The 40,874-nt window shown below is 67.7% G+C and carries 45 protein-coding genes and 2 pseudogenes; 29 read left to right on the forward strand and 18 right to left on the reverse strand.

The window, feature by feature from the left end:
- Positions 1-152 (reverse strand): annotated as a pseudogene (locus A5673_RS30105) (mammalian cell entry protein); the annotation flags it as partial.
- Between A5673_RS30105 and A5673_RS29635 the strand changes: the two are divergent.
- The 3 genes from A5673_RS29635 to A5673_RS19305 are packed head-to-tail and all read left to right on the forward strand — an operon-like array spanning position 118 to position 3,794.
- The gene (locus A5673_RS29635; RefSeq protein WP_068235906.1) at positions 118-696 is read left to right on the forward strand and encodes a hypothetical protein; all 579 of its coding nucleotides are present in this window, start codon (positions 118-120) and stop codon (positions 694-696) included. The pseudogene A5673_RS30105 and the gene A5673_RS29635 overlap by 35 nt on opposite strands.
- Positions 693-2,111, forward strand: coding sequence for an MCE family protein (locus tag A5673_RS19300; protein ID WP_082958839.1), 1,419 nt, complete (start codon positions 693-695; stop codon positions 2,109-2,111). The genes A5673_RS29635 and A5673_RS19300 overlap by 4 nt, the downstream gene beginning before the upstream one ends.
- Positions 2,112-3,794 carry an MCE family protein gene (locus A5673_RS19305; RefSeq protein WP_068235908.1) on the forward strand — a complete coding sequence of 561 codons (1,683 nt, stop codon included), beginning with the start codon at positions 2,112-2,114 and terminating at the stop codon, positions 3,792-3,794.
- Between the two features lie 35 nt (positions 3,795-3,829).
- Here the strand turns inward: A5673_RS19305 and A5673_RS19310 are convergent, their stop codons facing one another.
- From A5673_RS19310 to A5673_RS19320, 3 genes are all read right to left on the reverse strand, one after another.
- Positions 3,830-4,345 (reverse strand): hypothetical protein, encoded by a 516-nt coding sequence (locus tag A5673_RS19310; RefSeq protein ID WP_068235910.1) that lies wholly within the window; start codon positions 4,343-4,345, stop codon positions 3,830-3,832.
- 111 nt (positions 4,346-4,456) lie between these two features.
- Entirely contained in the window at positions 4,457-5,032 is a 576-nt protein-coding gene (locus A5673_RS19315) for a twin-arginine translocation pathway signal (RefSeq protein WP_231971138.1), read from the reverse strand.
- Positions 5,029-5,763: a hypothetical protein gene (locus tag A5673_RS19320; RefSeq protein WP_231971139.1), complete on the reverse strand. Its 735-nt coding sequence runs from the start codon at positions 5,761-5,763 to the stop codon at positions 5,029-5,031. The genes A5673_RS19315 and A5673_RS19320 overlap by 4 nt, the downstream gene beginning before the upstream one ends.
- Positions 5,764-5,915: 152 nt before the next feature.
- Between A5673_RS19320 and A5673_RS19325 the strand changes: the two genes are divergently transcribed.
- On the forward strand, positions 5,916-6,332 hold the full coding sequence (locus A5673_RS19325) for a hypothetical protein (protein ID WP_068235921.1): 417 nt from the start codon (positions 5,916-5,918) through the stop codon (positions 6,330-6,332).
- Positions 6,333-6,351: 19 nt separating this feature from the next.
- On the opposite strand, the gene A5673_RS19330 is transcribed toward A5673_RS19325, so the two are convergent.
- A complete protein-coding gene (locus A5673_RS19330; RefSeq protein WP_068235923.1) occupies positions 6,352-6,642 on the reverse strand; it encodes a hypothetical protein in 291 nt (96 codons plus the stop codon).
- Between the two features lie 57 nt (positions 6,643-6,699).
- Positions 6,700-7,281 (reverse strand): TetR/AcrR family transcriptional regulator, encoded by a 582-nt coding sequence (locus A5673_RS19335; RefSeq protein ID WP_068235929.1) that lies wholly within the window; start codon positions 7,279-7,281, stop codon positions 6,700-6,702.
- A gap of 61 nt (positions 7,282-7,342) precedes the next feature.
- Between A5673_RS19335 and A5673_RS19340 the strand changes: the two genes are divergently transcribed.
- Genes A5673_RS19340 through A5673_RS19355 form a run of 4 tightly spaced genes read left to right on the forward strand, consistent with a single transcriptional unit; the run spans position 7,343 to position 9,786 of the window.
- Complete coding sequence (locus A5673_RS19340) at positions 7,343-8,122, forward strand: hypothetical protein (protein WP_068235932.1); 780 nt, start codon at positions 7,343-7,345, stop codon at positions 8,120-8,122.
- A complete protein-coding gene (locus tag A5673_RS19345) occupies positions 8,119-8,922 on the forward strand; it encodes a hypothetical protein (protein WP_068235935.1) in 804 nt (267 codons plus the stop codon). The genes A5673_RS19340 and A5673_RS19345 overlap by 4 nt, the downstream gene beginning before the upstream one ends.
- A complete protein-coding gene (locus A5673_RS19350) occupies positions 8,919-9,497 on the forward strand; it encodes a cytochrome c oxidase subunit 3 family protein (RefSeq protein ID WP_068235937.1) in 579 nt (192 codons plus the stop codon). The genes A5673_RS19345 and A5673_RS19350 overlap by 4 nt, the downstream gene beginning before the upstream one ends.
- Positions 9,498-9,501: 4 nt before the next feature.
- Positions 9,502-9,786 carry a cytochrome C oxidase subunit IV family protein gene (locus tag A5673_RS19355; RefSeq protein ID WP_068235939.1) on the forward strand — a complete coding sequence of 95 codons (285 nt, stop codon included), beginning with the start codon at positions 9,502-9,504 and terminating at the stop codon, positions 9,784-9,786.
- A gap of 127 nt (positions 9,787-9,913) precedes the next feature.
- Here A5673_RS19355 and A5673_RS19360 read toward each other — a convergent pair whose 3' ends face one another.
- Positions 9,914-11,191: a cytochrome P450 gene (locus A5673_RS19360; protein WP_068235942.1), complete on the reverse strand. Its 1,278-nt coding sequence runs from the start codon at positions 11,189-11,191 to the stop codon at positions 9,914-9,916.
- Positions 11,192-11,419: 228 nt separating this feature from the next.
- Here A5673_RS19360 and A5673_RS19365 point away from each other — a divergent pair, with 228 nt between their 5' ends.
- Positions 11,420-12,130, forward strand: a complete 711-nt coding sequence (locus A5673_RS19365) for a TetR/AcrR family transcriptional regulator (RefSeq protein WP_068235945.1) — start codon at positions 11,420-11,422, stop codon at positions 12,128-12,130.
- On the opposite strand, the gene A5673_RS19370 is transcribed toward A5673_RS19365, so the two are convergent.
- Entirely contained in the window at positions 12,046-12,474 is a 429-nt protein-coding gene (locus tag A5673_RS19370) for a hypothetical protein (protein WP_068235948.1), read from the reverse strand. The two genes, A5673_RS19365 and A5673_RS19370, sit on opposite strands and share 85 nt — an antisense overlap.
- Positions 12,471-13,217: an enoyl-CoA hydratase/isomerase family protein gene (locus A5673_RS19375; RefSeq protein ID WP_068235950.1), complete on the reverse strand. Its 747-nt coding sequence runs from the start codon at positions 13,215-13,217 to the stop codon at positions 12,471-12,473. The genes A5673_RS19370 and A5673_RS19375 overlap by 4 nt, the downstream gene beginning before the upstream one ends.
- Positions 13,218-13,332: 115 nt before the next feature.
- Here A5673_RS19375 and A5673_RS19380 point away from each other — a divergent pair, with 115 nt between their 5' ends.
- The 7 genes from A5673_RS19380 (at position 13,333) to A5673_RS19410 (ending at position 19,198) form a co-directional block, all read left to right on the forward strand.
- Positions 13,333-13,755 carry a lipoprotein LpqH gene (locus A5673_RS19380; protein ID WP_068235951.1) on the forward strand — a complete coding sequence of 141 codons (423 nt, stop codon included), beginning with the start codon at positions 13,333-13,335 and terminating at the stop codon, positions 13,753-13,755.
- A gap of 91 nt (positions 13,756-13,846) precedes the next feature.
- A complete protein-coding gene (locus A5673_RS19385; RefSeq protein WP_068235952.1) occupies positions 13,847-15,037 on the forward strand; it encodes an amidohydrolase family protein in 1,191 nt (396 codons plus the stop codon).
- Positions 15,034-16,473 (forward strand): FadD3 family acyl-CoA ligase, encoded by a 1,440-nt coding sequence (locus A5673_RS19390; RefSeq protein ID WP_082958840.1) that lies wholly within the window; start codon positions 15,034-15,036, stop codon positions 16,471-16,473. Before A5673_RS19385 ends, A5673_RS19390 begins: the two co-directional genes overlap by 4 nt.
- 343 nt (positions 16,474-16,816) lie before the next feature.
- Complete coding sequence (locus A5673_RS19395; protein WP_231971141.1) at positions 16,817-17,704, forward strand: hypothetical protein; 888 nt, start codon at positions 16,817-16,819, stop codon at positions 17,702-17,704.
- Positions 17,680-18,366 (forward strand): twin-arginine translocation pathway signal, encoded by a 687-nt coding sequence (locus A5673_RS19400; RefSeq protein ID WP_231971143.1) that lies wholly within the window; start codon positions 17,680-17,682, stop codon positions 18,364-18,366. The genes A5673_RS19395 and A5673_RS19400 overlap by 25 nt, the downstream gene beginning before the upstream one ends.
- A 10-nt stretch (positions 18,367-18,376) precedes the next feature.
- Positions 18,377-19,003, forward strand: a complete 627-nt coding sequence (locus tag A5673_RS19405) for a fatty-acid--CoA ligase (protein ID WP_156748398.1) — start codon at positions 18,377-18,379, stop codon at positions 19,001-19,003.
- A gap of 9 nt (positions 19,004-19,012) precedes the next feature.
- Positions 19,013-19,198, forward strand: coding sequence for a bacterioferritin-associated ferredoxin (locus tag A5673_RS19410; protein ID WP_068235957.1), 186 nt, complete (start codon positions 19,013-19,015; stop codon positions 19,196-19,198).
- Here A5673_RS19410 and A5673_RS19415 read toward each other — a convergent pair.
- Positions 19,195-20,868, reverse strand: coding sequence for an alpha-keto acid decarboxylase family protein (locus tag A5673_RS19415; RefSeq protein ID WP_068235960.1), 1,674 nt, complete (start codon positions 20,866-20,868; stop codon positions 19,195-19,197). The genes A5673_RS19410 and A5673_RS19415 overlap by 4 nt on opposite strands.
- A 66-nt stretch (positions 20,869-20,934) precedes the next feature.
- Here A5673_RS19415 and A5673_RS19420 point away from each other — a divergent pair, with 66 nt between their 5' ends.
- Genes A5673_RS19420 through A5673_RS19435 form a run of 4 tightly spaced genes read left to right on the forward strand, consistent with a single transcriptional unit; the run spans position 20,935 to position 23,419 of the window.
- Positions 20,935-21,378: an SRPBCC family protein gene (locus A5673_RS19420; protein ID WP_068235963.1), complete on the forward strand. Its 444-nt coding sequence runs from the start codon at positions 20,935-20,937 to the stop codon at positions 21,376-21,378.
- A 5-nt stretch (positions 21,379-21,383) separates the two neighbouring features.
- A complete protein-coding gene (locus A5673_RS19425; protein ID WP_156748400.1) occupies positions 21,384-22,463 on the forward strand; it encodes a CaiB/BaiF CoA-transferase family protein in 1,080 nt (359 codons plus the stop codon).
- Between the two features lie 57 nt (positions 22,464-22,520).
- Positions 22,521-22,976, forward strand: a complete 456-nt coding sequence (locus A5673_RS19430) for an SRPBCC family protein (RefSeq protein WP_082958841.1) — start codon at positions 22,521-22,523, stop codon at positions 22,974-22,976.
- Positions 22,977-22,984: 8 nt separating this feature from the next.
- Positions 22,985-23,419, forward strand: coding sequence for an SRPBCC family protein (locus A5673_RS19435; RefSeq protein WP_068235967.1), 435 nt, complete (start codon positions 22,985-22,987; stop codon positions 23,417-23,419).
- On the opposite strand, the gene A5673_RS19440 is transcribed toward A5673_RS19435, so the two are convergent.
- Positions 23,416-24,600: a pyridoxal phosphate-dependent aminotransferase gene (locus A5673_RS19440; protein ID WP_068235969.1), complete on the reverse strand. Its 1,185-nt coding sequence runs from the start codon at positions 24,598-24,600 to the stop codon at positions 23,416-23,418. The two genes, A5673_RS19435 and A5673_RS19440, sit on opposite strands and share 4 nt — an antisense overlap.
- Positions 24,601-24,787: 187 nt before the next feature.
- Between A5673_RS19440 and A5673_RS19445 the strand changes: the two genes are divergently transcribed.
- Together A5673_RS19445 and A5673_RS19450 are read left to right on the forward strand one after the other, a co-directional pair.
- Positions 24,788-25,999: an acetyl-CoA C-acetyltransferase gene (locus A5673_RS19445; protein ID WP_068235972.1), complete on the forward strand. Its 1,212-nt coding sequence runs from the start codon at positions 24,788-24,790 to the stop codon at positions 25,997-25,999.
- A 4-nt stretch (positions 26,000-26,003) separates the two neighbouring features.
- The gene (locus A5673_RS19450) at positions 26,004-28,148 is read left to right on the forward strand and encodes a 3-hydroxyacyl-CoA dehydrogenase NAD-binding domain-containing protein (RefSeq protein WP_068235974.1); all 2,145 of its coding nucleotides are present in this window, start codon (positions 26,004-26,006) and stop codon (positions 28,146-28,148) included.
- 69 nt (positions 28,149-28,217) lie between these two features.
- Here A5673_RS19450 and A5673_RS19455 read toward each other — a convergent pair whose 3' ends face one another.
- Positions 28,218-29,075 (reverse strand): LLM class F420-dependent oxidoreductase, encoded by an 858-nt coding sequence (locus A5673_RS19455; RefSeq protein ID WP_068235976.1) that lies wholly within the window; start codon positions 29,073-29,075, stop codon positions 28,218-28,220.
- 32 nt (positions 29,076-29,107) lie between these two features.
- Positions 29,108-30,298, reverse strand: a complete 1,191-nt coding sequence (locus A5673_RS19460) for an FAD-dependent monooxygenase (RefSeq protein ID WP_068235982.1) — start codon at positions 30,296-30,298, stop codon at positions 29,108-29,110.
- A gap of 191 nt (positions 30,299-30,489) precedes the next feature.
- Between A5673_RS19460 and A5673_RS19465 the strand changes: the two genes are divergently transcribed.
- Complete coding sequence (locus A5673_RS19465) at positions 30,490-31,473, forward strand: LLM class F420-dependent oxidoreductase (protein WP_068235984.1); 984 nt, start codon at positions 30,490-30,492, stop codon at positions 31,471-31,473.
- 42 nt (positions 31,474-31,515) lie between these two features.
- On the opposite strand, the gene A5673_RS19470 is transcribed toward A5673_RS19465, so the two are convergent.
- Both A5673_RS19470 and A5673_RS19475 read right to left on the reverse strand, forming a co-directional pair.
- On the reverse strand, positions 31,516-32,586 hold the full coding sequence (locus tag A5673_RS19470; protein ID WP_068235987.1) for an aldo/keto reductase: 1,071 nt from the start codon (positions 32,584-32,586) through the stop codon (positions 31,516-31,518).
- Positions 32,587-32,677: 91 nt separating this feature from the next.
- Positions 32,678-32,971 (reverse strand): putative quinol monooxygenase, encoded by a 294-nt coding sequence (locus A5673_RS19475; protein WP_068235989.1) that lies wholly within the window; start codon positions 32,969-32,971, stop codon positions 32,678-32,680.
- A 167-nt stretch (positions 32,972-33,138) separates the two neighbouring features.
- Here A5673_RS19475 and A5673_RS19480 point away from each other — a divergent pair, with 167 nt between their 5' ends.
- Positions 33,139-33,552: a Zn-ribbon domain-containing OB-fold protein gene (locus A5673_RS19480; RefSeq protein ID WP_068235992.1), complete on the forward strand. Its 414-nt coding sequence runs from the start codon at positions 33,139-33,141 to the stop codon at positions 33,550-33,552.
- Between the two features lie 15 nt (positions 33,553-33,567).
- Positions 33,568-34,713: a thiolase family protein gene (locus tag A5673_RS19485; protein ID WP_068235995.1), complete on the forward strand. Its 1,146-nt coding sequence runs from the start codon at positions 33,568-33,570 to the stop codon at positions 34,711-34,713.
- Positions 34,714-34,803: 90 nt separating this feature from the next.
- On the opposite strand, the gene A5673_RS19490 is transcribed toward A5673_RS19485, so the two are convergent.
- On the reverse strand, positions 34,804-36,453 hold the full coding sequence (locus tag A5673_RS19490; RefSeq protein ID WP_068235997.1) for a DNA repair helicase XPB: 1,650 nt from the start codon (positions 36,451-36,453) through the stop codon (positions 34,804-34,806).
- A gap of 58 nt (positions 36,454-36,511) precedes the next feature.
- Complete coding sequence (locus A5673_RS19495) at positions 36,512-38,764, reverse strand: helicase-associated domain-containing protein (protein ID WP_068236003.1); 2,253 nt, start codon at positions 38,762-38,764, stop codon at positions 36,512-36,514.
- A 104-nt stretch (positions 38,765-38,868) separates the two neighbouring features.
- Between A5673_RS19495 and A5673_RS19500 the strand changes: the two genes are divergently transcribed.
- The 4 genes from A5673_RS19500 to A5673_RS19515 are packed head-to-tail and all read left to right on the forward strand — an operon-like array spanning position 38,869 to position 40,477.
- Complete coding sequence (locus A5673_RS19500; RefSeq protein WP_197518427.1) at positions 38,869-39,069, forward strand: hypothetical protein; 201 nt, start codon at positions 38,869-38,871, stop codon at positions 39,067-39,069.
- Between the two features lie 3 nt (positions 39,070-39,072).
- A complete protein-coding gene (gene moaC / locus A5673_RS19505) occupies positions 39,073-39,573 on the forward strand; it encodes a cyclic pyranopterin monophosphate synthase MoaC (RefSeq protein ID WP_082958842.1) in 501 nt (166 codons plus the stop codon).
- Positions 39,573-40,055, forward strand: a complete 483-nt coding sequence (locus tag A5673_RS19510) for a molybdenum cofactor biosynthesis protein B (protein ID WP_068236012.1) — start codon at positions 39,573-39,575, stop codon at positions 40,053-40,055. The genes moaC and A5673_RS19510 overlap by 1 nt, the downstream gene beginning before the upstream one ends.
- A complete protein-coding gene (locus A5673_RS19515; RefSeq protein WP_068236015.1) occupies positions 40,052-40,477 on the forward strand; it encodes a molybdenum cofactor biosynthesis protein MoaE in 426 nt (141 codons plus the stop codon). Before A5673_RS19510 ends, A5673_RS19515 begins: the two co-directional genes overlap by 4 nt.
- 67 nt (positions 40,478-40,544) lie before the next feature.
- On the opposite strand, the pseudogene A5673_RS29640 reads toward A5673_RS19515, so the two are convergent.
- A pseudogene (locus tag A5673_RS29640) lies at positions 40,545-40,874 on the reverse strand (proteasome accessory factor PafA2 family protein); the annotation flags it as partial.

Below are 40,874 nucleotides of genomic sequence, written 5' to 3' on the forward strand. Positions count from 1 at the left end.
AGCGCGGTCGGCGAGATGTGCAGCACGTTTTTCAACGCCATCTTCTGGTCAACGAGTATCTGCGTCAGGTCGGCCAACCGCGAGACCTGTTCGGAGGTCGCATCACGACTGCCCGCGATGAACCGCTGCACCTCGCCGACCGCGCTGGCCAACGCCTACAACGCCTACGACCCGGACTCCGGGAACATCCGCGGCGGGGTGGGCCTGCAGAACTTCACCAACCCGACGTATGCCTGGTGCTCAGGTATCGGGGCCATCGAGAACGTCACCGCCGTCGAGACGGGCAAGCTGTGCGGCCTGTACCTGAGCCCGGCGTTGAAGGTGTTCAACCCGAACTTCATCGTCAACTTCAACTATCTCCCGATTCCGGTCAACCCGATCCTGGCCCCGTCGTTTGCCCCGGAAAACGTTCGGTACAGCGAGGACCGGCTGAAGCCCGGCGGGGAGGGCCCCCGGCCCGGCCCGCCCTTGCTGCCGCCGGCCGTGTCCGCGTACACGGGGCTGCCGGGTGACCCCGTCGGGCCGCCGGGTTCGGTGCCGCTCGGGCGGATTCCCGGAGCGGCGATGCCGGAGCCCCAGCCGGCCGAACCGCCGCCGGCCCCACCGCCGGCCGCGCCGCCGGCGTCCTCGCCGCCACCGGCCCCGCCGGCGAACCTTCAGGACATGCTGCTGCCGGGTGAAGGAGCGCAACCATGACCGCGCGGATCGCGATACGGCGCCTGCTCGGCATCGGCTGCTGCGTCGTGCTCGCCGTGAGCGGCTGCGCGTTCAACGGCCTGAACTCGCTGCCGCTGCCCGGCGCGGTCGGGCGAGGTCCGGGCGCCACCACCTATCACGTGGAACTCGCCAACGTCGTGACGATGGAACCGAATTCGCCGGTGATGGTCGACGATGTCATCGTCGGCAGCATCAGCAAGATGACGGTGCGCGGGTGGCACGCCGACGTCGAAATCTCGGTGCGGCCGGGCACGGTGATCCCCGCCAACGCGGTGGCAAGCGTCGGCCAGACCAGCCTGCTGGGATCCATGCACCTGGCGCTGAACCCGCCGCTGGGCCAGCAGGGCACCGGGCGGCTGCAACCGGGCGCCACGATCCCGCTGAACCGGTCGACCACTTATCCCTCGACCGAACAGACCCTGTCGTCGCTGTCGGTTGTCCTCAACGCCGGGGGGCTGGGCCAGTTCGGGGACATCATCCACAATTTCAACGCCGCCCTGTCCGGAAACGAAGGCGCGGTTCGCGATCTCCTCGAGCGGTTGGACAGGTTCGTGGGCACACTCGACCAGCAGCGCGACAACCTCGTGTCGTCGATACGGGCGCTGAACCGCCTGTCGGGCACGTTCGCCGCCCAACGGGACGTGATCACCCAGGCGCTGAACAAGATTCCGCCCGCACTCGACGTGCTCATCAAGGAGCGCCCGCGCATCACGACCGCGCTGAACAAGCTCGGGACGTTCAGCAACACTGCGACCCGGCTCGTCAACGACGCGGGCGACGACTTGGTGCGCAACCTGAAGAATCTCGCGCCGGCACTCGGTGCCCTCGCCGACGTCGGGCCGGATCTCGACGCGGCCATTGCCTACGCGCCGACGTTCCCGTGGACCCAGAGCATCATCGACCGGTACATCCGGGGTGACTATCTCAACGGGTATTTCATCATCGATTTGACGAACGCCGGTCTGCGCAAGGGCATCCTGCGCGGCACCCACTGGGAGCGGATCGGCGCGGAGGCAGTGCCCGGGCCCGCGGATCCGGAATACCTGCAATTCAAGTTCGGTGCACCGCCCGGGGCGCCCGGTGGAGTTTCGGCGCCCGGGCCGGTGGGCGAACCGGCGCCGTTCGGGCCGCCGCCGCCCTGGGGGCGCCCGCTGCCGGGACCGCCGCCGTCCGCGCCGCCGGCGCCGGTCAACCCACAGTCGGGAGACGCCCCGCAGCCCGCGGCTCCGCCGCCGCCGGTGTCACCGTTGATCGCGGGCTTGACGTGGCTCGGTCCTGATGCGCAGAAGGGGCCGTCGTCGTTGCCCGGCCCGGTGCCACCCGGCGGTGCCGCGCCACCGGCCGACCAGAGCGGCCCGGTGCCCGGCGCGACGCCGACGGACGGGGGCTCGTAGATGCTGACCCGCTTCGTCCGTATCCAGTTGGCGATCTTCACGATCGTCGGGATCATCGGTGTGGTCGTCATGGTGTTGTGGTACATCCAGGCGCCGACCCTGCTCGGCATCGGCAAGATGACCGTCACGTTGAAACTGCCGGCCACCGGTGGCCTGTACCGCTTTTCCAACGTGACCTACCGCGGGGTGCAGATCGGCAAGGTGACCTCGGTGGGGCTCACCCCCGACGGCGCGAAAGCCACGCTGTCCCTTGATACTTCGCCGAAGATTCCGGCGGACCTGAAAGCCGAGGTGCTGAGCATCTCGGCGGTCGGCGAGTATTACGTCGATCTGCGGCCCCGCAACGACTCGGCGCCCTACCTCCACGACGGCTCGGTGATCGCCATGAACGACACCACGATCCCCCAGCCGATCGGTCCCGTGCTCGACCAGTCCAGCAAGTTGATCAACAGCATCCCCAAGGGCAAGCTCGGGCAACTGCTCGACGAGTCGTTCGACGCATTCAACGGCGCCGGTTACGATTTCGGGTCGCTGTTCGACAGTTCGTCACGGCTCTCGGGTGACCTCAATGGCGTCGCCGACCGGACACGGAGCCTGACCGAAGACACCGGGCCGTTCTTGAACGCGCAGGCCCAGACCGCGGATTCGATCCGAACGTGGGCGCGGAGCCTGGCGGGATTCAGCGGGGAGCTGGCGAAGGACGACCCGCAGTTCCGCACCCTGTTGCAACGGGGGCCGGGCGCGTTGGACGAGGCGTCGCGGCTGCTCGACCAGATCAAACCGACGCTGCCGGTGCTGCTCGCGAACCTCACCACGATCGGCCAGATTGGCGTCACGTATCACGCTTCCCTAGAACAGATCTTGGTTCTGCTGCCGCCGTTCACCGCTGCGATTCAGTCGTTCATCGGCACGAAGTCGCCGACGGGGTTGGCCACGGGCGCATTCAACCTCATCGTCAGCGACCCGCCCGCGTGCACGGTCGGCTTCCTGCCGCCGAGTCAATGGCGTTCTCCGGCCGACACCCGCACCGTCGACACCCCGGACGGGCTGTACTGCAAGCTGCCGCAGGATTCACCAATCGCGGTGCGCGGTGCCCGCAACTATCCCTGCATGGGGCAGCCCGGTAAACGCGCGCCGACCGTCGAAATCTGCGAGAGCGACAAGCCTTTCCAGCCGTTGGCGATGCGACAGCACGTCTTCGGCACCTACCCGCTCGACCCGAACCTCATCGCCCAGGGCATCCCACCCGACGACCGGGTCAACTGGAACCGCGAACGGATCTTCGGGCCGGTGGAGGGAACGCCGCTTCCCCCGGGCGCCGTTCCGCGGGGAACGCCGCCGGGATCGGCGTTGCCGCCCCCCGCGGCGCCGATCAGCCCGTTGGCGCAAATGGGCGAGGTGTCACCCATCGCGCCGATCGATGTTCCCGCGTCCCCCGCCGGGGCACCCCCGCCCGCAGCGGCCAGCGCGCCGCCGGCGGAACCGCCCGCGGCACCGTCGGCGGCGCCAAGTGCGTTCGGGCGCACCGAGTCTCAGCCCGGTCCATCAGTGGCGATCGCCCAGTACAACCCGCACAACGGCACCTACGTGACGCCGGACGGCCAGGTCTATCGTCAGTCGGATCTGGCCGCGCCCACGACGCCCAAGGCGCCGAAGTCGTGGAAGGACATGTTCGCGACGTGACCCCGGCGCCGGGCCGTCAGGTCAGCTGAGGCGGATCAGCCAATTTTGTCCAGCCGGAACGGCTGGTCGATGTAGAGCGGCTTGTTGGTACCGCAGGCGCCACTGGGACCGGACGTCTGTTCCCGTCCGGCCAGAACCGGCGATCCCAGCACTTTCTCGCCGGTGTCCGGGTTGGCGGGATAGAAATGGATGACGTCGTGACCGGCGAACGAGGTGCCGTCGGGGCAGGTCGTCCAGTTCGGAATGTCGCGTTTGACGAACCAGGTGGAGCCCTCGTTCATGAATATCGGTGCGGTCCAGCCCTGGTCGCTGACGACCTCGCCGTCGCACCGGTACGCAGTGGAGCACGACGTGGTGATGGTCCAGGTGCTCCGCACCACCGGCTCCTGGTGAAACACCTCGTTCGTCCGTGCCCAGTCGCCGATCACGGTGGCGGTGTACTTGCCGTTGATGGAAGGGTCGTAGGCCCATGCCGACGGCGCCGCGCCCACGCCGCCGGCCACGCCGACGGTCAACACGGTTGCGCTTATCGCCAAATTTATCGGACGCATCGTGTGCTCCTTGACGCCCTGAATATCGCCAATTCCAAGCGAATCGAATTCACAGACTAACACCGCCCCCGCGTATCACGGAATGGTTTAGATGATGCGCAGCCGGTGCGCTCATAGGACATCGAATTTGTCGATGAGCCACGATCCCTTTACCTTCGCCATCGCAACCTTCAGGCCGCTCGACGTCACCACCGGTTCCGGCTTCGCCTTGCTCGTGGTCTTCTGCCTGATGAAGACAAGCACTACAGCCGAATTCGGCTGCAGTTCCGACACCGCGGCCTTGACCACGGTGGCCGTCGTCGTGACCTGGCCGCGCTGCGCCGATGGGCCCACAACCTGGTCGACGAACCGTTGGTAGTAGGCCAGATAATCCTCGGTGAGCCGCGATCTGGCGCCGGCGACATCCCGCTCGAGAGTCTCCGGCGAGTACGACAGCAGCGCCACCGCGCCCTCGCTGGCAGCCTTGGTGACCTGGCGCGCCGCGGCGCGGTCCATCTGCACATCCGGGCGGTAATCGAAGTAGAAAATCCGCGCCGCGTTACCCAGGGCGGCAATCAGCAAAAGCGTCAACAGTATTGGGCGCCACCGCGCCAGGAGACGACGCGTCCAGCGCCCGATCGCCCGGGTTCCACGATTGGGCGACGGTTGCTGGGCCGCGTCTGTGGGCGCTGCGCTGTCGACCGTCACGGGACGAACTCGAGTCGCGAAATCTTCAGCTGCCCGGCGTCGCGTTGGATGGTGACGACGATGCGCATCGACCGCGATTCCGGCTTGGGCTGACCGGGTTTGGTGATCTCGGATTTCGCCGCGACCAGGACGACCGCGGAATCCTGGCTCATGGACTGCACGGCGGCGGCTTGCACCGTGCCCGTGGAGTTGACCTTGGACTGCTCGACCGCCTTGACGGCGTCCTCGCCGCCCATCAGGATGCTGAGTTTGAATGTCCCGGTCGTATCGTCGACGAAGCGCTGCAGATCTTCTCGCGCCTTGGTCGCGTGGATCGTCATCATCGTCACGATGGCGTTGCGGGCGGCCCCGGCGAACTCCGCGCTGCGCTGCCTTTGCTGCTCGACGCCGCGATGATGCCACACCAGATACCCGCTGCCCGCCAGGGAGGCGCAGACGACCCCAACCGCCGCGACCGCGGCCAACGCCTTCCGGCTTGGGCGGCGCGGCCGCCACCGGCGCGTCGGCGTCGCGTCGGTCTCCTCGGCGCCGGCGCCGTCCTGATCGCTCGGCGCCGCCTCGAGCTGTTGGCGCAGGCGCACGGCCCGGGCGCGAGCGGCCTCGGCACGGGCCTGTGCCTCGGCGACTTCGGCGGCTTCCGGGATCTCAGTGACCGACGGAGACGGCGACGGGGCCACCGTGAGTCGATCGCCGGCGTCGGTGGCCCCAGCGGGAAGCTTGCGCCGAGGCACTGGATCACCTCCTCGTCCGCGCCTACAGGAGAGCCACATTATCACTGCGAGATGGGCATGCCGGCGGCGGCGACGATGGAATTGGATGCGTATCTTCTCGAGCCCGGAGAATTCTATTCCCAGAGGTGGGCCGAGTAATTTAAAGTAATCCCGTGCGATTCATCGTGGCAGCGGCCGCCGCATGCTTAGGCCTCTTGCAAGGCCTCTGCGTCCTGTCGGCGCCACCGGCGAGCGCCGCACCGGTTAATTGCGATTATCCGGACTGCACGCCCGGCATCATGCCGCACCGGGTGCTCGGTGCGCCGTGCGACAACACCACGTACTACGTGTTCGGGACCGCCGACTATTACGTGTCTTTCGCCACGCAGCCGGGACGCCTGATGTTCTGCGGCTCGCCGAGGCGGTACGAGCCCCGCTGGTTCCGGTCGCCGCCGATGGCCGGCGTCAAGGTCGAGGGCTCGTCGTGCGTCGACTACCCGGAGTACTACGTTGCGCAGGCACCGGATGGCCTGTTCCTGGTGTGCAACGCGCACGACGGAACGCAGGTTTGGGAGCGCGGCGACACCTGAGTCCGGTTGGCGGCGGGATTTACGGTCGCGTGTTCGGAATCTCCGGCCAGTCCTGGAAGGGGCTGGGCCCCCAGTAATCCCCGTTGTGGACCGTGCCGTCCCTGTCCCGGTGGTGCGCGTCGTGGCACGTGGTCGGATCCCACTGCGGCCCCCACGCCGGGTCGAACGGCTGGCCCGGGCACCAGTGGTATCCGACGAACGGCCAGGGCGGGTTGTCGGCGTGAGCGCCCGCTGCGGTGCCCACGCTGACCAGTGCGAAGCCGGTGGTGGCCATGACCGCTGCGGCAGCGAAACGCGCGACTTTGCTCATGGGAGAACCGTACCCGAGCGCGCCGGAACCGGACCAGGAAAATCGGTGCAACGGGCGTCAGTCGGCCGCGTCGATCAGCCGGCGTGTGATGCGACCCACCTGCGCGCGCAGGGCGTCGTCCTCGATGTCGGCCACCAGGGGTGACACCACCCCGACCGCGATTGCGCCCGACAGCATCGCCGCCGCGACCCGCGCGTCCTCGGCGGCGTCGGCGAGCAGCACGCCGTACAGCCGCTGGATGAATTGCTGGAACGGTTCGTGCTCGCCCAGCAACCGCACGACGACGGGATCGAACTGCAGGGTGCTTGCGGCGCCGCGTCTCTCGACGGCGACCTCGATGACCCGATCGAGCAGCACCTCCCGCGCCCTGCTCCGCTGGTCGTGCGCCTCCGCGGCCTCGAGCGCCTCCTCGAGGCCCCCGAGCTCGCGCTCCGTGAGCGCGATGACGATCTGCTCCTTGGTCCTGAACTGGTGGTAGACGGCGGCCTTGGTGACCCCGATGGCATCCGCGATCATCTGCAGCGAGGTTCCGCCGACGCCGTGCTCGGCGATCAGCTGCAGCGCGGCGTCGAGGATGCGGGTCTGCGCGGGACTGCGCGTGATGAAGCGAAACCGGCTCTTGGTCTGCGGGGAAACCACACCGGCAGCGTAGCCGATCGGCTATTGACCCCGGGTAGCCGATCGGCTAGTTTCGCTGACTATGACCGGCATCGGCGCCGACCACACCCCCGGCCCTCCGCGAAAGGCATTGCGGCGCATCGACGGTGAGCTGATCCTGTTGTGGACACTGCCGGTGACCGTGCTGATCTGGATCGGCGCGTTCCTGCTCTTCCCGGGCTTCACGCCACCGATGTCGCCCACGATGTCGGCGGAGCAGGTTGCCGCGTTCTACCGCGATCCGGCCCACCTCCCGGCGATCCGCTACAGCATGATCGTGTTCAACTGGTTCGGCGTATGCCTGGTGCCGATCCTGGCCCTGATCGTGTTGCAGATCCGCAGGATGGCGCACCGGACGCCGATCTTCTCCTACGCGATGCTGGGCTGCGTGGCCGGCGGTCCCACCCTTTTCCTCGTCGCCAACGTCTGCTGGTTGCTGGCCGCCTTCCGCACCGAGCGCAGCCCGGAGCTGACCCAGCTGCTCAACGACTTCGCCTGGATAACCTTCACGATCCTGGTGCCGTTCCTGATCGGGCAGAGCGTGATTCTCGCCCTGGCAATCTATTTCGACGATCAGCCGCGCCCGGTCTTCAAGCGCTGGGTGGCCCACTTCAACCTGCTCGTCGCGGCCGCGCTGGTGCCCGCGGCATTCGTCGGCGTGGCCCTGACCGGCCCGCTGGCCTGGGACGGCTTGCTGTCCTTCTGGGTGAAAAACGTTGCGATTGCGGTGTGGATCGTCGTGATGGGCGTCACGCTGGGCCAGGCCGTCTATCGAGAGCGTGCCGAATACCGCCGGGGCGGCGCGGAACTCGTCGTCGCATGAGCGCGGTGACGATGACTCCATCCGCGGCCGCGCCGCCTCCGGGCCCGCTGCACCGCCGGATCGGCTGGCACCTGTGGCACGGCCCCAAGCGCGAACTGTGGCTGGCCTGGGGCATACTCGTCGTCTTCTACAACCTGTTCTTCCCGGTGTTCTTCATCGTCGCGCAGGTCCAGCCGCCGCCGCAGCCCACCTGGGACCTCGCGACGCAGGTGCACTGGTTCCACGAACGCCACCTCGGTATACCGGTTGGCTTCGGCGTCATCTTCGCCGTCAGCGGCATGATCGCGATCAACAATGCCCTGATCGCCTACTCGATGCGGCGAATGTCGGTCAGCCCGGCGTTCGCGTATTCGTATCTGATCATTTACTCGCTCAGCGCCGTTCCCGGCATGCTGCTGCTCAACATCGCGCTGATCGTGGGTGCGTTGCGACCCGACCGCGATCCTGAAGCCCTCGGTTGGCTCTACGACTTCGCCTTCTTGTCCTTCGACGGAACCATGGGGGTCTTCCTGATCGGCTCGCTGATCTGGATGGCCGCGATACTGCTCGACAAGAATCGGGTCTTCCCCAAGTGGTTCGGCTACCTCAACCTGTGCAACGCGCTCACCGAGGTCGTGGTGGCGCCGTGCTGGATCTTCCGGCGCGGTGTGCTGGCGTGGAACGGTCAGATCGCCTGGTGGCTGGACATGGTCGTGTTCGGCGTCTACCAAGTCACTTTCATCGTCATGCTGTTCCGCATGATCCAGCGCGAGGACTTCGGCACCGGGCCGCTTCCGCGGAAAGCGGCGGCCGCGCGATGACCGAGGTGGCCAACAAGAGCGCACGCGCCAGGTTCATCCCGGGCCAGCCCGACATGTGGGCCTTCGTCCTGTTCGAAACGCTGATCTTCACAGGGTATTTCGGCTTCTACCTGTTCTACCGCAGCCGAAACCCGGAACTCTTTTTGCACTCGCAGGCGCAGCTCGACCTGCGCATCGGGGTCGTCAACACGTTGGTCTTGTTGCTGAGCTCCTGGTCGGTGGCGCGGTGCGTGCAGTCGGCCAGGGCCGGCGGCTACCGCGCGGCGCTGCGCGACGTCGTCCTCACAGCCGCGTTCGCCGCCGTATTCCTGTGTTTCAAGGTGTTCGAGTGGGCCCGGCTGGTCCGCATGGGAAACGGCTTCGAGGGCAACGACTTCTTCACCTACTACTTCTTTTTGACCGGAATCCACTTCGTGCACTTGGTTATCGGCTTTGTCGTGCTCGGCATCGCCGTCTACCAACTTCGCAGCCCCGCTCGCCGATCCCAGGAAATCATCGAAACGTGCGCCACCTATTGGCACACCGTCGATTTTCTCTGGGTGCTGATCTTCGCGCTGCTCTACGTGGTGAGGTGAGAAGGTGGTCACTTTCAACAAACGGCTGTTGGTCGTCTGGCTGGTGCTGGCGTCGCTCACCCTGGGATACCTGGTGATCGATCATGCGGCGGACGGTTCGGCCGCGCCCAGCGCGGTGGTCACGTCGAGCGTCATCGTGATCGCGGTTATCAAGGTGCGCATCATCTTTCGCGAGTTCATGGAAGTCAGGCAGGCGCCCGCCCTGCTGTGCCGCCTCACCGACGCCTGGGTGATCCTGATCGCGGTGAGCCTGCTGGCCTGCTACTTCGCCGGCATGGCGATCCGATAGCGCCCAAGTGGGAGCTTCCGCGCGACATCACCGGCACGTTGGGCGCCGTCGATGCCGTCGACGGCAGCGGAATCGCGCAGGCCCCGTTCGAGTTCTCCGGGATCTTCGAGCAGATCGGTGGCGGGCCTTAGCCGTTCGGCGTGAAGGTGAGGTGCAGTTCGCTGAGCCCGCGCAGGATGTACGTCGGCTCGTAGGTGTATCGGCGGGCGTCGACCGGCCCGTGTTTGACCTCGTCGATTTTGATGTCGCCCATCCGGTCCAGGAGGCGCTCGATGGAGACCCGGCCCTCCACCCGAGCGAGCGGCCCACCCGGACACGAGTGCACGCCGCGGGCGAACGCCATGTGCTCGCGGACGTTCTTGCGGCGGAGGTCGAACTCGTGCGGGTTGTCGAATCGCCGTGGGTCGCGGTTGGCCGCGCCCGGCAGCACCATGACGACGGTGCCGGCGGCGATCTCGACGCCACCGACCGTGGTGGCCTTGCGGGCCAACCGGGAGTCGCTTTTCACCGGGCTGTCCATCCGCAGCGATTCCTCGATGAACCCCGGGATGAGGCTGCGGTCGTCGCGCAGCTGTTGCTGGATGTCCGGCCGGTCGCCGATCACCTGGAGCGCCGCGCTGAGCAGCTTGGCCGTGGTTTCCTGCCCGGCGGCGAAAAGGAAGGTGGCGGAACGGACCACGTCGATGACTTCGGGTGTGGACCCGTCCGGATATTTCGCCGTCGCCAGGGAGGTCAGCACGTCGTTGCGCGGTGTCCGCCTCCGGTCCTCGATGTAGGAACAGAACTTGTCGTCGAGCCATTCGAGCGGGTTGATGCCGACGCTTTCATGGTCGAGGGCGCCCACCCGCGCGTCGGGGCGGTCGGCGCCCAACACCACGCGGAACTCCTTGTGGTCCTCCTCCGGGACGCCGAGCAGATCGGCGATCACCAAGGTGGCGAACGGCTTTGAGTATTCGCTGATGAACTCGCACTCGCCGTTGACCAGAAACTCGTCGAGCTGGCGGTCGGCGAGGCGCCACATGAACTCCTCGTTCTGCTTGAGCCGGCTCGGGGTGAGCAGCTTGGCCAGCACCGACCGGGCCTTGGTGTGGTCCGGCGGATCCATGGTCACCATGTGCTCGTTCATCGGGAAGTAGCTGCGGTGCTCGTCGATCTGGGGGCTGATGTCGTCGCCCTCGGGCGCGAACGGCAGCGGGGGAAAGGGCCCGCCGAGCGCGACGATGTTCGAGAAGGTGTCGGGGTCCTTATAGACCTCGGTGGCCTCTTCGTAGCCGGTGACCGCGACGACCCCATGGTGGGGCAGTCGCAGCACCGGGTTCTGGTCGCGCAGGTAGTCGAAGTACGGGTGGGGATCGGGCACCAGCGATTGATCGGTGAAGAAGTCGATCGTGTCGAAGTTGCTCATGTCGTGCGTGCCTCCAAGAGCGGCGCTCGGCCGAATGATGAGTCGGCGGCGAGACTCTGCGCCGCCCGAGTCAGGTATCCATTATCCACGAAGTGCTGAGCACCTGCTTAGCATGACGGTATTGTCAGGGTCAAGATCGCCGCGCATCCGGGGCATGACGGTCTGGCTACGATCAGGCATGGTCGACACTGGGATGTCGCGAGTGCGCAGAGAGTACGGAGTCAAGGCATGACACCTGCTTCCGTGGCCCGCAGGATCGGGGCGCCGGACGCGAAGAACCGCGGCCTGCTGCTCGACGCGGCCGAGCAGCTGATGCTCGAAGAGGGCTACGCCGCCGTCACGTCGCGTCGCCTCGCCAGCCGCGCGGGCCTGAAACCCCAACTGGTGCACTACTACTTCCGCACCATGGACGAGTTGTTCCTCGAGGTCTTCCGCCGCCGCGCCGAAGAAGGGCTGCAGGCGCAGGCGCGAGCGCTGCAATGCCCCCAGCCGCTGTGGGCCTTGTGGAGGTTCGGCACCGACCCGGGCTTCACCCGCATCTCGATGGAGTTCATGGCGCTGGCCAACCATCGCAAGGAGATGCGAGCCGAAATCGCTTACTACGCGGAACGCTTCCGCGAGGAACAACGCCAGGCGGTCGCCGCCGCGCTGCAGCGTTACGGCGCCGAAAGCGAGGACGTGCCGGCGGTGGTCTGGACGGTCCTGATGACCAGCCTGTCCCGGTTTTTGGTTCTCGAGCAGGCGGTGGGCATATCCGGCGGGCACGCCGACACCCTGGAGCTGGTCGAGAGTTATCTGCGCCGGCTGGAAGGCGAACCGCAACCCGTTGCCGGGATGCCGCCCACCTGGGTGGTTCACCAGGTGCGCAGCGAACAGAGCGCGCCCTTGGGTCCAACCTTGGACACCACGACCTTGCCGTCGACCGACAGGTCGCATTGAACGCCGCCCTGCGCCGGCGGTTCACGACCGGTGGTGGCCGTGACCATCGCCCACTGCTCGGGGTTTAACAGGTTCACCGGCTGAACCCAGGGCTTATCGGGGCCGACGTCGGCGTGGACCTGCGGCGTGAATGCGTAGTTGTTGTGGCTGTAGTCGGAGAAGACCGTCGGGTCCTGATCCTGGTAGAAGATGTCGACGTAGGCCGGGGCGGTGGCCGTGACGACATAGACGACCTGATGCCAGACCGGGTCGGCGTGTGCCCGCCCGGGGCTCACCAACGGGCCCGTCAGCCCCAGCAACAGCGCCGAGCCGATGCCCAACAGTTTCTTCGCGGTGCTGGTCATGTCGCTCCTTCGGCTGCCGGGCGCGGACTGGCGGTGCGGTTCATCACCCGCTCTGCGGCCTGCCAGTGGGCGTCGGCAACCCACAGCCGTGCAAAGGATGCTATCGCTTCATCAGGGGAAACGCCCCTGATTACCCGTTTTATCTCGGCCGCCGGATGGCGGGCCAGCGACGTGGCGACCGACCGCCAGCCCTCGTCGAACGAGGCGCGCGGAAAAACCAGATCCACCAGGCCGATGCGCTCCGCCTCCGCGGCGTCGAGCGCCGTTCCCGTGCCCGCCAACAGCAGTGCCTTGCCCTTGCCGACGATCGCGGCCAGTCGTTCGGCGCCGCCCCAGGCCGGCATGATCTCCAGCGTCACCTGATTGAAGGCGATCTTGATGTCGTCGGCGGCCACCCGGATGTCGGCGGCGACGGCGAATTCGGCGCCGCCGCCGAAGGCATGGCCGTTGAGGGCGGCGACGACCGGCGCCGGAAACGCCGCCAGCTGATCGCAGATGGACCGCATCCGCCTGGCCATCGCCGCGGCGTCTTCCTCGGTGCGCAGCGCGCTCAGCTCCTTGAGATCACCGCCCGAGACGAACGCCCGGTCGCCGGCGCCTTTGACGACGAGGGCCCGCGCGCCCGCCGCGGCGTCGATCGCTTTCTCTAGCTGCTCCATGGTGTCGAGCGCGATGGCATTGCGCGCGTGGGGGCGATCGATGGTGAGCACCGCCAGCCCACCATCGAACTCGAGGTCCACCATGCGTTATCGCTCCAGTGAAAAAGCCGCGAATTGCCGATATTGGCATTCTCTTTCGGCGAGAATAACATCATCGCAGCAGGTCCAGAAGTTCGTCGCGCAGGATCGAGGTGCCCAGGTGCGTAACCGAATCGTGGCGGTGGCGGCCGCGGCGCTTGCCGTGACCGGCCTCGGTGCATGCAGCCCGAAGCCGCAAACCCCCATCTCCAGCACCGCATCGGTGACCGTCAACGGAAGCGACGCGAACATCCATGTGGTCAAGTGCAGTCAGTTGGAGTGGTACCGGACGATCGAGATCGGCGGCGATTTCGCCGGCGCCAAGGTGGTGATCGATCAACGAGCCGAGCCGCTGACCGCCGAGTCCGTTCGTATCCAAAACCTGGGCGGCTTCACCGGCATGTACTCGGCGCATGACGGCGGCAACGCGGACATGAGCCTGAGCGGCGACAAATTCACGATCACCGGCACCGCCAACGGCTACAAGACCGACAAGCCGGGCGAAGCGGCTTCCGCGACGTTCAAAATCATCGCGACCTGCTGACTGTCACTCCCCAGCCCCCGAAGGTGGGCCCCCCGTTGCGGTCGCCCGCCCGGAGAGAATACTATTCTCATAAATTGCGAAGGAGGATTTCATGGGCCAGTTGTCGCACCGGGAGGACGTCCCGTTTCCGATCTTTGACGCGGATAACCATCTCTACGAGCCGCCGGAGGCGCTGACCAAGTTCCTGCCCAAGGAGTACAAGGACTTCGTCCAGTACGTGCAGATCAACGGGCGCACCAAGATCGCGATCCGCGGCCACATCAGCAACTACATTCCCAACCCGACCTTCGAGGTCGTCGCCCGGCCGGGCGCCTGGGAGGAGTACTTCAAGTACGGCAACCCGGACGGCAAGAGCAAGCGTGAGCTGTTCGGCGAGCCGATGCGCGCGATCCCGGCGTTCTTCGAGCCCGGCCCGCGGCTGGAGAAGATGAACGAGCTGGGCCTGGACCGCACCCTGATGTTCCCGACGCTGGCCAGCCTGCTCGAGGAGCGGCTGCGCGACGACCCGGTCGCCATCCACGTCCTGATCCATGCGCTGAACGAATGGCTCGACGAGGTCTGGGGCTTCAACTACCAGAACCGCATCTTCACCACGCCGGTCATCACCCTGCCGATCGTCGAGAAGGCGATCGAGGAGCTGGAGTGGGCGGTCAAGCGCGGTGCGCGCTGCATCCTTATCCGCCCGGCCCCCGTGCCCGGTTTCCGCGGCCCGCGTTCGTTCGCGGTGCCCGAGTTCGACCCGTTCTGGGAGCGGGTCGTCGAGCACGACCTGCTCGTCGGCATGCACTCGTCCGACAGCGGCTACTCCCGCTACACCTCCGAGTGGGACGGTGCCGAGCAGGAGATGCTGCCGTTCCAGACCAATGCGATGGGCATCCTCAACGAGTGGCGGCCGATCCAGGACGCGGTGGGCTCGTGGGTGATCCACGGCGCGCTCTACCGCCACCCGAAGCTGAAGGTCGCGATCGTCGAGGCCGGCTCGAAGTGGATGACCCCGCTGCTGGACGGCCTGGCCGAGGTCTTTCGCAAGGCCCCGGAAGTCTTCCCGAGCGACCCCGTCGAGATGGTCAAGAGCCGCATCCACGTCAGCCCGTTCTTCGAGGACGGCATCGACGATCTGGTCAACCTCGTCGGCGTGGACCGGGTGCTGTACGGCTCCGACTGGCCGCACCCCGAAGGGCTGGCCGAGCCGACGTTCTATGTCAATGCGCTGTCGCACCTGTCCGTCGACGACCAGGCAAAGATCATGGGCGGCAACCTCGGTCGGCTCGTCACGGTGTGACGGATCCCGTTCCGTGGCAGACCATCCCCGAGATGGTCTTGAGCGCGGCGGACCGCTTCGGCGACGCGGAAGCGGTCGTAGACGGTCCGCTGCGCTTGACATTCACCGAAGTCGTCGAGCGGATCCGTTGTGCCGCAGGAGCCTTCGCCGACCTCGGCGTCGACAAGGGCGATCGGATCGCGATCTGGGCACCGAATTCGGCCGAGTGGATCGTCGCCGCGTTCGGTCTGCTCACCGCGGGCGGCGTGCTGGTGCCGGTGAACACCCGGTTCAAGACCGAGGAAGCGGGCGACGTCATCGCGCGCAGCGGCGCCAAGGCCGTGCTGGTCCAAAAAGGGTTTCTGGACCAGGACTACGTTGCGCCGGCGGGGATACCGGTCATCGACCTGAAATCCGACTTCCTTTCCAGCGGTTCACCGTTCGAGCGGGCGGTGGAGGGCACCGACATTTCGGACATCATCTTCACCTCGGGCACGACGGGCCGCTCGAAGGGCGCGATGATGAACCACGGTCAGACGCTGCGCATGTACGAGGAGTGGGCGACGCTCGCGGACCTACGCGAGGGCGACCGCTACCTGCAGATCAACCCGTACTTTCACACGTTCGGCCTGAAGGCCGGGCTCGTCACGTCCTTTTTGCGCGGCGCGACAATGCTGCCCGTCGCGGTCTTCGACGTCGACGCGGTGGTGAATCTCATTGACCGCGAAGGCATCACGATGCTGCCCGGCCCGCCGACGCTGTACCACTCGTTGCTGACGGTCCGCGATAAGGCCAAGCTGTCGACGTTGCGGGCGGGCGTGACCGGCGCCGCCGACATCCCCGTCGAACTGGTCCGTCGCATCCACGGCGAATTGCCGTTCCAGACGTTGATGACCGGATACGGCCTCACCGAGGCCGGCAACGTGACCCTGTCCCGGCCCGGCGATTCCTTCGAGGACGTGGCCACCACCGCCGGCCTGCCCTGCGCCGGCGTCGAGGTGCGCATCGCCGACGACGGCGAGGTGTTGGTCCGCGGCTACGGCGTCATGCAGGGCTACCTCGACGATCCCGTCGCCACCGCCGACGCGATCGACGCCGACGGCTGGCTGCACACCGGGGACCTGGGCAACCTGGACGACGCGGGCCGGCTGCGCATCGTGGGGCGCAAGAAGGACATGTTCATCGTCGGCGGATTCAACGCCTACCCGGCCGAGATCGAAGGGTTCCTGATGCACCACCCGGCCGTGGCGCAGGCGGCGGTCATCGGGGTTCCCGACGAGCGGCTCGGACAGGTGGGCAAGGCCTTCGTCGTCGCGAAAGACCCTGTCAGCGCTGAGGAATTGATCGGCTGGTGCCGCGAACGCATGGCCGGTTTCAAGGTGCCCCGTTCGGTGCGGTTTGTGGACGTGCTGCCGCTCAATGCCACCGGCAAGGTGGTCAAGGACTTGCTGAGGTAGGTCCGCGGCACCGCCGTATGCCGGATAAGAGAATCGCGTTTCCACAGCTTGTTATGCGTTTGTACAGCGAGGGCGCGGCGGAATGAGCGGAACGCTCAGGAGAAGGTGATAACGTGGCTCTCCTGGTCGTCACGGCATTCGCGGCGGAAAGAATATCGGCCCAAGTGCTCGCGCGCCGGCGCGTGGCCCGAGTAGGGTTGCCCAACGGCGACGGCCAGAAGCAGACTTGCCACGACGGCAAGGGGTAGAGGAGTTTGGCATTGAGTCACGAACAGCCTTGTTCTCGGGCTGGTGAGCGGTGAGCGGGGGGACCCGCCAGAATGCCGCTGAAAAATCGGTTCCGGTGAACGAGGACGAAACCCCAAGCACTGCCGCCGAAATCCGGGCGCTGGCCGAACAGGCCGAGGCCGAGGCCGAAGAAGCGGAGGCCCTCGCCGCCGCCGCGCGCGCCCGCGCCCGGGCGATCCAGTTGCGCCGCGAGGCCGAACTCGCCGAAGCCAAGACGCAAGCCGCAGAGAAAACCGTCACGGAGGTCCCCGCACCGGCCGAGCCGGAGGCGACGGCATCCGTGGAGACCGAGGCGCCCGATGGTCCGTCCGGGGCGGAGGTGGACACCACCGAGGCCGCGGACGATGCGGAAACCGTCGAGGCCGACGAGCCGGCCGCGGAGGCCGAAGCGGATACCTCCGCCGAACCCGAGCAGCCCGCGCGCCGCCGGCGCCTGTCCGGGCGTGTGCGCCGGCCCAAATGGTCCACGCTCGCCGCCGGCCTGGCGGTCCTCGTCATCCTCGGCGCGCTGGCGGGCAGCGGCTACATGATCAAAAAGCATCACGACGCCGTCCAGCAGCGTCAGCGTGCGGCCGAATTCGTCGCCGCCGCGCGCCAGGGCGTCGTGACCCTGACGTCGCTGGACTTCAACAATGCCAAGCAAGGGGTGCAGCGCATCCTCGAGAACTCCACCGGCTCGTTCAAGGACGACTTCCTGAAGATGGCCGACGATTTCACCAAGGTGGTGGAGCAGTCGAAGGTGGTGTCGCAGGGCAGCGTGCAGGCCGCGGCCGTGGAACTGGACTCGATGACCAAGGATTCGGCGGTGGTGCTGGTTGCCTCCACCTCTGAGGTCACGAATGCTGCTGGCGCCAAGCAGGATCCGCGCAACTATCGCCTGATCGTGACGGTCGCACGCGACGGCGGCCAGCTCAAGATATCGAAAGTCGAGTTCGTGCCGTGACCGCAGACAAGACATCGGCTCAAAAGACCGCGGAAGTCGAAGAAGCGGCGGAGGTCGCAGAGGTCGAGGAAACGGTTGACGCCGAAAAGCCCGGCGACGCCGAGGACATCGATGCCGTCGACTACGACAAGGAGCCGGGTCGCCTGAAGCGGTTCGCCGCGCGGGCGAGGAAACGCTCGTCGGGAAAAGTTGTCCCTGCGGTGCTCGCGGTGCTCGTGGTCGCGTCGCTGGCCCTGCTCGGCGGACTGTACTGGTTCTCCTACCGGCCCGACCGCGCGACCGATGCGGGCGCCGCCAAGTCGGCCATCGCGGCCGCGAGCGAGGGCACGGTGGCGGTGCTGTCGTATTCCCCGGACACTCTCGACCGTGACTTTTCCTCCGCGAAGTCGCATTTGACCGGCGACTTCCTGTCCTACTACGACCAATTCACCCAGCAGATCGTCGCCCCGGCCGCCAAGCAGAAAGCGGTGAAGACCACCGCGGTGGTCCTTCGGGCCGCGGTGTCGGATCTGCATCCCAATTCCGCCGTCGTGCTGTTGTTCGTCAACCAGAGCACGCAGAGCAAGGATCGGCCGGAGCCGACCTTCACTAACAGCAGCGTGTCGGTCACGCTGACGAAAGCTGATGGCAGATGGCTGATTTCGTCGTTCAACCCGGTATAGGGCCGTTGCGTTGACCACCGGCGATATCCACTCGATGGTGATCGCGTCGGATTATCGCGTCCCGGACCCCAGCCGGGTGTGGCCGCTGCTCGAGCGCAACAAGGCCGCACTCGCCGACATCGGCGCCCACCACGTGCTGGTGTACACGTCCACCCACGACTACGGGCGCGTGCTCGTGATGATCGGCGTGCACAGCCGCGAACCCATCGTGGAACTGCTGCGCTCGCGGGTGTTCTTCGATTGGTTCGACGCGGCCGGCGTCGAGGACATCCCCGCCGTCTTCGCCGGCGAGATCGTCGACAGGTTCATCCCGCAACCGCCGGCCGCGGCGGGGGCGCCGGGCGTGGTGGTCTGCGCGATCGCCTCCGTCGACGACGTGTCGACCCTGACGGCGGGGGTCCGCTCCGCGATGGACAGGTTCACCGGCGCCGGCATCCGAAAGACCTGGGTTTTCCAAGCTTTCGACGACGAGCACGAGGTCCTGATCTTGCAGGAATTTCCCGACGAGGACGGCGCGCGGCGGTGGATCGAACATCCGGACGCCGCGGCGCAGTGGATGTCGGGGGCCGGCGTCGGGGCCTACCCGCCGCTGTTCGTCGGGCAGTTCTTCGACATGATGCGCATCGAGGGGGACTGAGCGCGCCCGATGTTCGTGTGCCTGTGCAACGGCGTCACCAGCCAGACGGTCGCCGAGGCCGTCGCGGCCGGGGCATCGACGACGAAGGATGTCGCGCAGGCGTGCGGGGCGGGCGCCGATTGCGGGCGGTGCCGGCGCACCGTTCAGGCGCTACTCCGATCGTCGGCTCCGGAGCACACGGCGCGGCCGACCTAGCGGCGTGCGCTGCCCTCGGGTGACATGGACCCGACGAGCTCGCCGAGCAGGCGGGGGATTTCCAGGCGCGGCAAGACCACCTCGACGAACACCATCCGGTCCCGGTTCTCGGCTGCCGCGGTGAATGCGTCGTCGAGTTCGCCGTAGGTCTGCGCCCGGAACGCCAGGTGGTCGGCGACCCCCAGCGCCCGCGGGACCTCGGTCCACCTCCAGCCGACAATGTCGTTGTAGGGGGCCGTCTCTCCGTGAATCGCCCGCTCGACGGTGTAACCGTCGTTGTTGACCACGACGATGACGGGGGACAACCCTTCACGCGAGAAAATGCCGAGCTCCTGGACGGTCAGTTGCGCGGCCCCATCGCCGATCAGTAACACCGTCCTGCGCTCCGGATGCGCCACCGCGGCCCCGACCGCCGCGGGCAACGTGTATCCGATTGAGCCCCACAGCGGTTGACCGATGAACGTGACTCCCTGCGGCAGACGGTGGTCCGCCATGCCGTAGAACGAGGTGCCCTGGTCGGCCAGCACCACGTTGCCCGGCGTGAGCGCCGCGCAGAGCCGGTCCCACACCATCTGCTGGGTCAGCGGCTCGTCGCGCGCCGGGGCCGGCGGCGGGGCCTCGGGCGGCGGCGACGCGACCGGTGGGGAGGTGACCTGTCGCCGAAGCAGGATGCCGGCCAGCGCCTCCAGCGCGGCGCCCATCTCCAGCGGTGCGAAAACCTGCCCTGCGACGCTGCTTTGGTACTGCCCGACGTCGATGGTCCGTGCCGGATCGATCCGCTGGCTGAAGAACCCGCTGACCATGTCGGTGAACACCACTCCCGCCGTCACCAGCACCGGCGCCTCCTCGATCGCGGCGCGCACCCGTTCGGCGCTGGCCGAACCCGCATAGATGCCAAGGAAATTCGGGGAGCTCTCGTCGAGGAGGCTCTTTCCCCACATCAACGTGGCGTGTGGCACCACGTCGGCCGCCAGCAACGCCTCGAGCTCTTTGACGGCTTGCAGGCGGTGCACCAGCAGGTCGGCGAGCACGGTCAACTGGTGATCGCCGATGAGTTCGGTGGCGGCCTCGGCGAACAGCGACAGCGCCCGCGGGCTGGTGCCGCCGGTGTAGCGGGGCAGCGGTGCCTCGGGCGGTTCGGTGGGAAAGCGCGCCACGTCGGTGGACAGCAGGATGTAGCCCGGTCGCTTCTGTTCGCGCACCTCGGACAGCACCCGGTCGATCTCTCTGCACGCCGTCGCCGGCATGAGATTGGCCTGGGCGCAGGTGATTTCGCGGCTGATCCGGAAGAAGTGCTCGAAGTCCCCGTCGCCCAGTGAATGGTGCAGCGCTCGTCGGGTGCCCTGCGCGTCCTTCGACGGGCCGCCCACGATGTGCACCACCGGCACATGTTCGGCATAGCTGCCCGCGATCGCGTTGGCCGCCGAGAGTTCGCCGACACCGAATGTCGTTACTACGGCGGACATTCCGCGTAGCCGCCCGTAGCCATCGGCGGCGTACCCGGCGTTGAGTTCGTTGGCGCTGCCCACCCACCGAATTGTCGGGTGCGCGACGATGTGGTCCAAAAATGCCAGGTTGTAGTCGCCGGGCACGCCGAAGATCTCGGAGACGCCGAGCTCGGCGAGGCGGTCCAGCAGGTAGTCGCCGACGGTGTACACGGGATCAGTCACGAAGACGACGGTACGCCTGGTTCAAACGCCTACCGGGCGGCCGCCGATTGGCCTATCGTGCGGGCCATGGCAATCAAAGAATCCCGTGAGATCGTCATCGAAGCCAGCCCCGAGGAGATTCTGGACGTCATCGCAGACTTCGAAGCGATGCCCGAATGGTCCGAACCCCACCAGAGTGCGGAGGTGCTCGAGACCGGGGACGATGGGCGCCCGAGCAAGGTGAAGATGAAGGTCAGGGTCGCGGGGATCACCGACGAACAGGTGGTGGCCTACAGGTGGAGCGCTAACGAGGTCAGCTGGACGCTGGTCAGCTCCTCCCAGCAGAAGGCGCAGGACGGCAAGTACAGCCTGGTCCCTCAAGGAGACGCCACGCTGGTCAAGTTCGAGCTCCTCGCGGACCCGAACGTGCCCCTGCCCGGGTTCGTATTGAAACGCGCCGTCAAGGGCACGATCGATTCCGCCACCAAGGCGCTGCGCGAGCGGGTGCTGAAAATGAAGAAGGGCAACTAAACGCGGTGGGCGACGGCGGACCCCTGGCCGGGGTGCGGGTGATCGAACTCGGCGGCATCGGGCCGGGGCCGCACGCGGGAATGATGCTCGCGGACCTGGGTGCCGACGTGGTGCGGGTGCGCCGGCCCGGCGGCCTCACCATGCCGCCCGAGGACCGCGACCTGCTGCACCGCGGGAAGCGGATCGTCGACCTGGACGTCAAGGCGCAGCCCCAGGCACTGCTGGAGTTGGCCGCCAAGGCCGACGTGCTGCTCGACTGCTTCCGGCCCGGCACCTGCGAGCGACTCGGCATCGGTCCCGACGACTGCGCGGCGGTCAACCCGCGGCTGGTCTTCGCGCGGATCACCGGCTGGGGGCAGCACGGACCGGTGGCGCAGACGGCGGGCCACGACATCAACTACCTGTCGCAGACGGGTGCGCTGTCGGCGCTGGGCTACCGGGATCGCCCGCCGCTGCCGCCGCTGAACCTGGTCGCCGACTTCGGCGGCGGCTCGATGTTGGTGCTGCTGGGCATCGCCGTCGCGCTGTACGAGCGGGAACGCTCGGGCTTGGGCCAGGTCGTGGACGCCGCGATGGTGGACGGCGTCAGCCTGCTGGCCCAGATGATGTGGACGATGAAGGCGACCGGTTCCCTGCGCGACGAGCGCGAATCGTTTCTGCTCGACGGCGGCGCCCCGTTCTACCGCTGCTACGAGACCTCCGACGGCAAGTACATGGCGGTCGGCGCCATCGAGCCGCAATTCTTCGCGGCGCTGCTGACCGGGCTCGGCCTGTCGCCCGACGAGGTGCCCGGCCAGCTCGACATCGGTTCGTACCCAAGGATGTACGACGTCTTCGCGCAGCGGTTCGCCGGCCGCACCCGCGACGAGTGGACGAAGATCTTCGCGGGCACCGATGCGTGCGTCACCCCGGTGTTGACCTGGAGCGAAGCTGCTACCAACGACCACTTGAACGCGCGGTCGACGGTGGTCACCGCCCACGGCGTCGAGCAGGCCGCACCCGCGCCGCGTTTCTCCAGAACGCCGGCCGGCCCGGTCGGGCCGCCGCCGGCGGCAACGACGCCGCTCGCCGAAATAGGCTGGTAAGCAGAGATTTCCGCGAACAACGCCCGCGCGTCGTGCGCTGGGGTTAAGTTGAACCCAGTGGCCGTAAAAGCATCACGTGAATTTGTCGTAGACGCGCCGCCAGGAGTGGTCATGGAGGCGCTGACAGATGTCGGCGTCCTGTCATCGTGGTCGCCGCTGCACAAACACATCGAGGTGATCGACCGTTACCCCGACGGTCGACCCCACCACGTCAAGACCAAGATCAGGATTTTCGGGATTGTCGACAAGGAGATCTTGGAGTATCACTGGGGCCCCGACTGGGTCGTCTACGACGTCAAAGGGACCGCCCAGCAGCATGGCCAGCACATCGAGTACAACCTCAAGCCCGAGGGCCTCGACAAGACCCGCGTGCGGTTCGACATCACGGTGGAACCGGCCGGACCCATCCCGGCGTTCGTCGTCAAGCGGGCCACCGAAAAGGTTCTCGACGCCTCGGTGAAGGGGCTGAGCGACCTCGTGATGGGTGGCGGGGCGCTCGACAAGCCGACCTAGTTATAGCAGTGGCCGTCCAAGCATCGTCGGAAATCGTCATCGACGCGCCCCCGCGCGTCATCATGGACGCGCTCGCCGACATGGACACCGTGCCGTCGTGGTCCGCGGTGCACAAGAAGGTTGACGTGATCGACTCCTATCCCGACGGGCGGCCCTGCCACGTCAAGGTGACGATCAGGGTGATGGGCATTTTCGACACCCAGTTCCTGGAGTACCACTGGGGGCCGGACTGGATGGTGTGGGACGCCAAAAAGACCATCCACCAACACGGCCAGCACGGGGAGTACAACCTCACGCGCGAGAGCGACGACACGACACGCGTGCGATTCGGCATCACCGTCGAGCCGTCGGCGCCACTGCCGGAGTTCGTGATCAACCGGGCCCGCAAGAAGATCCTGCACGCCGCGCTGGAGGGGCTGCGCAAGCGGGTGATGGAGGGTTAAGGGCCGCGCCGCAGCGCGGCCAGTCGCCGGATCGCCTCGTCGAGGGTGTCCTCGCGTTTGCAGAAGGTGAAGCGCACCAGGTGATTCCACACGTCCGCGTGCGGTGCCGCCGGATCGCAGAACGCTGACATCGGGATGGCCGCCACGCCGACTTTTTCCGGTAGCGCAGCGCAGAACGCGGTGCTGTCGTCATACCCGAGCGGGCGCGGGTCGGCGCACAGGAAGTAGGTGCCGTCACTGTCGTGCACCGCGAAGCCGATCTCCGTCAGCCCGGCGGCGAGCCGATCCCGCCTGGCCTGCAGCGAGCGGCGCAGCCCGGCGACCCAGGCGTCCTCGGTGTCCAGCGCCAGCGCGACCGCGGGCTGGAACGGCGCCCCCCCGACATAGCTGAGGTACTGTTTGGCCGCGCGCACGCCGGCGATCAGTTGCGCTGGCCCGCAAGCCCATCCGATCTTCCAGCCGGTGCAGTTGAACATCTTGGCGGCGCTGGAGATGGTGATGGTGCGCTCGGCCATGCCGTCGAAGCCGGCCAGGGGCAGATGCTTACGGCCGTTCGGGCCGTCGAACACGAGGTGCTCGTACACCTCATCGGTGATCACCAAGAGGTCGGCCGCCACCGCGATTTCCGCGATGGCCGCCAGATCCGCCGGGCTCAACACCGCGCCGGTCGGGTTGTGCGGCGAGTTGACGATCAGCGCGCGGGTCCGGGGCGTCACCGCGCGCCGCAGGGCGTCGGCGTCCAGGGCGAAGCCGCGGCCATCCGCGACGAGCGGCACCGCCACCCGGTCTGCGCCGGCCATCGCCACCACCGGCGAGTAGGAGTCGTAGAAGGGTTCGATGAGGACCACCTCGGAGCCCGGCTCGACCAGCCCGATCACCGCGGCCGCGATGGCCTCGGTGGCGCCGACCGTGACCAGCACCTCGGTGTCGGGGTCGTACTCGACACCGAAATGCCGCCGGCGGTGCTCGGCGATGGCCTGGCGCAGCGGCGCGATGCCGATCCCCGGCGGGTACTGGTTGGCGCCCGCGGCGATGGCATCCTGCGCGGCCTTCAGCAAGGCCGGGGGACCGTCCTCGTCGGGAAAACCCTGGCCGAGGTTTACCGCGCCGATCCGCGCGGCCAGCGCCGACATCTCCGCGAACACCGTCGTCGCGTACGGCCGCAGCCGCGACACCGTCATGGGGGTCGAGCTTAGCTTTAGGCCTCGAGCGTCACGCTGGCGTGACGTTCGGCGGCCAGCGCCGCGCTGGTGTGACGTTGGGACATTCGGCTGCCCGCTGACCAGCACCATTACTCCCAACCAACAGGTTGGTTTAGGGTGCACATATATACGGATCCGAACCCCCATTTGTGAAGAGGAAGCCGACATGTCCGAAGAAGCCTTCGTCTACGAGGCCATCCGCACCCCGCGCGGCAAGCAGAAGAACGGGTCGTTGACCGAGGTCAAGCCGTTGAACCTGGTCGTCGGGCTGATCGAGGAGCTGCGCAGGCGCAATCCCGACCTGGACGAGAACCTGATCAGCGACGTCATCCTGGGGTGCGTTTCACCGGTCGGTGACCAGGGCGGGGACATCGCCCGCACCGCGGTGATCGCGTCCGGCATGCCCGACACCGTCGGCGGCGTGCAGCTCAACCGCTTCTGCGCCTCGGGCCTGGAGGCCGTGAACACCGCGGCCCAGAAGGTCCGCTCCGGCTGGGACGACATGGTGCTCGCCGGCGGCGTGGAGTCGATGAGCCGCGTGCCGATGGGGTCCGACGGCGGCGCGATGATGGCCGACCCCGCCACCTCGTACGACGCGTACATCGTCCCGCAGGGCATCGGCGCGGACCTGATCGCCACCATCGAGGGCTTCTCCCGCGACGACGTGGACGCCTACGCGCTGCGCAGCCAAGAGCTCGCGGCCGCGGCGTGGTCGGGCGGCTACTTCGCCAAGTCGGTGGTTCCGGTCCGCGACCAGAACGGCCTGCTGATCCTCGACCACGACGAGCACATGCGCCCCGAGACCACCAAGGAGGGGCTGGCCAAGCTGAAGCCCGCCTTCGAGGGACTGGCCGCGATGGCCGGCTTCGACGACGTGGCGCTGCAGAAGTACCACTGGGTCGAGAAGATCAACCACGTCCACACCGGTGGCAACAGCTCGGGCATCGTCGACGGCGCCGCGCTGGTCATGGTCGGCAATGAAAAGGTGGGGGCCGCCGCCAATTTGACGCCCCGCGCCCGCATCGTCGCCACGGCCACCACCGGCTCCGACCCGACGATCATGTTGACCGGCCCGACGCCCGCCACCGTCAAGGCGCTGGACCGGGCGGGCCTGACCGTCGACGACATCGACCTGTTCGAGCTGAACGAGGCGTTCGCGTCGGTCGTCCTGAAGTTCCAGAAGGACCTGAACATCCCCGACGAGAAGCTCAACGTCAACGGCGGCGCCATCGCGATGGGTCACCCGCTGGGCGCCACCGGCGCGATGATCCTGGGCACCATGGTCGACGAGCTGGAGCGCCGCAACGCCCGTCGTGCGCTGATCACGTTGTGCATCGGTGGCGGCATGGGCGTCGCGACGATCATTGAGAGGGTTTAAGCGCATGGCAGAGAACACGATTCAGTGGGGCAAGGACACCGACGGCATCGTCACGCTGACCCTGGACGACCCGACCGGGTCGGCCAACGTGATGAACGAGAACTACATCGAGTCGATGCGCAAGACCGTCGAACGCCTTGTCGCCGAGAAGGACTCGATTACCGGTGTGGTGATCGCCAGCGCGAAGAACACCTTCTTCGCCGGTGGCGACGTCAAGAGCATGATCCAGATCGGGCCGGAGAACGCCGGAGAGGCGTTTGACCTCGTCGAGGGCGTGAAGAAGGATCTGCGCGCGCTGGAAACCCTTGGTGTGCCTGTGGTGGCCGCGATCAACGGCGCCGCGCTCGGCGGTGGCCTCGAGATCGCACTCGCCTGCCACCATCGCATCGCCGCCGACGTGAAGGGGCTTGTGGTCGGCTTCCCCGAGGTGACGCTCGGCCTGCTGCCCGGCGCGGGCGGGGTGACCCGCACGGTGCGGATGTTCGGCATCCAGAACGCCTTCATGAACGTGCTGAGCCAAGGCACGCGCTTCAAGCCGGCACAAGCCAAGGAACTGGGTCTGGTCGACGAAATCGTCTCCACCGTCGAAGAATTGGTTCCGGCCGCCAAGGCGTGGATCAAGGCCAACCCCGATGCGCACACGCAGCCGTGGGATGTCAAGGGCTACAAGATCCCCGGCGGAACGCCGAGCAGCCCGGCGCTGGCGGCGATCCTGCCGTCGTTCCCGTCGCTACTGCGCAAGCAGCTCAAGGGTGCGCCGATGCCCGCGCCGCGGGCCATCCTGGCTGCGGCCGTCGAGGGCACCCAGGTGGACTTCGACACCGCCACCCGCATCGAGAGCCGCTACTTCACGCAGCTGGTCACCGGCCAGATCGCCAAGAACATGATCCAGGCGTTCTTCTTCGACCTGCAGACCATCAACGGCGGCGGCTCGCGCCCGGACGGCATCGGCGAGACCCCGATCAACAAGATCGGCGTGCTCGGCGCGGGCATGATGGGCGCCGGCATCGCCTACGTCTCGGCCAAGGCCGGCTACGACGTGGTGCTCAAGGACGTCAGCCTCGAGGCCGCGCAGAAGGGCAAGGGCTACTCCGAGAAGCTGGAAGCCAAGGCGCTGGAGCGGGGCAAGACGACCAAGGAGCGCTCCGACGCGCTGTTGGCCCGCATCACGCCGACCGCCGACGCGTCGGACTTCGCCGGCGTCGACTTCGTGATCGAGGCGGTGTTCGAGAGCCAGGACCTCAAGCACAAGGTGTTCCAGGAGATCGAGGACGTCGTCGAGCCCAACGCCGTGCTGGGGTCCAACACCTCGACGCTGCCCATCACCGGCCTGGCTACCGGGGTGAAGCGGCAGGAGGACTTCATCGGGATCCACTTCTTCTCGCCGGTCGACAAGATGCCACTGGTCGAAATCATCAAGGGCGAGAAGACATCGGACGAGGCGCTGGCCCGCGTGTTCGACTACACGCTGGCCATCGGCAAGACCCCGATCGTCGTCAACGACAGCCGCGGCTTCTTCACCTCCCGTGTGATCGGCACGTTCGTCAACGAGGCGCTGGCGATGCTGGGCGAGGGCGTCGAGCCGGCCAGCGTCGAGCACGCCGGTTCGCAGGCGGGCTACCCCGCGCCGCCGCTGCAGCTGTCCGACGAGCTCAACCTGGAGCTGATGCACAAGATCGCCGTCGCCACCCGCAAGGGTGTCGAGGACGCCGGCGGTACCTACGAGCCGCATCCGGCCGAAGCCGTCGTCGAGAAGATGATCGAGCTCGGCCGCTCCGGGCGGCTCAAGGGCGCGGGCTTCTACGAGTACCCCGACGGCAAACGGACCGGCCTGTGGCCGGGCCTGCGCGAGACGTTCAAGTCGGGATCGTCGGAGCCGCCGCTGCAGGACATGATCGACCGGATGCTGTTCGCCGAGGCGCTGGAAACGCAGAAGTGCCTCGACGAGGGCGTCTTGACGTCGACCGCCGACGCCAACATCGGGTCCATCATGGGCATCGGCTTCCCGCCGTGGACCGGTGGGAGCGCGCAGTTCATCGTCGGCTACTCGGGTCCGCTGGGGACCGGCAAGGACGCGTTCGTGGCGCGCGCCAAGGAGCTTGCCGCCAAGTACGGCGACCGCTTCAACCCGCCGAAGTCGCTGCTCTAAGTACCCGCCGACCAGACGCAGAATCGCATAACGAGGGCCCTCCGCGTGCGATTTTGTGTCTGCTCGCGATCAGATGGCCGCGGCGATGCGGCGCCACTGCTCGCGCGGGAATTCCGTCGGGTCGGCCGTCAGGACCTGAACGCAGACATGGTCGGCGCCGGCCGCGCGATGCTCGGCGATCCTGCGCATGACGGCCTCTTCGTCGCCCCACGCGATGATCGCGTCGAGGAGCCGATCGCTGACCTGCGCCAGGTCGTCTTCGGAGAACCCGCTGCGCAGCAGGTTGTTGGCGTAGTTGGGCAGCGCCAAATACGCCCGAAGCCAGTCGGCTCCGATGCGGCGCGCCTCGTCGGCCCCGTCGCACAGGATCACCGTCTGCTCCGGCAGCAGCAACGGGCCCTCACCCAAAACCGAACGGGCAGAAGCGGTGTGGTCCGGGGTGACGAGGTAAGGGTGGGCGCCGCGGGCGCGCGCCGCCGACAGGGCCAGCATCTTCGGGCCCAGCGCGGCGAGTACCCGCGCTTCGGCGGGCACCGGTCGCGACGCGGCGTCCAACCCGTCCAGGAAGGACGCCGTCGCCGCCAGCGGCTTGCGGTACCGCCCGGGCTCGCCGGCGTCGATCAGCGGCGCATGGCTGACTCCGATGCCTAGCAGGAAGCGGTCGCCGTGCTCGGCGGTCAGGGTGTCATACGACGCGGCGACGTCGCCGGGCGAGTGCATCCACAGGTTGAGGATGCCCGTGGCGATCGTGGTCCGCTTGGTCGCGGCGAGCAGGTGGCCCACCGCGTCGAAAACCGGCCCGCCCACGTCGGGAATCCACAGCGCGGTAAACCCGAGTTGGTCCAATTCCGCTGCCGCGTCAGCCGATTCGGACGGATCGCCGTAACGCAGTTGACTGCTCCATACCCCGACACCGCCAAGGTCCATCGGCGCTCCATCCTTCCGTGTCAAACCTCGCTTTAGTCGGGCACCCGCATCGACTCGTGCATCCGCACGCCCTTGGTGTTGAGCTTCGCCAGCGCCCGGGAGAGCGAGCCCGGCATCGACGACACTAGCTGCAGCCCGCGGGTCAACGCCCAAACTCCCGCCCGGGAGCCGGGGATGATGGTGCGGGCGGCCCCGCGCGCAAAGACCCGGCTGAGGTGCACGGGCTCATGCATCTGCAGTTCGTAGGCGGCGAACGCGCGCAGGTGATCGCCGTCCGCCCGGGCCAGCTCGCCGGCCAGCACGTAGGCGCCGAGGACGGCGAGGCTGGTGCTGCCGCCGACCGCGGGACCGGGGCAGTAGCCGGCGTCGCCGACGAGGGTGACCCGCCGCCGCGACCAGATGTTCATGCTCAGCTGACTGATCGCGTCGAAGTAGAAAGCCGGCGTCCGGTCGACTTCCTCGAGCCAACGGTCCACCCGGGGATGCATGTCGGCGAACGCGCCGCGCAGTAGCTCCTTCTGCCGCAACGAATCTCGGTAGCCGTAGTCGAGCTCGGATTTGCTGCGAAACATGAACACCACCCGGGCGTCGTCCAGGTGCTCCGCGGTGTAGATCGCCGCGAGCCGTCCGACCCCGACGTGGCCGACCATCTCGTTGGGCTCGGCCAGCGCCTTGGGTGCGCTCACCACCGCCAGGTAGCCGCCGAGGAACCGGGTCAGGCTGTCCTCCTCGCCGAAGGTCAGGCGCCGGACGTTGGAATGCAGCCCGTCGGCGCCGACGATGACGTCGAATCGGCGGGCGGCGGAGCGCTCGAACGTCACGTCGCCGTCGTGGTCGATCGCCGTGATGGAGTCGCCGAAGAGGTACTCCACGTCGTCGCGGCCGGCGTCGTAGTAGATCTCGCTGAGGTCGTCGCGCATGATCTCCACGTGGCGATCCGACGCGACGCCGACGAGCTTGGTGAGGTCGACCTTGGTGGCTCGCGGTCGGCCTTCCCGATACATGGTCATCGAATCGGTTCCGGTGGCGAGCGCCTCGATGCGCGGCAGGACACCCATCTTCGCGGAGATCTCCATCGCGGGACGGAACAGGTCGACGGCGTGGCCGCCGGTCTTGCGCAGCGTGGGCGCGCGCTCGACGACGGTGACGTCGAAACCGTGCCGCGTCAGCCAGTACGCCAGCACCGGCCCGGCGATGCTGGCGCCGGAGATCAGAACCCGCATGGGCGTCAGCCTACGGTCGAGACCGGCCGCGAGACTCAGCGGATGCTCGCGCTGCGGGCTGGTTGCGCCGCGCGGATTTGCGGCTGCCAAGCTGCCATGGGTTATGTGTACGGCCCCATTGTCCTCGCTGCTGAGCCTCGGCCATCGATCCGCTGAGGGGCCGCGGCGTCTCGAGGCTAAAGTCACCTGCTATGCGCTTTGGTCTCTTCATTCCGCAGGGTTGGCGAATGGATCTGGTCGGCATCGAGCCAGCCAAACACTGGGCGGTGATGCGCGACCTCGCCGCCTACGCGGATGAGAGCGCCTGGGACTCGCTGTGGGTGTACGACCACTTCCACACCGTCCCGATGCCGACAGGCGAAGCCACGCACGAGGCGTGGTCACTGATGGCCGCCTACGCGGCAACCACGTCGAGGATCAAACTCGGCCAGATGTGCACGGCGATGAGCTACCGCAATCCGGTATATCTGGCCAAGGTCGCCGCGACCGCCGACATCATCTCCGGCGGCCGGATCCAGATGGGTATCGGTGCCGGCTGGTACGAACACGAGTGGCGCGCTTACGGTTACGGCTTTCCCTCGGCCAGGGTGCGGCTGGCGCGACTGGAGGAGGGCGTACAGATCATGCGCGATGCGTGGCGCGACGGGAAAGTCGGTTTTGCCGGCGAGCACTACCAGGTAGACGGCGCGATCGTCGCACCGAAGCCGTTGCAGGACAACGGGATCCCGATGTGGATCGCCGGCGGCGGCGAGAAGGTGACGTTGCGCATCGCCGCGAAGTACGCGCAGTACACCAATTTCACCCCCGAGCCCGAGGCGTTCGCGCACAAGTCGGAGGTGCTGGCCCAGCATTGCCGCGAGGTGGGCACCGACTTCGAGGCGATCGTGCGTTCGGCCAACTTCAGCGCAATCATCGGCACCTCCGACACCGACGTCGAAGACAAGCACCGGCGGATACGCGAGCGCATGTCCCGTTGCGTCCCCGAGGCGGCGGCGGATGCCATGCTGTCCGGCGGCGCGGAGGGGGCAAGGGGCACAACGGAACAAGTCATCGAGCGGATCGCGAAAATCCGCGACCTCGGCTGCGAGTACGCGATCTGCTACTTCCCGGATGCCGCGTACGACCGTTCCGGCATCGAGCTGTTCGAACGGGAAGTCATCCCCGCGCTGAGCTAGTGAAAGCTTGGAGTTCGGCTCACCCGAAGCGTCGGGTATGGGTCAGTGTTTCTCCTGGCCTTCGACATATGTGGCGTATGTCGAGGCGTATCGGTCCCCCGCAATGCGGCTCGGCGAAAAGGCCTCGGCGAGGTATGCGACCTCATCCGCACTTACCGCGACGTTCGTCGCCTCCAGGTTTTCCCGAACATATTGGGCACGTTTGGTACCTGGGATCGGAACCACATCGAGGGGTTGGGCCAGTAGCCACGCCAACGCCAACTGGCCTGGGCGACATTGCTTCTCGTTGGCCAGTGTCTTCAGCACCTCTACCGGCTGAAGGTTGTTCGCAAGGTTGGCGGCGGAGAACCTAGGGTTGGCTGCGCGGAAGTCCCCTTGGCCGAAGGTGGTGTCTGGGGTAACTGCCCCGGTCAGGGCGGAGCGGCCGAGGGGGCTGAAGGGCACCAATGTGACCCCGAGTTCGCGGCATGTGGCGGTGATGCCGTTTTCGACGCGGCGCTCCCACAACGAGTACTCGCTTTGCAGTGCGGTGATGGGATGGACGGCGTGCGCTCGCCGGATCAGTTCGGGCGTCACTTCGCTGAGCCCCAGTGTTCGAACTTTACCGTCGCCGACCAGTTGGGCCATCGCTCCGATGGTGTCTTCGATCGGCACGTTCCGGTCGAGGCGGTGGTAGTAGTACAGGTCGATCACCTCGACGCCGAGCCGGCGCAAGCTGGCCTCGCAGGCGGAGTTGACGTATTCAGGACGTCCGTCGATGACTACCTGTGTTTCATCGTCGCTGAGTCGGGCGGCGAACTTCGTCGCCAGCACAACCTCGTCCCTGCGTCCGACGATGGCCTGTCCGATGAGCTGCTCATTGTGTCCGAACCCGCGAACGCTCACATTCGACCCGATATCGGCCGCACCGTAAATGTCTGATGTATCCAGGAAATTCACGCCGAGATCGATGGCCGCGCGCAGGGTGGCGATAGATTCGCCGTCGTCGGCCGCCCCATAAAATTGCGACATGCCCATGCACCCGAGTCCGATGGGCCGCACCGTCAGCTGCGAATGACCCAGGCGAATCCGCGCCGAACCGGCGATCGCTGGATTCTTGCCGGGGTCGGTCATCGGCCCCACTGTATCGAAATGTCCACCCAAGAAGATTTCCCGTGGCGACCCGGCGTGCGCCGATCCTGGCGGCCCCGCTGGTGCTCCTTGGTCAGATATCGGTGGTGGAGTAGCGGGTCTTTACCGGCGGCGCGGCCAGCAGCGGAGGCAGCTCCGTCAGTTTGCCCTCGCCGGCCCGGAAGGCGCGATACGCCTCGTCGTGCTCGACGCTCTGCCAGAGTTCGTAGATCAGCCAGTGCGCCTCGTCGTCCTCGTCGACGAGCACGTCGGTCTGCAGGTTGCCCGCGAACGCGCGGGTGTCTTTGAGCGCCCGTCCCATCACCTCGCGCCCCGCTTGCACCGCGTCGGGCTTCAGCCTGAGTTCCAGTGTCACCGTCACCGGCATGGTGGTCTCCTCACGTCGCACGGATCCCCGCCAAGATAGCCCGGTCGGCCGTGGGCCGCGGACCCGCATGCCGGCGAGAATGCGGTTTCCACTTTTCGGAAACCTGTTATACGGTTCAGTGAGCAATATTCTTTTGCCCACTGTGGACGCTCCTGGAGGATCCCTCGATGCAGAAGGCACTCGCCCCCGAAATCTCCACCTGGCCCGACGAGAACCCACAGCTCATCGGGAGTCGCTGCGGCAGCTGCGGTGCCACGACCTTCCCGGTGCAGCAGTGGTGCCCGCGCTGCAGCGGCGGCGAGATGACGGAGTTGTTGTTGCCGCGCCGCGGAACCCTGGTCGCCTGGACCACGCAGGGTTTCCCGCCCGGGGCGCCCTTCGCCGGTCCGACGGGCAAGGACTTCGTACCGTTCGGCGTCGGCCTGGTCCAGCTCGGCGACATCATCCGGGTCGAGGGGCGGCTGACCGAAAACGACCCCGCGAAGCTGCAGTTCGGTCAGGAGGTCGAGCTGACCATGGTGCCGTTGACCACCGACGCCGACGGCGCCGAGGTCATGACGTTCGCCTTCCAGCCGGCATAAAAGGAGGAGCCTGAGATGACGAACGACGTTGCCATCATCGGCGTGGGCCTGCACCCGTTCGGCAGGTTCGACAAGACCGCAATGCAGATGGGGGCCGAGGCCATTCAGGCCGCGCTGGCCGACGCCGGCTGCGACTGGAAGGACATCCAGTTCGGCTTCGGCGGCAGCCACGAGGTTTCCAACCCCGACGCGGTGACCCGCCTGGTCGGGCTGACCGGGATCACGTTCACCAACGTGTTCAACGCGTGCGCCACCGCCGCCAGCGCCATTCAGCAGACCGCCGACACCATCCGGCTGGGCAAATACGACCTCGGCATCGCGATCGGCTTGGACAAGCACCCGCGCGGGGCGTTCACCGACGACCCCGCCAAGCTGGCGCTGCCGCAGTGGTACGCCCAGAATGGGCAGTTCGTCACCACCAAGTTCTTCGGGATGAAGGCCAACAAGTACCTGCACGACCACAACATCTCGCAGGCCACCCTCGCGAAGGTGGCCGCGAAGAATTTCCGCAACGGCGCGTTGAACCCGAACGCGTTCCGCCGCAAGCCGATTCCCGAGGAAGAGATCCTCAACTCGGCCGTGCTCAACTACCCGCTGACCCAGTACATGTTCTGCGCGCCCGACGAAGGCGCCGCCGCGGTGATCATGTGCCGCGCCGACCTGGCGCACAAGTACACCGACAAGCCGGTCTACGTGCGCGCCTGCGAGATCCGGACCCGGCGCTACGGCGCCTACGAGGTGCACGCGACCTTCGCCCCGCCGGACGAGGACGTCTCGCCGACGGTGTACGCGGCCAAGGCCGCCTACGAGGCGGCGGGCATCGGGCCCGAGGACGTCGACGTCGCCCAGCTGCAGGACACCGACGCCGGCAACGAGGTCATCCACATGGCCGAGACTGGTTTGTGCGCCGACGGCGAGCAGGAGAAGTTGGTCGCCGACGGGGCCACCGAAATCCACGGCTCCATGCCGGTCAACACCGACGGCGGGTTGATCGCCAACGGCGAGCCGATCGGCGCGTCGGGCCTGCGCCAGATGCACGAGCTGGTGCGCCAGCTGCGCGGCGAGGCAGGGGAGCGTCAGGTGCCCGGCGACCCGCGCGTCGGCCTGGCTCAGGTGTACGGCGCGCCGGGCACCGCGTCGGCGACGATTCTGTCGCTCTAGTTTCCGGCGCGAGCCCCCGGCGAACGTGAAGCCAGCTTCACGCTCGGCCGCCAGCGTGAAGGCAGCTTCACGCTCGGTCGGGTCAGGAGCTTAAATCGCCGGGCCCAGTAGGTCGTCCGCGTCGCGGATGACGTAGCCGTAGCCCTGCTCGGCCAGGAAGCGCTGGCGGTGCGCGGCGTACTCGGCGTCCAGGCTGTCGCGGGCCACCACGGAGTAAAAGATGGCGCCGCCGCCGTCGGCCTTGGGCCGCAGCAGCCGGCCGAGCCGCTGCGCCTCCTCCTGGCGCGAGCCGAAAGTGCCCGAAACCTGCACCGCCACAGAGGCTTCCGGCAGGTCGATGGAGAAGTTGGCGACCTTGGACACCACCAGCGTCGACACCTCGCCGCGACGGAACGCGTCGAACAGCGCCTCGCGTTCCTTGGTCCGGGTGGACCCCTGGATCACCGGGGCGTTGAGTTCGGCGCCGAGCTCCTCGAGCTGATCCAGGTACGCGCCGATCACCAGGGTCTGCTCGCCGGGATGCTTGTCCAGGATCGACTTGACCACCGCGATCTTGGTGTGCACCGTCGAGCACAGCCGGTACCGCTCTTCGGGTTCGGCCGTCGCGTAGGTCATTCGCTCGCTGTCGGTCATGGTGACCCGCACCTCGACGCACTCGGCGGGCGCGATCCAGCCCTGCGCCTCGATGTCCTTCCAGGGCGCGTCGTAGCGCTTCGGGCCGATCAACGAAAAGACGTCACCCTCGCGGCCGTCCTCGCGGATCAACGTGGCCGTCAGGCCCAGCCGCCGCTTGGACTGCAGGTCGGCGGTCATCCGGAACACCGGCGCCGGCAGCAGGTGCACCTCGTCGTAGATGATCAGCCCCCAGTCTCGGCTGTCGAACAGCTCCAGATGCCGGTACTCGCCCTTGGTGCGGCGGGTGATCATCTGATACGTCGAAATGGTGACCGGCCGGATCTCCTTGCGCTCTCCCGAGTATTCGCCGATCTCGTCCTCGGTGAGCGACGTGCGGGCGACCAGCTCGCGTTTCCATTGCCGCGCGGCGACGATGTTGGTGACCAGGATCAGCGTCGTCGCACCGGCTTTCGCCATTGCCGCGGCGCCGACCAGCGTCTTGCCCGCACCGCAGGGGAGTACCACCACCCCGGAGCCGCCGGCCCAGAACGAATCCGCGGCCAGCTGCTGGTAATCGCGCAGGTGCCAGCCGCCCTGATCCAGGCTGATCGGATGCGCCTCGCCGTCGACGTAACCGGCGAGATCCTCCGCGGGCCAGCCGATCTTGAGGAGCATCTGCTTGACGCGGCCCCGCTCGCTGTTGTGGACGACGACGGTGTCCTCGTCGATCCGGGCGCCCAGCATCGGCGCGATCTTTTTGTTGCGCAGCACCTCCTCGAGGACCGCGCGGTCCAGGCTGACCAGCGTCAGGCCGTGCGCCGGGTGCTTGACCAATTGCAGGCGCCCGTAGCGGGCCATCGTGTCGACGATGTCGACGAGCAGCGGCTGGGGCACCGCGTAGCGGGAGAAGCTGACCAGCGCGTCGACGACCTGTTCGGCGTCATGCCCGGCGGCGCGCGCGTTCCACAGGGCCAGCGGCGTGATGCGGTAGGTGTGCACGTGCTCGGGTGCGCGCTCCAGCTCGGCGAACGGCGCGATGGCGGCGCGCGCCTCGCCGGCCAGCTCGTGATCGACCTCGAGCAGCACCGTCTTGTCGGACTGCACGATCAATGGTCCGTCGGACATCTAGCGCCACTCCTCCTCATCGCTTCGCTCTGCATCGTCGTCGGCGCGCATAGCACCATTATCCGGAGTCCCCCGACACCACCGACGTGATGCGGTGGATGGCGAAGTCGCGTAGCCGGCCCGACGCCGAGTCAAAGGCCACCAGCTGCCCGCCCTTGATCGTGATCGGCGACACCACCCGCTGCGTGGCCACGCCGGCGGCGTCGAGGTAACCGATCACCAAGGTGTCCTGGGCCCTGGCCGCGCGCTGCAGCAGCGACATGGTGACGGCCGGGTCGACGCGGATGTTCCCGAACGGCGCGGCGGTCACCTTCCGCAGCACCGAGACGACGGCGTTGAGCGTCTCGCTGCTGGGCCGCGGCGCCGGACGGTACGGCCTGCGTTGCTGCGGGGTGGGCACCCTGGCCCCGCGCGGCCGGACGTCGACGATGGAGCCGGTGGAGTCCTCGGCGGCCGGGGCGAAGCCCGCCTTGCGCAACGCGACGAGGACTTCGGCGATCGGCGCGGGCGACACCGCCACCGTCGGCGCCAGCGCCCGCAGCTGCAACTCCTCCGCGGCCGCCACCGCCTGGGCCAGCAATGCCGGGTCCTCGCACCGCACGAACGAGGTGGCCATGCCGATGCGCAGCTGGCCGTGCCGGCGGGCCACGTCATCGATGAGGTAGGTAAGTCCTTGCGGCACCGGGGTTTTGGAATGCCTGCCGAAGAGGTCGTGCATCCAGTCGCGGGTCTTGCCGACGTCTAGGGCGTGCCGGATCGACTGCTCGCTGATGCGGTACACCATGGCCGTGCCGGCCGATTCGACGGTGGCAACGGTGGCGAGATCGTCGGCCAGGTCGCGTTGCAGCGGCCCGGGCACCACGACGGTCAGGTCGGCCTGCACCAGGAAGTGGTCGATCGGTGCGGGCATCGCCCGCGTCATCGCGCCCACCGCGATCTCCGGGTCGCCACCTTCCTCCAGCAGCGCCCGGCCGGGGGTGCTGATTGCCCCCCGGCCCACCAGACCCAGCGCGTGGCTCTCGGCCAGCAGATCGGCGACGGGTTGGGGTTGCAGCCGCCTGGCCCAACGCGGCCGTCGCCAGATCAGCGCCGCCGACGCCGTGACCGCATCGACGCCGGCCCCGGGCGGCAGACCGCACAGCATGCCCAGCAGCAATCGGCGATCCAGTGGAGCGGCCGTCGAGTACAGCGAATCATTCAGGGCGCCATAGGGTTTGGCGTCCGGGCCGCGGGTGCCGATCAAGGCCGGCCGGCTCGGCAGGTCGAGCCAGGTGCTGGCCAGCAGGTGCCAGCGTTCGGCGGGGGACATCGCGGTGAACCGTTCGGTGGCCGCCGTGGGCGCCCAGTACGGGCCGTCGCCGGCGTCCGGCTCCGGATCGGGCGTGCCGCTGGCGATCAATCCCGCCCCGGCCGCGATCTCGAGGATCAGGCCCAGCCGAGGCTCCTCGACGCCGGTCGCCTTGGCCAGCCGCTTGACGTCACGAATGCCCAGCCCTCCGCTGCGCAGCTCGGAAACCGGTGTGGCACTTAGGCTTTGCAACAGCACGTCGAGCTCGCGCAACACGTCGATGACGGCTCCCGCGGCCACCGCGTCGACGTCCGTGGGGCTGGTGGTCGACACGACCGGGTCGGGCTCGGTCAGCTGCAGGGGACCGGGGTCCTCGCCGCGCAACACCTGTCCCACGTGACGGGGCAAGATCACCGTCTCGGCGTCGATGCGCCGCAGCAGGCCCGAGGCCAGCAGCTGCGGCACCGGCCGCTCCGCCGGGGCGCCCGGCGCGGCGTCGCGGGTGCGGCCCATCGGCGAACCTTCCAGCAGCTTGTCCAGCACGTCGAGCTGCGCCCGGTCGAGCCCGTCGATGAGGGCGGCGATCTCCTCGCCCGTGCGGGAGCTGTCCTCGAGCGTGACTTGGCCCGGATGCCACGGCAACGCGGTGCCGGCGTCGGCGGCCAGTCGGACCGCGGTGTCGCCCCAGACCAGGGCGCGCTGCCTGAGGTCGTCCAGCGCGCCGCCCACGTCGGCCTCGGCGGCGCGGTCGCCGACGAGGGCCAGCAGCTTGGCGGTCGGCACCGGGGCGGAATCGGCCTGCAGCACCAGCAGGGCATCGAGCACCGCCAGCCGGAGGAAGTCCAGGTCGTCGGTGGCCGCCTTGACGGATTGGCGCGCCTGGGCACGCGCGGCCAACGCGGCGATGCTGCCGGGTGGGGGCTGCGCGAGGTCTGGCCGGAGTTCCAGCAGTCGGATCAGCCGCTCGTCGGGTAAGTCGGCCAGCCAGGACCCCAGCGGGATATCCGGGGTGTTGTCGGTCATTGCTGACCAGCGTAAAGCAGTCGGCGGGCCCAACGACCACGCTCACAACGCGGACCAGTGGCCTTGCGCCACGCGCGCGTGCGCGACCTGTCAGAATGGACCGCGTGGCTGACACTGCTGAGGGCAACGCGCGCAAAACCAACTACGTCGACAACGGTTGGCCGACGACGGACCCGGACGACCACGCCGTGAGCGAACTGGTGAGTGACCGCACGGGTGCGTTGTCACCGTTCGGTGAGCTGGCGTTCCCCCTGCCCGCGACAGACCTGCCCTACGTTCACCCGGTCACGGTCGTCAACCGGTAACCCATGGCTAGGGCCCCAGAGGCCGCGAAGGCCTCGGCAGGCGCGCTCTCGCATCTGGACGAGCGCGGCGCCGCCCACATGGTCGACGTCACCGAAAAAGGCGCCACCAAGCGCACCGCCGTCGCCGCGGGCGCGTTGCGCACCTCGCCGCACGTGGTGGCGCTGATCTCGACCGGCGGCCTGCCCAAGGGCGATGCGTTGGCCACCGCGCGGGTGGCCGGCATTCTGGCGGCGAAGCGCACCAGCGACCTGATCCCGCTGTGCCATCAGCTCGCGCTCACCGGCGTCGACATCGATTTCGCCATCGGCGACGCGGATGTGGAGATCACCGCGACCGTGCGCAGCACCGACCGCACCGGCGTGGAGATGGAGGCGCTGACCGCCGTCAGCGTCGCCGGGCTCACGCTGTACGACATGATCAAAGCGGTGGACCCCGCCGCTCGCATCGACGACATCCGCGTGCTGCGCAAGCAGGGCGGCAAAACCGGAACTTGGGAGAGGTGATGGGCGCGCGATCGGCACGAGTGATCATCGCTTCGACCCGCGCGTCGGCCGGCGCGTATGACGACCGATGCGGGCCGATCATCGCGGAATGGCTTGAGCATCAGGGATTTTCGTCCGCACAGCCCGAGGTGGTGGCGGATGGTGAGCCGGTCGGGGAGGCGCTGCGCGGGGCGCTGGACGCCGAGGTCGACCTGATCATCACCTCGGGCGGCACCGGCATCTCGCCCAGCGACAGCACCCCGGACCAGACGGTGGCGGTGCTCGACTACATGATTCCGGGGCTGGCCGACGCCATTCGCCGCTCCGGGCTGCCGAAGGTGCCGACGTCGGTGTTGTCGCGCGGCGTCTGCGGCGTGGCCGGCCGGACGCTGATCGTCAACCTGCCGGGTTCGCCCGGCGGGGTGCGCGACGGCCTCGGGGTGCTCGCCGACGTTCTCGACCACGCGCTCGATCAACTCGCCGGCGGGGATCACGAGCGATGACGCGTGTGTTGCGCGCCGCGGTGACCGAAGACCCGATTTTTTTGTCGGAACACGAGGAGTTGGTGGGCCATCAGTCGGCCGGAGCCGTCGTCGGCTTCGTCGGCATGATTCGCGACCACGACGGCGGCCGCCGGGTGGTGCGGCTGGAGTATTCCGCGCACCCCTCGGCCGAACAGGTCCTTGCCCAAGTGGTGGCGGAGATCGCCGAGGAGGCCGGCGGCGTGCGAGCCATCGCCGCCAGCCACCGCATCGGCGTGCTGCGCATCGGCGAGGCGGCGCTGGTGTCCGCGGTGGCCGCCGACCATCGCGGCGCGGCATTCGATACCTGCGCCCGTCTGGTCGACACCATCAAGGCGCGACTACCGGTGTGGAAGCACCAGTTCTTCGACGACGGAACCGAAGAATGGGTCGGTTCGGCCTAACGGCGATCGCGAGCGCGGCGAAAGCCGGGGGAAGCGGGTCGCCGCCATCGCCCCCAGCGGCCGGACGTCAGCCGGCCTGAGGCGGCTGCGCCAGGGCGTCCAGCGCGTCGTTGCCGTGGATGTCCGTGCTGCGGATGGCGTCCCACAGTTGCCGGGTGTACCCGACCTGCGATGTGTGCCGCGGTGGGGCCGGCGCGTCGACGACCGGTGCGTCGGCGGGCGGCGCCGGCGGCACATCCGCGGGCGGCGGTACCGGCGCGTCGGCGGGCGGCGCGGGTGGCAGGGCGTCGGCCGGGGGCGCCGGAGCGGCCGGGGGAGCCGGCGGCACCTCCGCGGGCGGCGGTACCGGCGCATCGGCGTGCGGCTCGTCGCGGGTGTTGATGATCGGGCGGCTGCA

The organism is Mycobacterium sp. E3198, assembly GCF_001667015.1.
Lineage (GTDB): Bacteria > Actinomycetota > Actinomycetes > Mycobacteriales > Mycobacteriaceae > Mycobacterium.

Bases quoted from the DNA above. Each gene is read 5' to 3' on its own strand.
- A5673_RS19385 (WP_068235952.1), top strand. From the start codon at position 13,847: ATGGGCCAGTTGTCGCACCGGGAGGACGTCCCGTTTCCGATCTTTGAC.
- A5673_RS19515 (WP_068236015.1), top strand. From the start codon at position 40,052: ATGACGCGTGTGTTGCGCGCCGCGGTGACCGAAGACCCGATTTTTTTG.
- A5673_RS19300 (WP_082958839.1), top strand. From the start codon at position 693: ATGACCGCGCGGATCGCGATACGGCGCCTGCTCGGCATCGGCTGCTGC.
- A5673_RS19345 (WP_068235935.1), top strand. From the start codon at position 8,119: ATGAGCGCGGTGACGATGACTCCATCCGCGGCCGCGCCGCCTCCGGGC.
- A5673_RS19420 (WP_068235963.1), top strand. From the start codon at position 20,935: ATGGCAATCAAAGAATCCCGTGAGATCGTCATCGAAGCCAGCCCCGAG.
- A5673_RS19480 (WP_068235992.1), top strand. From the start codon at position 33,139: ATGCAGAAGGCACTCGCCCCCGAAATCTCCACCTGGCCCGACGAGAAC.
- A5673_RS19365 (WP_068235945.1), top strand. From the start codon at position 11,420: ATGACACCTGCTTCCGTGGCCCGCAGGATCGGGGCGCCGGACGCGAAG.
- A5673_RS19340 (WP_068235932.1), top strand. From the start codon at position 7,343: ATGACCGGCATCGGCGCCGACCACACCCCCGGCCCTCCGCGAAAGGCA.
- A5673_RS19375 (WP_068235950.1), bottom strand. From the start codon at position 13,217: ATGGTGGACCTCGAGTTCGATGGTGGGCTGGCGGTGCTCACCATCGAT.
- A5673_RS19305 (WP_068235908.1), top strand. From the start codon at position 2,112: ATGCTGACCCGCTTCGTCCGTATCCAGTTGGCGATCTTCACGATCGTC.
- A5673_RS19460 (WP_068235982.1), bottom strand. From the start codon at position 30,298: ATGCGGGTTCTGATCTCCGGCGCCAGCATCGCCGGGCCGGTGCTGGCG.
- A5673_RS19510 (WP_068236012.1), top strand. From the start codon at position 39,573: ATGGGCGCGCGATCGGCACGAGTGATCATCGCTTCGACCCGCGCGTCG.
- A5673_RS19450 (WP_068235974.1), top strand. From the start codon at position 26,004: ATGGCAGAGAACACGATTCAGTGGGGCAAGGACACCGACGGCATCGTC.
- A5673_RS19350 (WP_068235937.1), top strand. From the start codon at position 8,919: ATGACCGAGGTGGCCAACAAGAGCGCACGCGCCAGGTTCATCCCGGGC.
- A5673_RS19370 (WP_068235948.1), bottom strand. From the start codon at position 12,474: ATGACCAGCACCGCGAAGAAACTGTTGGGCATCGGCTCGGCGCTGTTG.
- A5673_RS19330 (WP_068235923.1), bottom strand. From the start codon at position 6,642: ATGAGCAAAGTCGCGCGTTTCGCTGCCGCAGCGGTCATGGCCACCACC.
- A5673_RS19475 (WP_068235989.1), bottom strand. From the start codon at position 32,971: ATGCCGGTGACGGTGACACTGGAACTCAGGCTGAAGCCCGACGCGGTG.
- A5673_RS19485 (WP_068235995.1), top strand. From the start codon at position 33,568: ATGACGAACGACGTTGCCATCATCGGCGTGGGCCTGCACCCGTTCGGC.
- A5673_RS19470 (WP_068235987.1), bottom strand. From the start codon at position 32,586: ATGACCGACCCCGGCAAGAATCCAGCGATCGCCGGTTCGGCGCGGATT.
- A5673_RS19455 (WP_068235976.1), bottom strand. From the start codon at position 29,075: ATGGACCTTGGCGGTGTCGGGGTATGGAGCAGTCAACTGCGTTACGGC.
- A5673_RS19310 (WP_068235910.1), bottom strand. From the start codon at position 4,345: ATGCGTCCGATAAATTTGGCGATAAGCGCAACCGTGTTGACCGTCGGC.
- A5673_RS19490 (WP_068235997.1), bottom strand. From the start codon at position 36,453: ATGTCCGACGGACCATTGATCGTGCAGTCCGACAAGACGGTGCTGCTC.
- A5673_RS19440 (WP_068235969.1), bottom strand. From the start codon at position 24,600: ATGACGGTGTCGCGGCTGCGGCCGTACGCGACGACGGTGTTCGCGGAG.
- A5673_RS19495 (WP_068236003.1), bottom strand. From the start codon at position 38,764: ATGACCGACAACACCCCGGATATCCCGCTGGGGTCCTGGCTGGCCGAC.
- A5673_RS19445 (WP_068235972.1), top strand. From the start codon at position 24,788: ATGTCCGAAGAAGCCTTCGTCTACGAGGCCATCCGCACCCCGCGCGGC.
- A5673_RS19410 (WP_068235957.1), top strand. From the start codon at position 19,013: ATGTTCGTGTGCCTGTGCAACGGCGTCACCAGCCAGACGGTCGCCGAG.
- A5673_RS19465 (WP_068235984.1), top strand. From the start codon at position 30,490: ATGCGCTTTGGTCTCTTCATTCCGCAGGGTTGGCGAATGGATCTGGTC.
- moaC (WP_082958842.1), top strand. From the start codon at position 39,073: ATGGCTAGGGCCCCAGAGGCCGCGAAGGCCTCGGCAGGCGCGCTCTCG.
- A5673_RS29635 (WP_068235906.1), top strand. From the start codon at position 118: ATGAACCGCTGCACCTCGCCGACCGCGCTGGCCAACGCCTACAACGCC.
- A5673_RS19360 (WP_068235942.1), bottom strand. From the start codon at position 11,191: ATGAGCAACTTCGACACGATCGACTTCTTCACCGATCAATCGCTGGTG.